The following is a 57,671-nucleotide window of genomic DNA, read 5'->3' on the forward strand; positions in this document are numbered from 1 at the left end:
CTCCTCGCCGCCGGTTCCCGATGGCCTGAGATCAAAACCCCGAACAGTGCGGCCCTGTGCGCGCAAGGCGGCGACAACGGCACGGCCGACGCGGCCTGCCGATCCGGTGACGAGGATCATAGCCGTGCTCCGGTCTTTGCATCGAAGAGATAAAGCTGGGCCGGATCGAAACCGAGCCGGAGCGCCTCATTGCCGGGAAGGCTGCCGGTATGCGAGACGCGGGCGATCAGCCCCTTGGACTTGCCCTCCTCACCGTCAGCGACCCTTGCACCCTCCGCATCGAAATAGACGTATTTTTCCGATCCCAGGCTTTCCACCAGCGTTGGACGAACATCGAAGGTAACAGGCGCATCGCCCAGAACGAGATGTTCCGGCCGCAGGCCGACGATCACGCTGCCCTCCCGGCCGACAGCACCCGGCAGGGAGACCTGTTGCCCAAACAGGGTCACCGCGCCGCCGCGCAGTTCCGCATTGAGGAAATTCATGCCCGGCGAGCCGATGAAACCGGCAACGAAAAGATTGGCCGGATTGTTGAAAAGCTCATCCGGTGCGGCGATCTGCTGGATGATGCCTCCCTGCATGATGACGACGCGGTCCGCCATCGTCATCGCCTCAACCTGATCATGCGTCACATAAACGGTGGTGACGCCGATGCGCTTGTGCAATGCGCCGATTTCGGCACGCATGTGGACGCGCAGCTTGGCGTCGAGATTGGACAGCGGCTCATCCATCAGGAAGGCCTGCGGCTGGCGCACGATGGCACGGCCAAGCGCCACGCGCTGGCGCTGGCCGCCCGAAAGATCCCTGGGCTTGCGATCGAGATAGGGTGTGACTTCCAGAATGCGCGCCGCATCATCAACCCGGCGGTCGATCTCTGCCTTGTCCGTGCCGCGCATCTTCAGGCCGAAGCCGATATTCTGGCGAACGGTGAGGTGCGGATAAAGCGCGTAGTTCTGGAACACCATGGCGATGTCGCGGTCACCCGGCGCCAGATCCGTCACTTCGTTGTCGCCGATGAAAATCTGCCCCTCGCTTGCCGGCTCGAGACCGGCAAGGATTTTCAGCATCGTCGACTTGCCGCAGCCGGAAGGCCCGACCAGCACCACGAACTCGCCGTTCTCGATCTCAAGCGAAAAGGGCCTGAGCACGTTAAGCGCTCCATAGGACTTGCTGACGTTGCAAATGGAAATATTGGCCATGCTTATTTCTCCGCGCCAGCGGTGAGGCCGCCGACCAAATAACGTTCCAGGAACAGGTAGATTGCGATGATGGGCAGCGCGATGAACACGGATGCGGCGGAAATGTCGTTCCAGTAGGTGACATATTCGCCCTGCATCGTGGTGATGCCGAGATTGGCCGTCCAGTTGTCCGGCGAGTTGACGAGGAAAGTGCGCGCATAGGCATAGTCTGCCCAGCTGAGCACGAAGGCATAAAGTGCGGTGGCGGCAAGCCCCGGTGTGGCGATGGGAAGCACGACACGCACCATCGCGCCGATCGGCGAGCAGCCGTCGACCATGGCAGCCTGTTCCAGCTCCTTCGGAATGGTGTCGAAATAGCCTTTCAGCATCCATGTGGCGAAAGGAATGATCATTGTCGAATGCGCCAGAACCAGCGTCCACAGGCTGCCGATCAGGCCGAAGCTGGAAAAGATCGAAAACAGCGGAATGACGAGCAGCGTCGCGGGCAGCATCTTCGCCGTCAGGACGAAGAGACCCATGGTCGCGCCGCCCCGCATGGAATAACGCGACAGCGCATAACCGGCGCTGACCGAGACCAGCATCGACAGCGCCACCGAACCGATGGCCGCCAGCATCGAATTCCACAGCCACAGCAGGATCGGTTTTGCCGCCCAGACGCGGGCGAAGATGTCCCATTGCGGATCGTCCGGCCAGAAGGTCGGCGGCAGGCGGTACAGTTCATCGGTGGTGGAAAGTGCCGTGACCAGCAACCAGTAGACCGGGAACAGGATCATCACCAGCGTGAAGATCACAGTCGCGTAAAGCGCAAGGCTCTGTAAAAATGTCCGTTTCATCAAAGCCTCCTCAATAGATGGATTTCGAACGCCGGCCGAGCATCAGGAGGCTCGCGACGATGCAGATCACCAGCGTCAGCACGCCGACGGCGGCGGCACGACCGAAATTGTGATACTGGAAGGCCTGATCGTAGGTCATGATCGACAGCGTCTGGGTCGAACGCAGCGGCCCGCCGCCGGTCAGAACCTTGATGATGGAAAAGTCGCGGAATACCCAAAGCAGGGTCAGCACCAGCGTCACGCCCAGCACCGGCATCAAAAGCGGCATGGTGATCCAGCGGAAACGCTGCCACACACTCGCACCATCGACCTTCGCCGCCGCATAATAATCGGCGGGAATGGACTGCAGGCCGGCCAGACACATGATCGAGACGAAAGGAAAACCCTTCCACACCATGGTGATCGCCACTGCCCAGAAGGCGGCCGTGGAACTGCTGACCCATGGGATCATCTGGTCGGTGAAACCGAGCTTGATCGCCAGCCAGCCGAACAGGCCGAAGGAGGTGTCGAACATCCACGCAAAGATGACGACCGCGATGATTTCCGGCACCGCCCAGGGCAGCGCCATTCCCAGCCGCGCGACGGTGCGGCCCTTGAAACGGTTATTGGCCAGAAGCGCCGTGCTGAGGCCAACCGCAACGCTGCCGGCGGTGACGACGATGACCAGCTTCAGCGTCACCCAGCAGGCCAGCCAGAATTCCGGCGACGAGAACAGCCAAGTGTAGTTACTCAGCGAAAACGGCCGGCTGGCGCCGCCGAGTCTCGGTATTTTCACCTGTTGGAACGACAGGTCGATGGCCAGAACGAGTGGCCAGACGATGATGGCGGCAACCATCAGGACCGCGGGCGCGATCAGAATATAGCCGAGGAGATGTTGCCGGCTGGGACGCGCAAGATCGAAGAACTTGCGACGCCCAGCCCGAACGGGTTCGGTCATGGATGGTCCTCCTGCCGGATGCGAATGATCGCCATGGCCCTTTGCGGGCCATGGCAGGACAATGGGGGATCAACCCTTGATGGCTTCGGCCTTTGCCTGCATGGTTTTCGCCACCTCCGCCGGATCGAGATCCTGAATGATCATCCGCTGGCTTTCTTCCATCACCATCTTGCTGAACTCGTTGTAGAAAAGCTCAAGCCCGGTCGGAATGCGGTCGATACCCGCCTCGGATGCGGCCTTCATCGTTTCGATCAGCACCGGAAAATGCGGGATGGTCTTTTCGACACCCGAGACATCCGCCTTCGGGCTTGGCGGGGTGTTGCCGCCAAGGGTGGCGTAGCTGCGCTGGAATTCCGGAGACATCGTCAGCTTGATGAAGTCCCAGACGAGCGCTTTCTGGTCATCGGGAATATCGGCCGGCATGGCCAGCACGTTGGACGAGCCGCCAAGCGGCGGATGAAGCGGCGGCGCGACATAAACGATGTCACTCTTGGCCGAACCCTTTTCGGTCGTGCCATAAAGCCACGGTCCATCGAGCCGCATGGCCATCTTGCCATCGGCAAACAGCTTGCGCACGTCGCTGGCGCTCATGTCCACCGGGCTGATGCCGCTCTTCATCACGGTTTTCCAGCGTGAAAGGCCCTCGGCCATCTGCGGCGTGTCGATGGAGATGTTGCCGTCCTTGTCCGTCCAGTAAGCACCGGCGTCGAGGATATAGTTCAGCATTTCCGTCAGATATTGCCCCGGACCGCCCTTGGTTTCATGGCCGGTGCCGAACTGGTCGATGATGCCGTCGCCGTTCAGATCCTTGGTCGTCGCTTTTGCCGCGGCCAGAAACTCGTCATAGGTCTTCGGAACCGCAACGCCCGCATCTTCCAGAAGCTTCTTGTTGTAGGCCATGACGAAACCGAAATAGTTGGTCATGATGCAGACGGTTTCGCCGTTCCATTCGCATTTCTGCTGGCCGGCCCAGCCGGTCATGTCGATGCCGTCCTTCTTCAGCCACGGGTCGAGCGGTTCCAGCCAGCCGCTATCGGCAAACATCTGGAATTCGAAGGAGGCGAGATGCACGATCTGAGGCGGCTGGTTGGCGGCAAAAAGCGTGGTCATCGTATCCGCGTAGGAACTGCGCTCCGCCTTGGTGAATTCGATCTTCACGCCCGGATGCTGTTTCTCGAAGGCGGCAATGGCGGAGCGCCACCATTCACCCGTTCCGGCATCGTCGGTCTGCCAGGAGATGAACTTCAGCACGGTATCGGCCATGGCAGGCGCAACAGCGCCCATGGTCATCAAAACGGCAGTTGCAGTGCTGAGCGCCAGCTTTTTCATTCTTTTGGTCATGGTTTCCTCCTCCAAAAAACCAAATCAGATACGTTCAATCAGACCGAGCGCCACCTCCGACGGTCTTACCCCAAGTCCCGGTCCTGACGGCAGGTGATACCTGCCTTCGCGGCAATCCATGTCGCCTTCCAGCAGGCGGCGGTTCGGCTCGAAGATCGAGTGCTGGAATTCGTGTCCCTTCAGCATCGACAATGTCGATGATGCCTGCAGGCTGGCGGCAAGGAAAATACCGGCGCCGACGGTGGCGTGCGGGATCACGTCAATGCCTCGTTCGGCGGCAAGTGCACCGATGCGGATGAAATTGGTGATGCCCTTATGGCCCATTTCCGGCTGCACGATCGCGATGCGGCAGCGTTCGATGCGGGCGCGCATATCCCAATGGGTGCGCCACTCCTCGCCGACGGCAATCGGCACATCGGTATTCTTCGAAACCTTCTCCAGACCGGCAATGTCCTCCGTCCAGACGGGCGCTTCGGCGAACCACGGGTCGAAGGGCTGCATTTCGGCAATCAGTTCAAGCGCCCGTTCCGGCGTCTGGTTCCAATGCATGTCGGCGGCGATCTTCGCCTGCGGGCCAAGCACCTGCCGGAGATTGGCAATTTCCGCAGCCGGGCCGTCATCGGCCACCGGCGTTGCGAATTTGAAGGCGTTGAAACCGCGATCCTGCCAGTATTTCGCCAGTTCCCCGCGCGCCTTCAGCGTTTTTTCAGGCAGGCCGGAAACATAGGCCGGAAAGCTGTCGACGCCGCCGCCCAGAAGATCGCGAACCGATTTGCCGGCTTCCTGCCCGGCAATATCCCAGAGCGCGATATCGAGCGCGGCGAGCGCATCGACGTAAAAGCCGCCGGTATAACCGCGCACCCGCATCATGTCGTAAAGGTCGTCATAAACAGCCGAAGGATCGGAACCATCGCGGCCGATCACGAAACCGGCGAGAAGATCATTGATGAGGGCGGCGACTGCGCCGGGGGCGACGATGCCATAGGTCTCGCCCCAGCCGACAGTGCCGGCCCGGGTGGTCATGCGCACCAGCACGCTGCGATCAAAGGTGGGGTAGACCGTGCGGTTACCCTTGCGCACGATATAGCCGTTGGGATTGACCACCTCGCCTTCCCTGAGCGCGCCAAGATAGGGAACCTTGCGCGGCTGGGTCAGCGTGAAGACTTCGACGGTTGCGATGGGGCTGTTCATGCGGCCTCCGCGGCAACGAGGCCGAGTTCGACCAGATTGGCGTCGATATCTGCAAGCGCCGCCGCATCAAGCTCGGGTGTCGGTGCACGCACGCTGACGCCGTCGATCACGCCGCGACGGGCGAGCACATATTTGGTCAGCCGCATCCGATAGACGGCCTGCAACACCAGAAGCGGCAGGGTGCGGACATAGATCCGGCGAGCCTCTTCCTGCCGCCCGGCAACAAGCGCCCGGTCGATGGCCACATGTTCCTCGGCGATCTCCAGCGCCGGCATGGCAGCCGTAGCACCGCGGGCATATTCGTCGAGAATGTAACGCGCGCCACCGCCGCCGATGACGCCCTTCAGCGTCGAAGGGGCTTGGGCGATGATGTGGCTGATGGCCGGGCCGGCGGGAAGCGTTTCTTCCTTGACATAGGTTACCTGCGGGAGGGCGCGCACGATTTCCACGATCGCCTGCGGCGAAAGGTCGGAGCCGCGCGGCGCAGGGGCGTTCTGCAGGATGATTTCAACCTCGGGCAGCGCCTCGACGATCATGCCGAGGAATTTGATCAGCGCCGGCGCATCCGTGCCGACCGATTTGGGCGGCTGCACCATCAGGTGGCGAATGCCAAGCGCCGATGCCGCCCGCCCATGCTCGACCACCTCACGCCAGTCGGCCGCACTGGCGCCCGCCACGACCGGCACCCGGCCGGCCACTGCATTCACGATGATCTTCAAGAGCGTTGCGCGCTCGGCGGCATTCAAAGTCTCCACCTCGCTGGCGAAACCGGGAAACACGACACCATCCACGCCCTTGTCGAGCGCAAAGACCACCAGCCGCTTCATACCCGCTTCGTCAATGCCGCCATCAGCCAGAAACGGCGTGGGCAGAACAGGCAAAATCCCCTTGAGGCCAGCCACCATCTTTCTCCTCCCAATTAAGTATCATATATTGATACCTTGAATTCACTAATTGACACTACATAGACTCGCACCCTATGACAAGCCCCAAGATGAAATGAACGAGGAGGTTCAAGACATGGCAGCAGCGGCGACATCGATCATCGTTGATTGGGGAACGACATCACTGAGGGCGGCGCTCGTTGGTGAAGGCGGCGAAGAACTTGATCATCTGGAAACCGCCGACGGTATTTCGAGCCTTGGCAAGGGTGAACACGAGGCGGCGCTGATGGCTGCACTCGCACCGTGGTTCTCGCGCCACGGGGCGTTGCCCGTCGCGGCGCTGGGCATGATCACCAGCCGCAATGGCTGGGTCGAAGTCGCTTATGTGCCGTGCCCGGCAGGCCCGGCGGAACTTGCCGCCGGCACGGTGCGCAGGTCGCTGCCGAACGGGTCCGATCTCGTCTTCCTGCCGGGTCTCAACGATCCCGCCCGCCAGCCCTTTCCCGACGTGATGCGCGGCGAAGAAACCCAGATCGTCGGCCACGGCCTTGGCGAAGACGCCACCCTCATCATTCCCGGAACCCACAGCAAATGGGCGCGGGTGAAGGCGAGACGGATCGACGGTTTCCAGACATTCGTGACCGGTGAAATCTTCAACCTGCTCATCAATCATTCCTTCATCGCGCGCGGTGCCACGCAGCCGCCGGTCGACGATCCGGAGGCGTACCTGTGGGGTTTGAAAGAGGCCCAAAAATCCGCAGCCATGCTGTCACTGCTGTTTTCGTCACGCACCGGCGGGCTCGCCGGCAAACTCACGACACAGCAGCTGCGGTCTTATGTCCGCGGGCTAGTCATCGGACAGGAATTTCGGCAGGCCCGCGATGCGGGATGGTACGCGGAAGGTGACGATGCGGCGATTGTGGGCAATGACGGGCTAAACGATCTCTATCTGATTGCGGCGGAAGTATTCGGTCTTACAACATCAGCAGGTGCAGACGACGCATTGACGAAGGGAGCCCTGGCCGTTCTGCAAAAAACGCTTTCTTGAATGGGAAACGCCGGCCAGACACGCAGTGTTCGGCTTCCACATGAGAAATACCGAGGACGAACATGTACGATTTCCCGGACAGCATCGGCACCAGCCGCCACGAAAACGATGTCCTGACCATCTTGATGCGCCTTCAGCGCCTCGGGTTGTCGGCAGACCCGATTGCCTTTTATGGCTCTTCATCCTTCCGGATTTGGAGTTCCATCGCCGAGGATCTGGGGACACTCGACATCGTCAATCTCGGCTTTGGCGGGGGCACCTGTCTCTCAGCCGTTCACTATCTGGAAAAACTGCTGCTCCCTCTGAGACCGCAAAGAGTGGCGCTCTATTTCGGCGAGAACGATATAGCCAGCGATGGCCTCAAGGCGGCCACGGCGCTGCGGCATCTTCAGGAGCTTCGGCATCACATCCTGCAGGAACTGCCACAGGCACAGGTTTTTGTTCTAGCCATCAAGCACAGCCCCGCGCGCTGGATTTATCGCGACGAATTCGACCTTTTCAACCGCATGGCGCAGGAGTGGTGCAAAAACTGCGACAGCACCACCTGGCTGGACCCTAACGCCGGCCTTATGGGGGAGAACGGCCTGCCGATGTTCCGCTATTATCTGCCCGATCTGGTTCACCTGAACACGGCAGGCTACGCGGTCTGGTCGGAAGCGCTCCGGAAGGCGCCGAAACTTCTCGCTTGATGTTCAGGCAAGAAGCCCGGCATCGACATCCTACCGTGTCGCCGCTTACATTGATGGTCTACCAAACATCGCCAGCACTTGGATGCCGCGTCGGAAGCTGCTATGTTCCTGTTTCGTTTCCATCAGTGACTCTTAACCGCCATGGATATAACCACCGTCTCAACCGTCAGGAAAATCATCCATGTGGATATGGATGCCTTTTACGCGTCGGTCGAGCAGCGCGACAATCCGGAGCTTCGTGGTAAACCGCTGGCTGTTGGCGGAGCGGCTGCCCGTGGTGTCGTTGCAGCAGCAAGCTACGAGGCGCGGGAGTTCGGCGTGCGCTCGGCCATGCCGTCAGTCACGGCGGCGCGAAAATGCCCTGATCTGGTCTTCGTCAAGCCCAGGTTTGAAGTCTATCGCGCCGTGTCGCAGCAGATCCGCGAGATTTTTGCGGAATACACACCAATCATCGAACCTTTGTCACTCGATGAGGCCTATCTCGACGTCACCGAAAATCTCAAGGATATGCCCATTGCGACCGAGATCGCTCTGGAAATCCGCGCCCGCATCAAGGCGCTGACCGGACTGAACGCTTCCGCTGGTATCTCCTACAACAAATTCCTCGCCAAGATGGCGTCCGATCTCAACAAGCCGAACGGCCAGACGGTGATTACGCCGAAGAACGGTCTGGCCTTCGTCGAGCAGCTCGCGGTCAAGAAATTCCATGGCGTCGGCCCGGCTACGGCGGAAAAGATGCACCGGCTTGGTATCGAGACCGGCGCGGATTTGAGGGCAAAGTCCTTGCAGTTCCTGGTGCAGCATTTTGGGAAGTCGGGCCCGTACTTCTATGGCATCGCGCGGGGCATCGATGATCGGGAGGTCAGGCCCGACCGGGTGCGCAAGTCGGTCGGTGCTGAAGACACTTTTTCCGTCGACATCAGCGATCTTGATCTCGCAAGCAGCGAGCTGCGGCCACTTGCCGAAAAGGTTTGGTCATACTGCGAGGCCAAGGGCTTCAGCGGCAAGACGGTGACGGTGAAAATCAAGTATTCCGACTTCACCCAGGCGACGCGGAGCAGGACATCTTCCCTCCCCTATTCGGGCGTCGAACACATTCTCGATGCGGCCAACGCCTTGCTGGCCGGTGTCTATCCGTTCAAGCGGCCGGTCCGGCTCCTAGGTGTGACGCTATCGTCGCTCACAAATGAAAAGGAAGCCCGCGGCGAGGAACAATCGCAACTCGGCCTGGGTTTGTAATCAAAGGAACCTCGAACGCATCCAGCAGTGAAAGCCGAAATGTCCCCATCTTGTATTCGCGTTATCGATCTGGAAACTGCCGGCAATGGGCCCAACGACGTCTGCGAGATCGGGTGGCAGGACGTCGTTCAAGGCGAGGATGGCCGGTGGCAGGTTTCGCAGGCGCGCGGCTCGGTACTCGTCAGCCCTGGCCGGCCGATTTCAGTCGATACAATGGCGATCCATCATATCCAGGATGACGACGTCGCAAGCGCCCCGTTCTGGAAAGCCATCGCACCCAGCATCTTGCGACCGCATCACCCGATTGTTGCGCTTGCAGCCCATCGGGCCGCCTTCGAGCAGCGTTACTGCACACCAAGACTGGCTGGGGCCACGCCTTGGATCTGCACCTGGAAATGCGCATTGCGGGTCTGGCCGGAGCTGCCAAGGTTTTCCAACCAGATGCTGCGTTATCTGCGAAGGCCCGAAGGGCTGGTCCACGAGATCGGCCTTCCGGCCCACAGAGCGATGCCCGACGCTTACATCACTGCCCATCATCTCCGCGACGAACTGAATGCCACTTCGCTGGATGAGCTACTGTCGTGGAGTTCCGAGCCTGGCTTGCTGCCGCGGGTTCCGGCGGGTTCTGACCGCGGCAAGAGCTGGGACCGCCTCCTCGGCGACCGTGATACGGATATTCGCTTCAGTGCCCAGACCGAGCTCATACGGCGAGGCAAAGCGGAGCCAGCCACAGTGGCCATCACCACCCAGCAGTCGCTTTTCTGATCGATTTGATTTTACCTGACGAGCCGGGGTCCGCTAATTTGAAGACACGCCATCCGATGATCCTGACAGCCCGCATTGCAGAGCACGATCTCATGCCCTTCGATCTGCTTCGTCAGAAACATTTCCCTCCAGACCGTAATTTCCTGCGCGCGCATCTGACGATGTTTCACCGGCTGCCCGGCGAATATGTTGACATCATTGTCGAGAGCCTTCGTTCCGTTGCAAAAAATACCGGCGCGATTTCGGCCAACGTTAGCGGTGTCCGTCACCTCGGAGCCGGCGTCGCGTTCACGATTGAAAACGTGAAGCTGCACTCACTTCGTGACGCCCTACGGAGCGACTTCGTGCAATGGCTCGGCTCCCAAGACATGCAGGCGTGGCGGCCGCACATAACGGTTCAAAACAAGGCCTCGCGAGCGAAGGCGGACGAGCTTTTTCACAAGCTTGCAGGCGACTTCTCGCCTCACGACATCACGATTGTGGGGCTCGATCTGTGGCGATATCTGGATGGTCCCTGGGCAAACGAGGTCACCGTGCCGTTCGCAGATTGATCTGCCGTAACTATCGAGATTTTTGAACGTCTCAAACCAAACGGCGGCGATACGGGCAGCCGATCTCAATAGCCAGTCATTTCCAGATAGCCTCGCCCCGAGGCGGTTCCCGTAAACTCAATCGGCCCCTCCCAATAAGGGGTCGAGGTCGCCATCCATGCCTGCTCGTTAAGCGCCATCGTTTTGATATCGAGACCCCGGCTCGGTATCTTCAGGTTCCATTCCACCGGAACCGCCTTTCCGTTCACAGTTGCGGTCCGCAAAGGCGAAATCTGAATATCTTCAGGATCGATCGGCGATGTCGTTCCATCGGCCGAAATCCAGTTAGCTGAGGTATATCCGCCTTCATCGTCTCTCAGCCGGAACGCCATCATTTTTTCGCCGGATGCGAGGTGGAGGGAAAACCAATCCCATCCCGTCTGATTGGAAGCGAGCGGCTGGGACGACCATTCACGATCAAGCCAGGCTTTGCCTGTCACCCGCTGGACCCGCCCCTCAAGTTCCACGTTGCCGCTGACCTCGTAGAAGGGCTGGGAATAATAGTAGCTGGCCTGCCCGGCGGCTGATTTGACCGAGAAACCCCTGTCTCCCTGAAGAACCAGCGGGCCGCTTGCCTGAAGTTTCAGTTGATAATGGAAACCTTCGCCGCCGGCGCTCAGATCAATTTTATCGAGGGGGTCGGCAAGTCCGGTCGTGGCGGTCTTCATAGCCCAATTGTCTATCCATGCCTCGAAAGGAGCGATTTCGACACCTGCCTGTCCGACCCCGCCGCGCGCCAGTCTTTCAGCAACGTAATGACGGCTGGCGGTGGTCACGGCGGCGTGGCCCAGCCAGATTTGCGGATCCGCCCATCCGGCGTGCGCGCCGGGTTGGAGCGCCGAACGAAAAAGCGTCCATTGAGCCCCTAGCTGCTCGCCGTCCGCTGTCTGAAGATTTGCCGTAACATACCACCATTCGATCCTGAACTCCGGATGCGGCCCATGGTCCCGCGGAAAAGCCAGCGGCACCCCTCTTCGTGGAACGCTGAAACCTTCGGCATTCGACCCGAGGCCAGCGAAACCCTGCGCTACCGCTACTGCCGGCGTCAAAAGACAGCAGGTGAAGAGAAGTAGAATGATGCGCTTAGCGTTCATTGGCAAATATCCTGAGGAGATCTGTGGGGGTCGTTTTTGCCAATCGACGGACAGGGATCAAAACCGAAACGACGGCGGCGACAAGGGCGACAAGGCCAAGTTTCAGCCATTCCATCGGGAAGAGGGTCATCGGCAGCCGCCATCCGAACGCTTCCACATTGATGATCGACAAAAGAACCCAGGCCAAAGCCAGGCCGACGGGGATGGCGGCGACGAACGTGATGAACCACAGAGCGAGTGTGCGGATAAACTCCAGCCATGCCAGATCACGACGGCGAAGTCCGAGCGCCCAGACGGGAGCCAGTTGCGGCAATCGCAGCGAAGCGAGCGTCAACAGGCTTGAAAACATCGCAAACCCGGCAACAGCAAGTGTCAGGATATTCAGGGCTCCCGTTACCGCAAAGGTCTGTTCAAAAATCGCCACGGATTGCCGTTTGAGCGAAGCCTGATCAGTGATATTGGCCTCTGGCAGACCGAATTCGTCTATCAGGCGTCGTCGGAAATCGGCCAGGTCCGCAGGCGCCAGACGAAGGCCATATCGCAATTTTTCAACAGCCGGATAGTGCTCAACAAGAGCGTTGATGCCGATGATCACCTGGCCGGTCGGATTGCCGTAGTCCGAAAATACGCCGACGACAGTAGCGCTCCAGCCGCCCGGCAGGCTGATTTTTTGCCCAGGCGAAGCCTTGCCGGACCGCCAGAACTGCTCATTGACGAGCGCTCCCCGGCCGCTTGCAATTTCATCCCAGGTCGTCGAGGAGCCAAGGATCAAGGGCCAATGATCCCTGTAGGTGGCATCATCGGCCACACCGAAAACCTGCACCTGCTCTCCCGAAATTTCACCCCTGGTGCTCCAGATGGGCAGCACTGCCCGTGTATGATCGGGAAACCATCGGCGAAGCTGCGCGGCTTCCGTCTCGTCTCGAGCCGTCACGTAGACCTCCGCTGCAAGCCGCTGATCGAGCCAACCGAGAAACGTCTCCCGAAAGCTTGAGACCATCGTCCCCACGCCGATATTGGCCGATAAGGCAAGCAACAATGCCATCAATGCCAGGGAAAGACCGGGCAATTGCTGGCGCGTATCGGCAAAAAACCATCGCACGAGGATGGGCCGGGATACTCGTTCGCCCACCTTCATGACGAAGGCCAGAAAAGGCGGAAGGCTGAATGCCGCGCCCAGCAGAAGCGCGGCCAGCACTGCAAATCCCGACAGGAGCCCGCCGCCAGTCCAGATAAGCAGGCCGGACAACGCTATCAGAAATATGCCGATTGTCGCCCGCAGCGCCAGCCCTCTGGCCGATGCCATTGTCCATGCCCTGCTATGCGCTGTCGATAATACCGGCATCCGCCAGACACGCCAGAGATGTTGCAGCGAGGAGAGCCACGTGCCGATGAGCGCCATGCCAAGACCCGCCAGCCACCATTCGGGCCTGATGGAAAGTGAGCCCGCAACACTTGCGCCGTAAAGCCCGCCGAGCGTCGCGGCAACGCCTGGCAAGAGCGCAGAAGCAATGACATAGCCGAGTACGACGCCAACGGCGCCGGATAAGAGAGCGAAAAGCGTGATCTCGATAACGAGCATCGTCGTGAGTGAGCCCAAGGAGACCCCAAGCGATCTCATGGTTCTGAACGTGCCTCGCCTCTGCTCGAATGACAGCCCGGTTGCAGAATAGGCGATAAACAGACCCACGATAAAAGCAAGGAAACCGAAAGCCGTGAGGTTAAGATGAAAACTGTCAGTGAGCCGCGCAACATCCGGCCGTCCGCCCGCCTCTCTTATTGTGAGCTCGGGCGCGATGAGCCCGATCGTCTGGCGATCCTGGCCTTGTGAAGGTGAAATGACTAACCGGCTGAGGTCTCCATTGCGTTCGAGAATGCGGGCAGCGGTGGAGATATCGACGAAAGCCGCCCCGTCAGGGATATTGGTCGTCTCTCTGACGGCAAGACCCGCCGTATTCTTCAAGGTACTGGCCGTCGCCGGCGATACGATCATCACGCCCGGCGCCGTCATGAAATCGATCAGTCCGGATCTATCCGAGGCGGGAAGAAGCGCTCCGTCCGAGGGCATCGTCAACGGGTCAATCCCGATGAGCCTGATGCGCGTCGATCCGAACCGATATTGGCCTTCGATGACCGGAGAGACATCAAGGCCGGCCCGACGAAGCTTCGCGTAGGTTTCCAGGGGTATCGTGCCGCCGTCTTTGGCCACCAACTGATCCAGCTGGTTTTGAGACAATATCGAGGCCGCCCTGTCGTAGCTCGCGCGCGCCTCGGCATTGATGGCCTGTACGGCAGACCATAGAGCTGTCGCGAGCGCCACGCCCATCACAAGCGTTAGGAATTGCAGGGGCCTGTGGTGCCAGTGCGAAAGCAGTGCCTTGAAGGCGGCCGAGTTCATTGCGCAACATTCCCGCCGCTGAGCGTGATGCGCCGATCAAGTTTCGCTGCGAGCCGGCTGGAATGGGTGACGAGCAGAAGCGCCATCTTCGCTGACAAAGTCAGTCGCAGCATGATGTCGATGACGGTATCTGCGGTTTTCTCGTCGAGATTGCCGGTCGGTTCGTCCGCAAGGATCAACGGCGGTTTTGCCGCAAGCGTCCGCGCGATCGCAACCCTTTGCTGCTGCCCGCCCGAGAGCTGCTCCGGATAGCGGCGAAGTAGCGCTGCAATTCCGAGGGCTTCGACCAATGTCTTTTCCCACGTTGGATCAAAACGGCCCGCGAGCTTTGCGTGGAAAGAGACATTGGAGCCGACATCGAGGCTCGGAATCAGATTGAACTGCTGGAAAATCAGGCCGACGTCATGCCGGCGAAACTTTGCTCGGTCTTTGTCATTGAGATCGGTTATCGTGCGGCCGTTCACTATGATGATGCCGCTGTCAGGCACATCAAGGCCGCCAGCGAGATGCAGGAGGGTGCTTTTCCCGCTGCCCGATTCTCCCGTCAGTGCAAGGCTCTCGCCTGCGTCAACGGCAAGATCGATTCCATTGAGAACCGGGATGGTGCCTTCGGCGGTCTGATAGGTTTTTCTGAGGTCGGAAATGGACAGGATCATGGGAGCTTCGGTCTCTAACTTATCCTATATGATCGGATGTGGTCGAACACTTCAACCAACCTTACCCGACGATGTTCCAGTCGCGTGAGGGGGAGGCCTTCCGGATTTTGCCGACGAGCCCGATTTTCGCCACCCCTGCCTGTGTATTTGGAATCAATTGCCGAGTCGGATAAGCCTGCCTGCTCATCTGCTCCTGATTTTGCTGTGGGGCATCAGAGGTTGGAAGTGACGGACGAATTTTCTGCTCAACTCGATGATTTGCATCACAATACCTTCGAATATTTCTGGTCCGGAAGCCATCCTGAGAGCGGGCTGCCGAGAGACCGGATGGGATCGGAGGGTCAGCCGATCCACGAAATAACGTCAATATCAGGGGCTGGCTTCGGATTTCTGGCACTGACCGTCGGCGCTTACCGTTCCTGGATCACGAGGCAGGAGGCGATAGATCGGGCAAACCTGATGCTGCGATCTCTCGGCGCGGTGAAAAGATTTCACGGCGCCTTTCCCCATTTTGTCCACACCTCCGGCGGCAAGACAATTCCATTTGCGAAGTTTGACGACGGCGGCGATCTTGTCGAAACTGCGCTTCTGGTTCAGGCGCTGATCTGCGCCCGCGAGTTCTTTGACGAGCAGACATCAGGCGAAATCGATCTGCGAGGGTCCGTCACCGACATCGTGGAGACGGTGGAGTGGGACTGGTTTACGAAAGGAAAGCCCGGCCCTCTCTTCTGGCATTGGAGCTCCCGGTTTGGCTGGGCAAAGAACTTGCCGATTGTGGGATGGAATGAGGCTCTGGTCACTTATGTGCTTGCGGCAGGATCGGCCGCACATGCGATAGACCCGGCTTCCTACCACTCCGGCTGGGCGCGCGATGGCGAAATCCGAAACGGCGCGAGATATCTTGGCGTCAGGCTTCCGCTCGGCGAGCCCTATGGAGGTCCGCTTTTCCTGTCGCACTATTCGTTCTGCACTCTCGATCCGCGAGGTCTGGGTGATGCCTATTGCAGCGATTATCTCGAGCAGGTCCATGCGCATAGCCTCATCAACTATCGCTATTGCAGCACCCGCTATGCGCCAGAAGACGGATGGGGTCTGTCTGCCTGTGATGGGTCGAAAGGCTATGCCGTCAATTCTCCGACAGACGATCATGGGATTATTGCCACGACAGCTGCGCTCTCCAGCATGCCGTTCCTCCCGGCTCGATCAAAACAGGCGGCCATGCGTTTCCTGCATTGGCGTGGCGGCGCGCTGATGGGCCGTTTCGGTCTGATGGATGCCTTCGAGCCGTCCACCGGCTGGGTTTCAAAAACGAATCTCGCCATCAATCAGGGCCCGGTGGTTGCGATGATGGAAAACCACCGCAGCGGCCTTATCTGGGATTTGTTCATGAATGCGGCGGACGTCAGGCGCGGCCTCGTCACACTGGGCTTTCGGACGCAGAGGTACCGGGATGCAGGCCTCCTGGAGGTTCGATAATCTCCCGTGGTGCGGATCGCCTTAAGCGCCGTTGCCGGCGATCAGTCGCTCCACAGACAAGAAAGTGGGAGCGCTGCCATTTTCTCCCCAAAAGGCAGTATCTTGTCTCCGTCGTAGAGGACGAACCCCGCCCTGAACGCTTTGCCTGTTGCTGTGGCGACTTTCCGCAACCCCTTGAAGTCCTGTGGCGTTACCGTGGCAGCGGCTTTAACTCTAAGCCCAACGATCTCGCCGACTTCGTTCTCCAGAATGATGTCGACTTCATCCTGATCCTTGTCCCGATAGTGATAGAAATTCAGATGGATGTCGCTCCATGTACCAAGCCTGAGTACCTCGTTGGCGACGAAGGTTTCGAGTAAAGTGCCGAAGAGTGATCGATCATTGACGATCCGATTGGCGGTCAATCCCGTCAAGGCTCCCAAAAGCCCGCTATCCAGAAAAACGAGTTTGGGCGTTTTTACCAGACGCTTCAACGGATTGCGAAACCATGGTTCGATGCGGCGCACAAGGAACAGGTTTTCAAAGAGCCCGATGTAGCGCTGTGCAGTTTTGGCATCGAGACCGACCTGGCCCGCAAGTTGGGTGAAATTCAACAATTGTCCCGAATGATGTGCGAGCGCACGAAGCAATTGTGGCATCTGATCGAGACGCTCTACATCGGCGATTTCGCGCACGTCCCGCTCGACGATGGCGCGGATACCCTGTGGCCTCCATCGTATTGAGCGGCTAATGCGTTTGAATGCGCTCAGAGCCATGCCGAGACCGCGATGCCGTGTCTTGGGAAAAGATCGGTGCAGACACCGCCAGTTCTCGGCATTTTCTATATTATTTCCGCGATGAAACGCTCGAATTCATGGCCGAGGATTGGTCGTTTTTCCCAAGTTGACGGACTGTATCGGCGCTCCCACTTCAGTTTCGTGCCTTTCGTGTAGTCGCATCACCTGATTCAGATTCAGGGATGAGCCGTTATGATCTGACCAACTTTGAATGGCGCATGATTTCGCCACTCCTGCCTAACAAGCCGCGAGGCGTGCCTCGCGTCGATGACCGACGGGTGCTCGACGGCATCTTCTGGGTTCTACGATCAGGTGCCCCCTGGCGTGATTTACCGGAAAGATATGGTCCGTACACAACGTGCTATAATCGATTCAGGCGTTGGACCATTGCTGGAATCTGGGACAGGCTGATGGAGGCAATCACGCGCCCGTCTGATGACGGCGTCACGATGATCGATGGCACCTCGGTTCGCGTGCATCATTTAGCGGCAACGCTCAGGGCTGACCATCAGGATCGCTGCCTTGGCCGAAGTCGCGGTGGACTTACCACCAAAATCCATGCCGTGACTGATGGAAACGGACTGCCGATCAAGATCACCATCACACCTGGTAATGCCCATGATCTGACCGCGGCGGACGAATTACTCGATAGTCTTCCCGTAGGTGCCATGCTTCTGGCAGACAAAGCCTACGACGCCGATTGGCTCCGCGCAAAGGTGAAAACAAAGCGGTCTTGGGCAAACATTCCGCCCAAATCCAATCGGAAGACATCGCTCGTCTTCAGCCCTTGGCTGTACAAAAAGAGGAACCTCATCGAGCGCTTCTTCAGCAAACTGAAATGTTACCGACGGATTGCGACGCGCTACGACAAGCTAGGCATGAACTTTCTCGCCATGACCAAGCTGGCGTGTATTCGTCTCACTCTCCGCCATAATGAGTCCACGGCCTAATAAACCCCGTCTTAATCGTCGATTGAGGATACGGGGCATCGCCATCGGAAAAAATTTGTGCGGTGCCGAGGAATCTCCCATCGATTGTTGCATCAGCACCCGGATCGCTAACAAAACACAACTCCCCTTTTTCGGTGAGCGTCAACACGCCAAGATAGGGAGGGCATTGAGGTATAACGATGTCGTTATCCTGTGCGCGGCCGAGGCGATGCGTCCCCAAGGATAGCCAATGGAAACCAACAAGACTCAACCAGCCGGATGGTTCCAGCAATTTTTTAAGGCGGTCTGCTCGCCATTGTCGAATTTCATCAACGTATCTGTCTTTGGCAGTCTTGCCTATGGCATTATTGCCCACTGAGAATGCTCCCTGGTTTTTGTAAGATATGGCGACCGATGGGATTATTCTTATCCGGCGGCGTTTCAATGCTGTCGGTTATACGGACAGCTCGACTGAATAGTCCCGCATCCAACTGTTCAAAGACAAAGTTGCTTCCAGGCTACCACGATTATATGGCTGACTCACCGCGCCCTCGGTCTGTGCGACCCAGGATTTGGCTTTTTCAAATCGAGCAGTGGCTGAACGGGGGAATTGCTATCAGACAAAAGCTCAGCCAGTTCCTTGCGAAGCCCATTTTCGTACATTGGGTCCTGTGTTGCCGGATAGGGCGTTTTGACACGGTCAATGATAGCATTAGGCAACACGTCATGGGCGGCAGCACGAAGCAGGCTTTTCTCCCGACCGTCTGCGTTCTTCATGGCCCATGGAACGTTGAAAACGTATTCCACGAGCCGATGATCGCAGAAAGGCACCCGCACTTCGAGACCTACGGCCATGCTCATTCGATCGTTGCGGTCGAGCAGTGTTTGCAGGAACCTTGTGAGGTTGAGATAAGTGATCTCCCGCATACGACGATCGGTGGCAGATTCACCTGGCAGGATCGGAACCTCTTTGAGGGCGTCCAAATAGCGCTCTTTTCGGTTTGTCTCAATATCAAGTTTCCCAACCAGATCAGAGGAAAGGAGACCAGAGCCGCCAAAATAACGAGAGGACCCTCGAGTTAACCATGGGAAGGTTTCAGCCTGTATGGCCGCAGGATTGTGAAACCAACGGTAGCCACCAAAAATCTCGTCCGCGGCCTCACCCGAGAGAGCGACCGTAGAGTGCTTTTTGATAGCGCGGAAAAGTAGGTAGAGCGAAGGCCACATATCGCCCCAGTCGACGGACGGCATGTCCAACGCCTTGAGAACCTTGCCCCGCACCGCTGGTTCAAGCATGTCACTGCTGTCGAGAAGGACTTCGGTATGCTCGGCACCAACATGCTCCGCCAAGGCACGGGCAAAGGGAGCGTCCGACGATCCCCGCACCGCGTCAACTTCAAAGCTGCTGACGTTGGCTATAAAGTCCACTGAAAACGATCGTACCGGACGCGGCGTCTGGCCGAGTGCTGCAAAAGCGGTGATAGTCGAAGAATCGAGCCACCGGACAATAATGTACAGACCGGGACATCGGCCACCATCTGACGACCTACAGCGTCGAACAGGAGTTCGCGGACAGTGCTGACAGTGGCCTCATAGTCATCTGTATGAGGCGCGGCCTGCAGGGACCAATAGGAACGCTTTGACAACCCCCTCCTGCTGAAACGTACGACAGAACCCGGTCTAACTTCGAACATACCTTCGTAGACGGTGGCTTCCGGCGTCTTGATCATATCGAAGATTTCCCTCAGTCCGTCGAGGGAGACGCGCTATTCTCGACATGCTTGCCGAGGTGAAAGAGAATTATGAGCGCCGTCAGGGCGAAGTTCCAAAACTTCAAACGCTCCGCCACTCTCTTGCCAGGTCTATACCACGCGCAAAGCGAGCATGGTCTTCAACATCGACTGATCCATTGGGTGTGAATATCTCGGCATCGTTTCGCGCGGCTACCAAGTCGATGCCGCACAGCTCTGCGAGACCGAGCGCCGTGAATTCGTGCATCGCGGGCACGCGAATTCTCCGATTGCTGGCCGCGGCCAGGAAGCCGGCGAAATATCGACTCTTCGACAAGCCACCATCGATCGAGATCGTGTCGCCAATCGGCACGACAGCCTGCGCCGCTTCAATGAGCTGAACGGTCAGCAAAGCGATACCTTCAAGCAGTGCGCGCACCATATCACCCCGCTCCGTGGCATGGTCCATGCCAATGAAGAGTGGCGCAGCCCTCCTATCCCAGTAGGGCGCGGCAAGGCCGGACAATGCTGGGACGAAGGCAAGGCCTCGACGAATAGCCGATAGTCCCTCGAAACCGTCGAGTTCGGAATTGTCGGCGTAGAGGCCGATCTTTCGCGCCCATTCTAACGCAGCGCCTGCATCATACACCCCGGCCTCGACAGCAAGCACGGCGGTGGCTCCTTGCTTCTGCCATGCAATGGTCGGGAGAAGTTCGCCCGTCAACGGGCGATGGTTGCCGGTGACGGCGAGAAGGAAAGCGCCTGTGCCAAAGGTTATCTTACATTCCCCCCGCCTGCGGCAACCGTGTCCATAAAGCGCTGCCTGCTGATCGACAATGGAAACGCGCACAGGCGTTCCCTCAATCGCACCGAAGCCGCCATCAACACTGCCGATCGCGGGAAGGCAGTCGATGGGAATATCGTGCAGCGCGCATAGTGCCGGGCTCCAGGCCCCGGTTGCCAGATCGAGCAGTCCCGTGCGAGAGGCAGTTGCAAGGTCGGTGTAGAAACATCCCGTCAGCCGATCCAGAAAGAAGGCGTCGGTAGTACCGAGCCGCAGCCGTCCTCCCGTGTGCGCCTCAGCCACCGCAGAATTGTTCTTGAGCAGCCACGACAGTTTGCCCGCGGAAAAATAGGGATCAAGAGGTAGTCCGCAGATTTGTCGCGATAGTTCCGCAGCCGAATGCGGTAAAGCGGCCAGAGCTTGTGCGGTGCGGGCATCCTGCCAGACAATCACCGGAGACAGCGCCTCGCCGCTTTCGGCATCCCACGCGAGGCAACTCTCGCCTTGGTTGGCGATGGCTATCGCATCGACGGGCCCAGCTGCCGCCAGCACCTCTCGGATGTTGCGCAACAATTCTTCCGGATCCTGCTCTACATAGCTGGGAGCCGGATATGATTGGGCGTGGCGCAGGCTCGAAGCGACCTCAACCATCCCGTCTTCGCTTATCACGAGGCATCGGGTCGATGTCGTTCCCTGATCTATCGCTGCAACGCGCATCAATTCTTCTCCAGAAAGTGAAAAGCAATCGCGCCTGCTTCAGCCACTGCGCGGGGTATCGGCACGCGCACACGGCGTTCAGGCAGCCACAGGCCGCTCTTGCTCCATACTTCTCTGCCGTCAAGATGAAGCGAAAGTCGCCCTCGGATACGTCTGGTGAAGCGCAACTGGAAATCACGAAAAGTCGCTTCATCCAGTCCCGGCTGCCTCACCATGGCAGGCACCGCGAGTTTGATCGGTTCTGCGAATGTGACCGGCACCGCGCGCGTAAGGCGGGGTTCACGGGTAAGATCGGCCGCAACGGCAGCACCTACACGGCGGCCTTCGCGAAACGACCAGCCGCCCGTCTCCACAGCCCGCAAGACGTTTCCGCCGGCGAAAAAGATCGGGTTGGCCATCCGGCCGTCCTGATCGATCAAAGGTCCCTCGCTGCCCGCCGCCACGTCAACCGGGGATGCATTCAAAAGCGCTGCCTCCGGCGTGAATTGCCCGGTGAGCAGCACACCGTCGCATGCGACGGTCATGATACGACCATCCGACAGACGGATGTCCGCCTCCTCAACGCGCCCGCGCCCGCGTATATCCACAAGCGTCGCATTGCACAGGAAGGGTATGCCGACCGATCGCGGAAACCACCGGAAAAGCGGGGGCGCCAGCGGCTGCGGCCCCGGCTCGATCATTGCTACCGGCCGCGCCCCATGCGTGAGACAGGTGAGCAGCGCTGAAAAGGAAACCAGTTCCGAACCGATGATGAGCGGCTGGCGAAAGGGCATGATGCCGTGAAAGGCGATATAGGATTGCAGCGTGCCTGTCGTCACGACCCCCACCGGCCGGTCGCCCGGCAAGAGCCGCACCGAGCGTGGCTTTTCGCGCGCGCCGGTCGCCAGCACGATGCGCCGGGCCTTCAACCTCTCCACCCCGCGCGCCGATGTCACCAGCAGCGTGCCATCCTGCCCCAGCTCCACAACGGAATGGCCGGTGCGGATATCGACACCGGCAGCCTGCGCCTGCTGCTGCAGACGCCGCGCATAGGCCGGGCCGAAATAGATGCGTCCGAATTCGCGCATGCCGAAAGGCGAATGTGTGCAATGGCGGGGTGCGCCGCCAAGCGCCGGCTCACGTTCGAGTATGGTCACGCGTGCGACGCCACGTTCCTTCAGCGCCAGCGCTGCCGCGACACCCGCCGGGCCACCGCCGACGATGATGACATCGGCATCCCGATATGTGTCCTGCTTCTCATGAAAAGGCTCCCTTGCGCTCATCGGTCGTCTCCCGCAGAGACGGCAAGCGGTACGGCCAGACGGTCGCCCGTCATCGCCGCCAGCCGGGCATTGCAGTAAAATCCCTGACACCGCCCCATGCCCGCACGGGTGCGCCGCCGCAGGCCGCCGAAATCGCCCGGCGGCACGGGACTGGAAAATGCCGCGTCGATCTCCCGGCGGGTCACAAGCTCGCAGTGACAGATAATTTCGCCATGATCGGCGCGCTGCCAGTCCCGCTCGCAGGTTTCGCTGAGATTTGGCATCGTCACGTCAGGCACCGCGGCAGGGGGCGAAAAATGCGTGCCAAAACTTTCGTGAAGCGCAACGGCATGCTGCGCAAGGCCGAGCGCCGCGCTGAGCCCCGTGGACCGCACCCCGCCGAGCGTGATCGCGCGCCGGTCCGGCCGGGCGGAAATCCGGTAATGTTTCTTGTCCGATGCCGGGCGCAGGCCGGCATAGACGGCGGTCACGGAGACGGAGGCGAGTGCCGGAACAATTGCACTGCCGCGTGCGAGCAGTGCCTCAAGCGCCGCCGTTTCCACCGTCGCACGCTCGCGGTCATCCTGCTCTTCCGCTGTCGGGCCAATGAGAACGTTGCCGAAGGCGGTTGGGCAAACGACGACGCCCTTGGTGATTTCGGTGGGAACGGGCAGGACGATGCGCGGCACGTGCCGGCGGGCGGCCTTGTCCAGAACGACGAATTGGCCCTTGCGAGGCTTGATGGTGAAGTCGGCGCTGAGACCCAGCCGCGCATCGATGATATCGCCGTACAACCCGGCCGCATTGACGACGCTTGCGGCGCGGATCGGACCTGCCGTGGTCTCTATCTGCCATTCACCATCGAACGCACCGGACAGCACCTCGGCATTGCGCACCAGCTGCGCGCCAAGGGCCACCGCCTGCGTGAGATAACCGAGCGGCGCCGACCAGGGATCGATGACGTGTTCACCGGGAACTTCGAGTGCCGCGACAAGTTGGCCCGACAAGCCGGGCATGGTGTCCCGGGCCCGTCGGGCCGTGAGCACACCGAGTTCGGCAATGCCGTTGCGCCGCCCCTGCTCGGCAATCGCTTCCAGGCTTTGCGCCTCATCAGCGTTCCAGGCACATACCAAGGCACCGGTTTCAACGAGACTGAGGCCCATCTGGCCATGAATGGACAGATATTCTGCCCGACCTGCCTTCACCAATTCCAGTTCCAGACTGCCTTGTGGCGCATCGAAGCCGGTATGGAGGATAGCGCTATTGGCCTTCGACGCCCCGGACAAGATATCGGCACCCTTTTCGATGACAACAACCTTCGCACCTGCCAACGCAAAACTGCGGGCAACCGCGCAGCCGACCACGCCCGCGCCTATGATGGCGATGTCGAATGCTGTGGAGGGGTTGGGGTCCATGGGCTTACCTATTTTTTCGTGGTTCGAAAACGAAACCAACAGATGCGACGGATCGGGCCGATGTACCTTGCCGGCTCGTGGCTATGGATGAGATTGGCCATGTTTCAGTTGGACAGAGCCGTCACCGGCTTTTCGATTTCCACCAGCGTCACCCCGCTTGTCTCCTGCTGGAACATGGCGCTGATCAGGGTCATTATCTTGCCTGCCGCTTCGATCGGCGGCACGCCACCATCGCGAATATTGGAAATGCAGTTGCGTCGGGAATCCGGCAGTCCGGTCTCCGGTCCGAAGGTGACATAGGCGCCGAGACTGTCGGCCGCCGAAAGGCCGGGCCGCTCGCCGATGAGGATCACCGCCACCTTTGCGCCGAGTGCCGCGCCCACATCATCGGCCAGCGCCACCCGCGCCTGTGTGGCAAGAATGATCGGCGCAACCGTCAATCCGCTGCTTTCAAGCGCCTCAAGCAACGCCTGCGCCACCGGAACGGCGTTCATGTCCACAGCCGTTGCCGAAAGCCCGTCAGCGATCACCAGTGCAACATCCGCCCCCTTGGCCTGCCCGTCGAGCGCAAGGCGGCCCTCGACTGACAGGGAGCGGCCGAGATCGGGCCGGCGCAGGTAATCCGCACGAGCCCTGGCGCGGCTTGCGACATGCACGACATCCGCACCGCAGGCATGCAAGTCATGCTCCACCTTATCGATATCCAGCGGACGCCACACGGCCTGACGCGCCTGCGCATGATCCAGCAGAAATGCCTGCACTGCGCGCGTGGGCGGGCTTGCACCGGTGCGGCCGAGCGCCACGCGCGCCTCGGTTGCCGTGCGCAGGGCCTTGAGCCGTTCCGGCGGGCCTGAGATGAGGAAGGGCCGGCGGTCTCGCATCAGGCGGCATCCCTTCGGAGAAAATCGAGTTCGCGAAGCCCGTGGTTCATCAGCGCCGGGTTCTCGGCCATCCGGCCGGCGGCATCCGTCACACCCATCTTTACCAGCCACGCCTCAAACTCCGGCGCGGGCGGGCGCTTCAGCGTTTCACGGGCATAGATTGAATCGTGATGGGAGAGCGTCTGGTAGTTCAGCATGACATCGTCCGAACCCGGCACGGTGATGACGAAGTTCACATTGGCGGCGCATAGCATGGTCAGAAGCACGTCCATGTCTTCCTGGTCGGCATCGGCGTGGTTGGTGTAGCAGACATCGACACCCATCGGCAGGCCGAGCAGCTTTCCGCAGAAGTGGTCTTCAAGGCCCGCACGTATGATCTGCTTGCCGTTATAAAGATATTCGGGACCGATGAAGCCAACGACGGTATTGACCAGAAGCGGCGAGAATTCCCGCGCCACGGCATAAGCGCGCGCTTCCATCGTCTGCTGATCGACACCGAAATGCGCATCGGCCGAAAGAGCCGCGCCCTGCCCGGTTTCGAAATACATGAGGTCTGTGCCGACAGTCCCGCGCTTCAGCGACAGGCCGGCGTCGCGGGCCTCTCGCAAGACGGCAAGATCGACCCCGAAACCCGCATTCGCCTTCTGGGAGCCGGCAATCGACTGGAACACCAGATCGACGGGTGCAGCGCGCTCCATCGCCTTGATTGCCGTCGTCACGTGGCCAAGGCAGCAGGTCTGGGTGGGAATGTCGAGCCATTGCCGCAGATCGTCAAGCAACTGCACAACGCGGATATAATCAGTTACGGCACTAGTGGCCGGGTTGACCCCGATCACTGCATCGCCGCTACCCAGTAGCAATCCGTCTAAGGCCGAGATAGCGATGCCACGGGAACTATCGGTCGGATGATTTGGCTGATTGCGGGTGGACAGGCGTCCGGAAAGACCGATCGTGTTTCGAAAACGGGTCACGACCTCCCGTTTGGCCGACACCGTCACAAGATCCTGCAGCCGCATGATCTTGGAGACGGCCGCCACCATTTCGGGCGTCAGACCCCAGGCAACCGCTTCCAGTTCCGCGTGCCCGACCTTGGCGTTGAGCAGCCATTCGCGAAATTCGCCAACCGTCAGGGAGGCCACCGGCGCGAAGGCCCGTGCGTCGTGCTGGCGCGCGATCAGCGCCGACACCTCGTCATCGTCGGAAGAGATCAGTTCCTCCGCGACAAAAGTCGAGAGCGGCAGATCGGCCAGCGCCATCTGCGCCGCCAGTCGCTCCACCGGACCCTCTGCCGCAATGCCGGCGAGCTGGTCTCCGGACCTTTCCGGCGTCGCCTTTGCCATCAGGGTCTTCAAATCGTCGAAACGATAGGTCGTGCCAGCGGCAATCTGTCGGTAGGCCATCCTTTGCGCCCTACTTCACGAAGGTCTTCGTCAGACCCACCGTGCGGTCCACGATGAGGACGACAGCGAGCGTGAGCACGATCAGCAGAACGGAAATGGCCGCAACCAGCGGATCGGCCTGGGTTTCGACATGCTGATACATGGCAACGGGAAGGGTTGTGATGCGCGGTCCGGTTAGGAACAGCGAGATCACCGCTTCATCGAACGAGACGAGAAAGGATAGCGCAGCCGTCGCAACGATCCCCGGCGCGATCATCGGCATGGTGACGCGTCTGAAGACCTTGAGAGGTGAAGCCCCCAGCGTGGACGCGGCCTCCTCGTAGATCAGCGGCAGGCCCGAAAGCGACGTGGTAAGCACGCGCAGCGCATAGGGCAAAACGATGATCAGATGTGCGATCACCAGACCCGTGAAGGTGCCGAGTAGGCCCGCACCGGCAAAGACGATCAGGATCGCGAGGCCAAGAACGATGGTCGGTAACAGCAGCGGTGCGGTGAAGAAGGCGAGCAAGGCATCCGCGCCGATCACCCGCATCCGCACGATTGCGTAGGAGGCGGGTAGCGCGATCAGCATGGAGAGCACGGTGACGATGACGGCGAGAAGCGTGCTTGTGCCGAGCGCGCCGATCATCCGGGAATTGTACATGAGTTCCACATACCAGCGCAGGCTCCAGCCGGAGGGCGGAAAGGCCATGTAGCTATCCGCCGAAAACGAGATCGGCACGACGAGCACCACGGGCGCCAGCAGAAAAACGAACATGATGAAGGCGACGATTTTCAGCGCCAGCGGAGCGGGACGGTCTTCCATATTCTTTTCCTTTACAGAATGGCCCGCAGAAGCCGGGAATAAAGCACCAGAGCAGCACCGAAGATCACGAGGATGATCATCGAAAGTGTCGCCGCGAGCGGCCAGTTGAGCGTCACGATCGCCTGGTCGTAGATTTCCGTCGCCAGAAGGAAGACGCGCCCGCCACCAAGCAACTTGGGGGTGATGAACGAACTGACGGCCAGAACGAAGGAAAGCAGGCAGCCGAGCGCCACGCCGGGCATGGTGAGCGGCACGATGATCCGCCAGAACACTTTCCACGGCGATGCGCCGAGCGTTTCGGCCGCTTCCTCGACACGCGGATCGAGCCTGCCGAAACCGGCCAGCAGCGCCAGGATCATGTAGGGCATCAGGATTTCGGTTAGCCCGATGACGACTCCGACCTTGTTGAACAGCAGCCGCACGCCGCTTTCAGCGCCGAGCGCAAGCAGGATGTTGTTGATGAGACCGTCATCGGCGAGGATCGCGATCCAGCCATAGGTGCGCACGACAGCCGAGGTCAGGAGCGGGGAAATCACCAGCACCAGCAGAAGCGTCTTCCAGCGGCCCTGCGCCCGGTGAAGATAAAGCGCAATGGGATAGGAGGCGATGAGGGTGAGGATGGTGATCATCAGGCTGGTCAGGATGCTCTGACCAATCAGCTCGATATAGAAACCGTCGGTCAGCGTCGATGTCCAGTTGTCGAGCGTATGGGCTTCGCCGAGACCGCCGCCGCCAAGGCTTTCGCGGAAGGAAAGCAGCAGCAGATTGAAGACGGGCATGACGAAGGCAAGACCGTTGACCGCAATGATCGGCCCCAGAAGCAGGGTTGCAAGAAACACGATGGAAGATGTGCGGCTGCCGGGAGCCGTGATCATGACCGCCGCTGTCATTGGCCTGCTCCGAAGACCAGCGTGTCCTCCACGCGCCAGACAAGACTGACGGTGCTGCCGGCTGCAACCGGTGTCTCGCCGCCCGATGTCGCGCGCTCCACGGACAATGTCTGCCCGCCTGCGGCGATCTCGTAATGGAGGATATCGCCGGCATAATAGACATCGCGAACTTCGCCGGCGATGCGGTTGACGGGCGCTCCGTCAAACTCCGGCACGGCGTCGCCGGCCACCGCCATGGCCATGCGATGCGGCCGCACCATCAGATCGATTTTGCCATTATGCGAACCGGGCGCACGCAATATCGCATCGCCGACCGTGATGCGATCACCTGCAGCACTTCCGACCAGCCGGTTGGTACGGCCGACGAAGGAGGCGACGAAAGCGGTCGCGGGGCGCTCATAGAGATCATGTGGTGTGCCGAGCTGTTCCAGCCGCCCGCCATTCAGCACCGCGACCTTGTCGCACATGCTGAGCGCCTCGACCTGATCATGGGTGACAAAGATGGAGGTGATGCCAAGCTGCTTCTGGATACGGCGGATTTCGGCGCGCATCTCGTCGCGCAGCTTGGCATCGAGATTGGACAGCGGCTCATCGAACAGCAGGATCGAAGGCTGGATAACGAGCGCGCGCGCCAGCGCGACGCGCTGCTGCTGCCCGCCGGAAAGCTGGGCTGGGCGGCGGTCCTCGCGCCCATCCAGACGCACCATGGCAATGGCTTCGCGCGCACGGCGCTCCGCCTCGGCAGCCGGCACCTTGCGCATTTCAAGACCGAACATGACGTTCTTGAGAACCGTCATATGCGGGAAGAGCGCGTAGCTCTGGAAAACCAGACCAATGTCACGCTTGTAGGGTGCAAGCGCAGTCACGTCCTTGCCGTCGATCAGGATCGAGCCCGAAGAAACGGGAGACAGGCCCGCAATCATGCGCAGCGACGTCGATTTGCCGCAGCCGGAAGGGCCTAGAAAGGCAACCAGTTCGCCCTTTGGAATCTCTAGATTGAGATTATCGACGGCGACGACTGTCTCGTAGCGCTTGGTCAGTGAACGGATCGAGAGGAATCCTGGCTGCATGATATCTGACGTTCCCATTCTGGCTTCTTGCCTTTCTCCAGACCATGTCCGACCCTTGAGGAAGAGTGGACACGTGCTGTCCTTGATCTAAGCAGCCGCAGCGAACTTCGCGGCCCTGTTGGCGGTTGCTTCCGCAGTAAGTGCCTTGCGGTCCTTCGGAATGCCTGGCCTGGTCGGCCCACCCCTCCCCGGCCCCAGCACCGGGAGGAAATGAGCCGACACCAGGCGCAGTCTTATCGGCTGAGCGGGATGACCTTGCGGCGCCAGTCCTGCGTGATCTGGTCGCGGACCTTGGAAAGGCCGATCCAGTCCACCGGAATGACCTTGTCCATTGCCTTGACGACCGTGCGGTCACTCACATCGGCAGCAACCGTGGCCTTGGCGTTCGTCGGCGCATAATACATGGCGGCGGTAAAGGCCGCCTGGGCTTCCGGGCTCAACGCATAATCGACGAATTTGCGCGCGGCTTCGGACGACGGGCCGCCCTTGACGAGGTTGAGCGTGTTGATCTGGAGGATCGTGCCTTCCTTCGGTAGAACCACCTTCATCTTGCCGTTGGAACCGTCGGCATTCACCTGGCTGCGGGCGTTCCAGCCCACGCCGAGCGAAACCTGGCCGTTGACGACATTCGGATAGACTTCCGGCTTCGGCTCCCAGGTCTGAACATTCGGCGCCACTTCCGCCATGGCCTTGATGCCGGCATCGATGTTCTTGATGAAATCAGTGCCGCCATTCATGTGATCCATGATGATCGTGGTGCCGATGCCGACGATATCGGGGGCGCTGAGCATGGCGACCTTGCCCTTGAATGCGCTGTCCTTCAGGGCGCTCCAGCTGTCGGGCGGCGTCTTGATGGCATCGGTATTGTAGATGAGCACGAGATTGTCGAACGTTACGCCGACGCCGGCCACGCCTTCGAAACGGGCGTTGGGGTAGAGGTCGGCGACGTTCTTGGACACGCTTTCATCGACCTTGTCGAACAGACCTTCGTCCGTACCTGTCTTGGCGACGGAAACGTCCATCAGGGCGACATCGGACTGCGGAGCAGCCTTCTGCGCGCGCAGCGAGCCGAGCATTGCGGCAGAACCCTGCTGCGGGAAATATTCGATCTTGATGTCCGGGTTGGCCGCCATGAAAGGTTCGATGACAGCCTTGGTGTAGCGCTCCTGGAAAAGGCCGCTATAGCCGAGGAACGTCACGCTCTGCTGCGCATTCGCCGGCATGGCGGCCGCACCGAGCATGAAAATTCCACTGAGAAGTATCGTTTTCTTCATTGTCCTGTTCCCTCTATTATTATTGGCGGTGGCGGACTGGTCCGCCACCCGTGAGACGGCATCAGGCGCTGAGCTTGGCCTGAACGAGCTTGTTGGCCCCGGAGATATCGGGCAATTTCTCACCGTTGCGCAGGCGCTCCAGAAGCACGATTTCTGCTTCCTGCATGCCGATGGCGCGCTCGGCCATGGCACGGGCCTGGCTTGGATGAAGCGCGACAACGCCGCTTTCATCGCACAGGATCGCATCGCCCGGATTGATCGTCTGCCCGCCGACGCTGATCGGAATGTTGATTGCGCCTTCGAGACCAAGGATCTTTGTGGTGATCGGCGAAGGGCCACGGCACCACATGGGCATGTCGACCTTGGCGAATTCCGAAAAATCGGTCGCCGGCCCATCAACGACGCCGGCTTTGACGCCAGCCATCTTCATGGTGTTGGTGATGACACCGCCCCAGCAGGCGTGGCGGGTATCGCCGCAACGGTCGATGAGGACGATATCGCCGGGGCGTACGAACTGAGACAGATAGTGGAGCATGGTCGAATCCGCATTCGGGATGCGCAGCGTGACGGCGGTACCGGCAACACGCTTGCCCGGAAGGACAGCGCGGATTTCAGGATCGACGAAGCCGGAATGAAGCACGTGACCGATCGTAGCCACCTCGACCTTCTCAAGAAGCTCGATGATGTCTGCGTCGATCTGTTCCGGCATGGGGTTGACGATAAACATTAGATCTTTCTCCGATCAGAGAACGTGGTGGTTCGCCACCGGCACGTTGGCACGCACCTTGGCTGAATAGTCGAAATCAAGCGCGGCACCGACCGTTCCGACACTGTCGGAGCATTGGGCGACGATGTGGCCCCATGGGTCGATGACCATGGAATGTCCCCAGCAGGCCTTCTTCCCGCCGGCATGGGTGCCGATCTGGCCGACGGCCAGAAAGTAGGTCTGGGTCTCAACCGCGCGGGCGCGGGCCAGAACTTCCCAGTGGTCCTTGCCGGTCATCAAGGTAAAGGCAGCCGGCAGAACGATGACGTCCGCACCCTTGTCGCGCAGGGCGCGGAAAAGTTCCGGAAAACGAATATCGTAGCAGATGCCGCAGCCAACCGTTTTGTCGCCCACCTTGTAGGTCACGACGTCTTCGCCACGGGCGACCGAGTCGGATTCGCGGTAGCTGATGCCGTTCGGCGTATCGACGTCGAACAGGTGGATTTTACGGTAGCGGGCGATCTGGCTGCCATCAGGACCGAAAACGAGCGTCGAATTGTAAAAGCGGTTGCCTTCCTTCTCGACGATGGATCCGGCATGCAGCGTGATCGCGTGCTTCTTGGCCAGACCAGAGAGCAGCGCGTAAATCTCGCCGCCGGGAAATTCTTCCCCGCTCTCATGCATCTCCTGAGGATTATCTCCAAGAAATGCGAAGTATTCAGGAAGAACAACTAGGTCTGGATTATCCGCCTTGACTGCCTTCTCAATAAGATCTGCAGCAACCTTCAGGTTTTCTGCTTTGTCATTCTGGGTATTCATTTGAACAAGTGAGACTTTCACGTTGCTCTCCTCTCATGTTGCGAGGAGAATTAAGAACGGGAACTGTTTCCATTACAAACGGAAAAACTCTATCGAAACCCATAAGGTAAGCTTATAGATTAATCATTTTGCGCTGCAGCGCAAATTTTAGGCGACGGGTGTCATCCATTGCGTGGTAGTCTCGCTGACGATTTCGGTCGCCATATCGGCAATGGCCCTGGCGATCGCGTTGTCGCCACGCTCCTGATAAACGGTGTGGAAAGTGAGCGGCGGAACAGAGGGACTGATATCCAGAATACGCGCCTCGCCTGACTTGATGATGCCGTCCACCAGCACGCGCGGCAAGGCGCCCACACCGACGGCGGCTGCCACAAGGCGGGTCATGATCGACAGCGAATTGGAGTTGTAGATGCGGCTGTCGGACAGCCCGTGAGAATCGAGCAATGCGCGCAACGCCTGATGCGGCTGCGAACCCGTGGAAAAGGTAAGTAACGGAAAATGTGCAATATCTTCGAGTGTGACACCCGTTTCAGGTAGCGGCAACTCGACCGCGCCGACCCAGCACGACTCGAAGGTACAGAGGGGCGCGTTATAGATGTCAGCAGACATAATAGGGCCCATGATAAAACCGACATCCACCTCCCCGTTTTGAATGCGCTGGGAGAGCTTCAGGCTGGTGTCGATGGTCAGATCGAGACTGACGCCGGGGTACTGCTCGTGCATACGACGGATCAAAAGAGGCAGCCAAGCATATACGATCGTATCAGCGGCACCGATGCGCACCGTGCCCCTCAACGCCTCCCTATTGCTGACGATCTGTCGGAATTCTCCGGTGAGGTTGATGATCTTTTCTGCATGTTGCAGCGCCAACCGACCTGCAGGCGTCAGGTTGACGCAGCGCACATCTCGCGTAAACAGCAGAACTCCGAGTTCACGCTCAAGGGCGGCAATGCGATTAGACACAGAAGCTTGCGTAGTGTGCAGGCGTTCCGCAGCGGCCGAAAAACTGCTCAGTCTTGCAGCCCAGAGGAAGGTTTCGAGAAATCGTGTGTTCATGGGACGGAATTTCCTAACCTCGATTGACTGAATATCTGAAATGTTAGTGCAAGCTCGGTCTCGTTGCCAATGGCCCTGATAACACCGCCCGTGCAGATCCAATTTCCTTTTTGGGGAACGTCGCAATCGCGAAGTCGGCGCCCTGATTGCGCCGATTCTCACGACTCGTTACTTCGATTGACGGATCATCATCGGGTTGGGACAGAGAGGGAGCGGAAAATCAAACACTGTGACGGCATTCGCCGTCTGCAGGCCGCGATGATTTGCGCCGAACGTTGAGAAGAAAATCGTTAGTCACAGATTGCGGTCACGCTTTCGTGTTCGCCTCACGCTGTAACGTCGCGCCCGGAAAGATCGAATACAGCCATACGCGGCCGATGAACGGTCTGCGGACATCCAAGAGGAGATCATTTATGAACCGTTCCACGCTCACCCTCGCTTTGGCGGGCTCACTCGCAAGCGCTGTCGCATCTGTGTCTTTTGCTGCGCCGCTGGCACCGGAAAAGATGGCCGGAAACGAGAAATGCTACGGCATAGCCCTGAAGGGGCAGAATGATTGCGCTGCCGGCGCCGGCACGACCTGCGCCGGAACCTCCACCATGGATTACCAGGGCAATGCCTGGAAGGCCGTACCCGCCGGCACGTGCACCACGATGAACGTGGATGGCCACAAGGGCATGCTGGAGCCATCTAAAAGCTGAGCCGCGACATCGGAGGCCCGCTTGCCGGGCCTCCCCCTCGTCCGTCAAAACCGGGAGACCAGCAATGACCGTTTCAGCCGACCGCGCCACCGTCCTGCCACCCCGTGCTGGCCTCGGCCTCAAGCCGGAACATTACGACACTATTCTCGACGCCAGGCCGGATATCGGTTTTTTCGAAGTCCATGCGGAAAACTATATGGGTGCCGGTGGCCCGCCGCACCGTTATCTTGAAGCCGTTGCAGCGCTTTATCCCCTGTCGCTGCATGGCGTCGGCCTGTCGATCGGTTCGGCCCGTGACCTCGACACCGGGCATCTGAGACGGCTTCGCGACCTTATCGATCGTTACCGGCCGCAGAGCTTTTCAGAGCATCTGGCATGGTCGACCCATGACACCGGTTTCCTCAACGATCTTCTGCCCTTGCCCTACACGGCCGAAACCCTGTCGCGTGTCGCCGACCATGTCGATAAGACCCAGCAATGGCTGGGCCGGCAAATGCTGCTTGAAAATCCATCAACCTATGTGCTGTTTTCAGAAAGCACCATCGATGAGGTGGATTTCCTCACCGCCATTGCCAGCCGAACCGGATGCGGCCTGTTGCTCGATGTGAACAATGTCATGGTCTCGGCGGTGAACCATCGCCTCGATCCGGTCGCCTATATCGACCGTTTCCCGGTCGAACTGGTGGGTGAAATCCACCTTGCCGGTTATGACGAGACCGTCGATGGCGTCGGAGACCGGCTGCTGATCGATGCCCACGGCAGTGCCGTCAGGTCTGACGTTGTCGAGCTTTACCGGCATACGCTGTCGCGCAGCGGCGCCTTGCCGACCCTGATCGAATGGGACAACGACGTGCCGGACTTTGCCACGCTTCAGGCAGAAGCGATGCGCGCCGATGCCATGTTGAACGAAGCGGCCCTGAAACGCCGCACCAGCCGGGCGGCGTGACCATGGAGTTCTTTGAAAGCCAGAACGCATTTGCCGCCGCCCTCCTCCACCCGGGTACGCCGCTTCCGCAGGGCATTACCACAGCGCAGGGTGCCGCAGATCCCGCACGGTTTGCCGTCTATCGCAACAATGTCTATGTCGGGCTGACAACGGCGCTGGCGCAGCGCTTTCCGGTGACAAGACGGCTTGTCGGCGCTGACTTCTTTGCCGGCATGGCACGTGCCTATGCCGCCGATCACAAGCCGCCCTCACCACTCATCATGCACTATGGCGATGATTTCCCGGATTTTATCACGGCCTTTCCGCCTGCGGCGTGTCTTGTCTATCTCGCGGATGTAGCGCGGGTCGAGGTGGCGTGGACCAGGGCCTATCACGCGGCAGACAGAGTGCCGCTCGAAATCGCCCGGCTCGCCGTCATTTCGCCCGGGCACCTGCTCGACAGGGCGCTTGTCCCGCATCCCTCCGCCCAGTTCGTGCAGTCACCATTTCCAGTCGGAAGCATCTGGAGCGCCCACCAGGGCGAGACGGTGACACCGATTGAAAACTGGCGGGCGGAAACCGTGCTTGTCGTGCGGCCGGCCATGCAGGTCGAGATCAACGTCCTGCCATCGGCAGATGTTGCTTTCGCGGCGCGTCTCTTTGCCGGCGCAAGTCTTGGCGAAGCGGCAGAGACGGCCTTGGCCGCAACATCTTCGTTTGATTTCGGATCGGCCTTGATTGGCCTGATCGGCCTTGGCGCTTTCAGCGCCGTTGAACACCGTGAAGGGGACCTTCCATGACCACAGAACTTGCCTCCGCACGCAGCCTAGGCGGTGCGCTTGCAGCACTCCATCGCCACGCCGAATGCCTGCTCGCCTCCATTCCACAATCATTGCCGCTTTTGGCGCTGCGGTTTGGCCTGGCAATTCCGTTCTTCAAATCGGGACTGACCAAATGGGACGGATTTCTGACGTTATCAACTGGCGCCAGATATCTGTTCGAACAGGAATTCAGGCTGCATATCTTCGGCAACCTGATCCCCTACCCTATGCCGCTGGTCATGGCGGCGGCCTCAGGCATTGCCGAACTCGTTCTGCCCGTGCTGCTGGTTCTTGGCCTTTTCACCCGTTACGCCGCGTTGGGTCTGCTGTTGATGACGGCGGTGATCCAACTAACCGTTCCGGATGGCTGGGCCAATTTCCACCTGCCCTGGGCTGCCATGGCGCTGACCCTCGTTGTCTATGGCGGTGGCTGGATAGCGCTGGATACCCTTGTCAAATTGCGCCGACACTGACCGAACGTTGGTCGTGGAACACCCCGGCCGCCTGAATTCCAGGGCGTGATGCTGGCGAAAATCGATCTTCGCATAGCCTGGCCCCTTGTCGTTTCTCCTTTATGTTCATGCTTGGAAAGCTTCTGCCGTTCGCGTTCTCGGGACGGCGCAATGCCAGAACGCAAATTTTCTGCGGAACAATCTGTAGGTGGTGAAGTTGTCCTTCTTCAGGAGGAGAACCATCTATGACCACGAAAGCCATTTTTGCGGGGGCGGCAGCTGCCCTGTCGATGCTTTTTTCCACTACCGCACTCGCGCAAACCGATCTCACGATGTGGTATCACGGTGCTGGCAATGTTGAAGAACGCAAGATCCTGGCGGGCATTATCGAAGACTTCAATTCGTCCCAGTCAGACTGGCGGGTCTCGCTTCAGGAATTTCCCCAGAGTGCATATAACGAATCCGTCACCGCCGCAGCACTTTCCAACAAGCTGCCTGACATTCTGGATGTCGACGGGCCGAACATGCCGAACTGGGCGTGGTCCGGTTATCTGCAACCATTGCAGATCGACGAGGCAAAGCTTGCGAACTTCCTGCCAGGCGCGGTGGGAAAGTGGGGGGACAAGCTGTATTCAGTAGGCCTGTGGGATGCAGCCGTCGCAGTCTTTGCCCGCAAATCCGTTCTCGATGAAAATGGCATTCGCATTCCAACGCTGGACCAGCCATGGAGCGGCGAAGAATTTAATGCAGCGCTCGAAAAGCTCGCGGCCAGCGGCAAGTTCGACTATGCGATCGACCTCGGCATGGCCGATAAAACCGAATGGTACAGCTACGCCTTCAGCCCGTTTCTGGAAAGCTTCGGCGGCAGCTTGATCGACAAGGAAAATTATCAAACTGCCGAGAACGGCCTTAACGGAGACAGTGCCATCAAGTTCGGAGAATGGTGGCAGTCCCTGTTCCAGAAGAAGCTCGCACCCGGAACATCGCAATCGCCTGCCGACCATGAAACCGGATTTCTGGAGGGCCGCCACGCCCTCCAGTGGATGGGCAACTGGGTTGCGGTGAAGGCTCTGGAGAAATATGGAGACGACCTGCTGTTCCTGCCGGCCCCTGATTTTGGGAACGGTCCGAAGATCGGCGCCGGGTCCTGGCAGTTTGGCGTGTCGGCCACCAGCAAACATCCCGAAGGCGCATCCGCATTTATCGAATTCGCCATACAGGACAAATATCTCGCGCAGTTCTCCGACGCGATCGGCCTGATACCGGCCACATCTTCGGCGGCCCAGATGACGGAGAATTACAAGCAGGGCGGCCCGCTCGAGGTTTTCTTCGAGCTCTCCAAGCGTCAGGGAACATTACGTCCGGTGACGCCAGCTTACGCCTTCATCTCTCCGGTCTTTTCCAAGGCCGTGTCCGACATTGCCAATGGCGCGGATGTGGCCGATACGCTGGACAATGCAACCGACGAGATAAACAATAATATAGAGCGTAATTCCGGTTACCAACCCAAATAGGGGCATGTGATCGATGGCGCTCTTTTTCTCAAAGGGGAAACTGACCCGGGACGGTTTCACCGGCTGGTTCATGGCTGGACCGGCCATGGTGATGATCGGGCTGTTCCTGATCGCGCCCTTTCTGCTGGGGCTCGGTTTTTCCTTCACCAACCAGCGGCTGACATCTCCCAATCCCACCGAGTTTGTCGGCGTTGAAAACTACACCCGGCTGCTGGGTATCGGCGTGCTGACGCTCGAGCCGGAAAGGGAGGCGGATGGGAGCCTCAAGCAGGGTGCGGACGGCGCCATCTCCTACCCGCGAATTCGCAATTTCACCCGCAACAATCCCGACTATCCCCATCTGGAGGGGATGCGGGAATATAAGAGCTTCACCTGGGGCGAGAACCAGATCGTCATTCTGGCGCGCGACGCCGTGTTTTTGACAGCGCTCGTCAATACGCTTTCTTTCGTGGCGATCGTTGCGCCGGTTCAGGCAGCACTTGCGTTGTTTCTTGCCCTGTTGGTGAACCAGAAGATTCCCGGCGTCACGATTTTCCGAGCGATCTACTTCATGCCTGTGGTGCTGTCGGTGGTGGTGGTGGCGCTGCTCTGGCGGTTTATCTATGCGGCAGATAACGGGCTCCTGAACAGCCTTTTGAGTTACATGAGCTTCGGGCTGTTCCAGCCAGTCGACTGGCTGGGCAGAACCGATACCGCCCTGTGGGCCATTCTGGTGATGTCAGTCTGGCAGGGCGTCGGTTTCCATATGGTCATATGGCTTTCCGGCCTGCAAACGATCTCTCCGGATCTTTACGAGGCGGCCGATATCGAAGGCGCGAGCCGCTGGCAGAAATTCAGCATGATAACCTGGCCGCTGCTGCGCAACACGGCCGTGCTGATTGTCATCGTCATTACCATGCAGGCTTTTGCCCTTTTTGCGCAGATCGATGTGATGACCAAGGGCGGCCCCCGCGACTCGACGCAGAGCATCGTCTACCAGGCGGTAGAGAGGGGATACCGACAGCAGGACATCGCGGCAGGCTCGGCAATCTCGGTCGTCCTGTTCCTGCTGGTCCTGTGCATTTCGCTGACCCAGCGATACCTGACAAGGGAGAAACAATGATGCAGGCCGGACAACGCAAAAGCCTTGCTTTTCTCATCGGCAACTATGTGCTCATGCTGGCTTTCGCGGCGATCTTCATTTTGCCCCTGCTCTTCATGGGCTTCTCGTCACTGAAACCGAACGACCAGCTGCTGAGTGATGCGACCTCGATACGAGCTTTCCTGCCGGTGGGAGATCTGTCGCTCGAAAACTACACTGCGGCTTTTGCACGGGCGCCGATTGCGACCTTCATATTCAACTCGCTGCTGGTAACGGGCGTCACCGTCTTTCTTGCCCTGCTGCTTGGCTCGCTTGCCGCCTTCGCTTTCACCTTTTTAAACTGGCGTGGAAAGGATGTGCTCTTCTCGGTCATCCTCGCCACCCTCATCATTCCCTTTGAAACCATTGCCGTGCCGCTGCTACTGGAAGTCAACAATCTGCCATGGATCGGCAGCAATGGTTTTACCTGGGGATGGCTCAATTCGTGGCATGTGCAGATCATTCCATGGATAGCGGACGGGCTGACGATTTTCCTCTTCGTGCAATATTTCAAGGATCTGCCGAAAGAGTTGCTGGAGGCAGCGCGCATCGACGGAGCCGGCTGGCTGCGGATCTACGCACAGGTGGTGATGCCGCTCAGCGGTCCGGTAATCGCAACGGCTGCGATCCTGAAATTTCTCGTCATGTACAGCCAGCAATATCTATGGCCGCTTCTCGTTACCCAGTCCGAGGCCTACAGGCCGGTGATGGTGGGGCTGCAATATTTTTTCCAGCTCAACACACCTTGGGGTGAGGTGATGGCATATCTCACCATCATCACGATGCCGGTGGTGATCTTCTATCTGTGCCTGCAGAGGTTGTTCATCTCCAGTATCGCGGCGAGCGGGATAAAGGGATAGCGCCTCATCCTGCACGGGGTGAAGGCCTGACCGTTACATTGTTTGGAAGAACTTGGCTTGGAAAAACCAAACAAGCTTCGACGCCGGTCAATAAGCCAAAGCGGTGATGGTGAGAATGCACTGGGCCTTGCGGGAGCTCGCTGCATTCCATTAGTGCCGAATATTCTGGCCAACTCGGAGGCCGTTGTGTTTTCTTACGAATTTCAGCGCTGAACGGCGCCCGGCAGATCGTCGTTCGTCGCTGAAATGAACGTCTGAAACCGGCGACACGGCATCGATGACACCCAACGCCAAACGACTTGGCAATTCCGTCATCGCACCATGTTATACGAGCAAGGCGTAAATTTCGGCCGGATGGTGCTATCTATGCTGCAATGCGGGAACTTGTTTATGCAAGCGGTTATACAGCGTTTTCGCCGGGCCATATCCCTTCGACGCATCGCACCACCGGAGCCCGTTGCGATTGACGAAAATGATGCCGCTCAGCACACGGCGATCATCGACACGCTGGCGGCCATGGCTCTTGGAGAAATAGGGCTAAAGACGAGCCATTTGCTCGTTAGTCAGCCAGAACAAATTACTCACCAGTTAGGCTCCTATCCGCCCGTCTGAATCATAGCCGTCAATTCAAACCAATTGGTCCTGACCCTAGGACCTGCTGTGTTGTCGACCGCATTTTCATCGACATGCAACTCCGAGAACGATGGAATTCTTCATCGAAATGCTGCGCCAATCCGCACCCAGGAACTGCTGAACCGCTCAGTTTGCTATTCCTTGGCTCTAGCTCGCCCCTGAAATACACCTCAGACAGCCGAAAGTTCCCTTTGTGTCGCCTGCACTGAGCAACGATATCGATACTCGCTTTCAAAAAAGCCACGATGTCGGACCGGTCCAGGCCTGCGCCGCCCTCCGACTCCTTAACGAGCAGGACCAGCTGCTCAAAAGCCAATTCGGCCGAGTTTGCATGGACCGTGGTTATCGAGCCAGGATGGCCCGAATTCACGTTCCGGATACTATCATTGGCTGCGTTCGGCGCCAGAAGCGCCGGCTGCGTCGAACCTCGTCGGGTTGACCGAGCGAATAGCTTTTCTGCGGCAGCTGGAGATCCACCCGGAACTGCAGGTGCGGGTGTCATCTGGACGGTGGGAGCAGATGATCCGGGAGGGCAACGCAACGCCGGCCTGGTTTGCCAGCGATTTCAACGCCAGCCGTCGCTACGCTCTGATAGTGGCTCAAGTCATCAAGCTTTGTCAGAAGCTCACGGATGATGCGGTGACAATGTTCATCAAGCTGATGGGCAGGTTGTTCTCGCAAGCCAACAATCGAAAGAAGCAGCGGCAGATGGACTGCAGAGCGAATACTGCAAGAGCGCTGCGCATGTTTCTAGATACGATCACCGCGCTGCAGTCCGCCAATGACTATGGTCGGAACGCATTGGATGTCCTCGACCAAAAAGTCGGCTGGGACCGACTGCTTCGGGTGAAGCCTGAGCTCGAAACGATGGTCAACGACAACGAGGCGCCGTCGTTGATCGTCGCAGCCGAGCAATATGCGACCGTCCACAAATACACTGGCGCGTTCCTTCTAGCCTTCACGTTCCGCTCAGCGCGTCGCCACGATACGCTTCTGGCCGCAATTGCGCTGCTGAAACGGCGGACACTCCCGGATCGCGTGCCGCTCACCCACCTCAGCCAAACTGATCAGCGACTCATCTTCGATCAGGGAAAACCCGATCGTCGTCTGTACGAGGTTGCCACGCTCGCCATTTTGCGAGACCGGCTTAGATCTGCCGAAATTTGGGTCGATGGCAGCCGATCTTCCCGGCCGATTGACGAACATCTGATGCCGCGGTCGACATTCATCGCTATGAAGGAAGAGGCTCGTCTCGGTTTGGGGGTCCAGAGCGACGGCGCGCAGTGGCCTGCCGAAGCGCGTCAGATGCTTGAGTTCAACCTGCACCGCCTGGCGTACAGAGCACGATCCGGAAATCTCGAAGGAGTTCGTCTTGAGGCTGGAACGTTGATCGTCACACCAACCTTCGGCGACGTCCCGGCGGCAGCCTAGGAATTGAACGCAAAGATCAGCGATATGTATCCATTGGTCGAGGTTCCTGACCTCTTAAGGGAAGTGCATGAATGGACCGGGTTCGCGGATCACTTCACGCGTGTTCGCACCGGCGACGTCCCAAAAAATGTTTCTGCCATGCTCGCTGGTGTACTGGCCGATGCGACAAATCTCGGCCCGAAGCGGATGGCAGGCGCGTCCAAGGGGATCAGCGCTCACCAGATTGGGTGGATGCGTACATTCCATGCTCGATCGGAGACCTACTGTTGATTTCCACTGAGAGCCGACCCGGCACAGACAGATATGAATCAGCGGGGCCTGACAGTGTCAGCTATTTCCACGGAAACAGGCCTCAATCGCAAGATGGTGTGGAAATAAACAGATCGAGACTTCGAGGTCCTCACTTATGGACCGCGTATCGGAATTTCTCTATCAGCGGTTACGTTTGTAGCAATTGGTGCGGCGGTTATGGGCTGCGTGCATTTCATCGGTGAAACGTCGGTTACTCATGGAACCGATGGGTCAAGCTATCGTTCTAGGCTATCCCCCACACTCATCCTCGAGGGCCATCATGACCGATCAGAAACCCGCTCCCCGCACGACGACCGATGCAGGTATTCCTGTGCAGAGCGACGAGCATTCACTCACCGTCGGACCTAACGGGCCAATAGTGCTCAACGATCATTACCTCATCGAGCAGATGGCAAATTTTAATCGCGAGCGCATTCCTGAAAGGCAGCCTCACGCCAAAGGAAGCGGCGCGTTCGGCCGTTTTGAAGTGACGAGCGACATCAGAAAATTTACCAAGGCAAAATTCCTCCAACCGGGAGCAAAGGTGGATACAGCAGTTCGCTTCTCCACGGTCGCGGGCGAGCGTGGCAGCCCAGACACCTGGAGAGACCCGCGTGGTTTCTCAGTCAAGTTCTACACAGAAGACGGCAACTTTGACATGGTCGGCAACAATACGCCGATTTTCTTCATTCGTGACCCGATGAAGTTCCAACATTTCATCCGAAGCCAGAAAAGGCGGGCGGATAACGGTCTGCGAGACCATGACATGCAGTGGGACTTCTGGACGCTCAGCCCGGAAAGTGCACACCAAGTCACCTACCTCATGGGTGATCGCGGAGTGCCAAAAAACTGGCGCGAAATGAACGGTTACGGAAGCCATACCTATATGCTCATCAACGAAGAAGGCGAAAAATATTGGGTCAAGTGGCACTTCCACACCGATCTTGGCGACGGTAATGCGCACTTGACACAGGATCAAGCTGACCAGATGGCTGGGCAGGATGGCGACTATCACCGTCGCGACCTGTTCGATCACATCGCCAAAGGAAAATTCCCAAGTTGGACCCTGAAATTTCAGGTGATGCCCTTCGAAGATGCGAAGACTTACCGGATCAATCCATTCGATTTGACTAAGACATGGCCGCACGCGGATTACCCTCTGATCGAGGTGGGCAAGCTGACGCTTGATACCAATCCTGTGGATTGGGACACCCAGATCGAGCAGCTGGCATTTGAACCCAACAACATGGTTCCCGGCGTTGGGCTTAGTCCAGACAAGATGCTTCTAGCACGCGGGTTTTCATACGCTGATGCACACCGTGCACGCCTTGGGGTGAATTATAAGCAAATCCCTGTCAATCAGGCCAAGGCTGCGGAAGTGCATTCCTATTCGCGAGCAGGGCGCGGCCGAACGGTGAACGCACTTGATCCGGTCTATGCGCCCAACTCTTATGGCGGACCTGGTGCACAGCCGGAAACGGCAGGAGAAGCAACATGGTTTGCCGATGGCGACATGGTGCGGGCGGCTTACACCTTGCGCAAAGATGATGACGATTGGAGCCAACCCGGTTCGCTTGTGCGCGATGTCATGGACGAGGCGCAACGTGAACGCTTTGTCAAAAACGTCGCAGGGCATCTCGCCGACGGGGTAAGTGAACCGATCTTGCAACGCGCCTTCGATTACTGGCGCAACGTCGACAAAGACATTGGTGACAGGATCGAGAAGACAACCCGTGATCTGGTCGGTGGCGCTTCCCAATGTCCGGGAATGGCAAGTGCACAATCGATATCGGGATACCAAGGCATTCCCGCGACATCGTCACTTGCCAAGGGTAAAACGAGGTAGACGCCTTAACCGCAAAACGAGCGGATCACATCCGCAAATTGGCTGCGATGTAGCATGTCATAGTGGCCTGCTCTAAAGCCTACAAGGCCATCCGCAGGTTTTCGGAGGATGTCGACCTGACCTACGATATTCGTGAGCTTGCTCATGATCTCGTGGGCGAGAATGATGAGGCGTTACCGAAAACCAGAAGCGAGGAAAAGCGCTGGACGAGCGAAGTTCGCAAACGTTTGCCCGTCTGGTTAGATGAAACTGTCAGCCCACTCATTGTCGATGCGATCAACGCACAGTCGCTTCCAGCGACCGTAAGAATCGACTCCGACAAATTATTCATCGACTACGAAGCCGTTGGTGGAGGCTCAGGCTATGTCGCTCCGAGTGTGATGTTGGAGTTTGGGGCACGATCGACGGGAGAGCCAGCAAGTGTTCGCGACGTTTCGTGTGACGGCGCAGGTCTTGTGGATGACATCGAGTTTCCCACCGCGAAACCTCGGGTCATGCATGCCGAACGCACCTTCTGGGAAAAGGCGACGGCGATCCACGTCTTCTGCCTGCAGGAACGACTGCGCGGGGAGCGCTTTTCACGCCACTGGCACGATATCGTTCGTCTTGACGATATCGGCATCGCCAACAGCGCAATCGCTGCTCGCGACCTAACCAATCGGTGGCGCAACACAAATCCATGTTTTTCGCCGAGAAAGCGGCCGATAGAACGCCGATCGACTATGAAGCGGCCGTGGACGGTGGGCTGCGGCTTACTCCTTCCGGCGAAGGAAGGGCAGCTCTCAAACAGGACTACGCCCGGATGCTTGAAGACGGCCTTCTTCTCGATGAGGCCGAGACTTTCGACGAACTCCTCGCTCGATGCGAGAAAATTCAAGATAAGGCCAATGCTGGCGGCTGATTGAGGCGTCGCTGGTGCTGGCAAAGCGCGCAGTGTTTTGGCGCTGGCGCGCTAAGGCGCTATCCTCTCTTGGCTCGGTGGATAGCCGTATTTACGCGTAAACGATCTGGAAAAGGCCTCGGCGCTACCAAACCCGACAGCAGCGGCAACTGTTTTCACGCTCCGGCCTGAACGCAGTTGCGACCTGCCCAGCGCAAGACGCCAATCCGTCAGATAGGCGGCCGGCGGCTGGCCGACGGTCCTCTTGAAGATATCGATGAAACGCCCACGCCTCATGCCGATGATTGCCGCCAGGTCGCCAATGTGCCAGCGCCTCGCCGGGTCTTCGTGCATAGCTACCAGAGAGGGATGGAGCTGCCGATGAGCAAGCCCAGCCAGTAGGCCCGCATTGACCGTACCCGCCGCGAGCGCCTTTCGGATCGCAAGAACGACGATCACTTCGCAAAGCCGCGCATGGATCGTGCCACCACCACAGCGCCGGTCTATACTCTCGGCCACGATCAGATCTGCCAGCGCATGCAGTTCCCGCTCCGATGCCAAACCAAAGCACAACTCCTCAGGCAAGGCGCCCACAAGCGGATTTAAGTTCTCGCCAAAATCAATGGTAGCCGCCGCCAGAATTGTCATGCCCCGCCCGGACACGCCGACCGCGCGCGGCCGGTAAATCAAGTGCGTCGCCTCCCCGGCACCTTCGCTATCGACGATCACCAGATTGGCTTTCTCGCCATCGCCGCGATAATCGGCGCGCAGCCCATAGGTCTTGAGGAAGGCCGCAAGTCGGTCATGCTTTTGATGCGTATCTGAACGTTCGATCATATATTTTCCGGGTAATATGTCGTCAGATTGGGTAATCTCTTGTTAGCGACCATTCCAGCCGAGACGAGATTGTAGCTGAGGATTCGATGACAAGTAGCTCTACCTCCAAATTCGATCAATCACGCGCCGACGAATACGGTCGCCAGAGCCGCATTGCGTTGGCAGGATACGATGCTTGCCACGAGCTCTGCGCCTGCATGCTGGCGGCTTCAGGAGTCAGTGTGCAATCTGCGCGCATCCTTGTCGTCGGCGCGGGGGGAACCGCCGGCGAGATCATCGCTGCGGCCAGACTGGAGCCGTCGTGGACCTTCGTCGCAGTCGATCCCTCTCCGTCCATGGCGGAGGTGGCGCGCACCAATCTCACTGCGGCCGGGCTTGCTGACCGCGTCGAATTCATCGAAGGCAGCCTCGAGCAGATCGCAAGCAACCCCTCCTTCCACGCCGCCATGATGATCGGCGTTCTGCATCACCTGCCGGGCGACAGCGCGAAGCGCCAGATATTGGCTGAACTTGCCGGAAGGCTGAAAGCCGGCGCGCCGCTCGTGCTGGCTGGAAACTATCGCGCATACAGCTCCGAGCCACTGTTGTTAGCTGCTTGGGCGCAGCGGTGGCGAATGAGCGGCGCCGATCCCGACGAGGTCCGCGCGAAGATGGACCGCATCCTGCAAGGCGCCGAACCACCCCGATCGGAAGACGCCGTCGCTATGCTTCTGACTGAAGCAGGGTTCGAGGCGCCGCTGCGATTTTTCTCAAGCCTCTTCTGGGGCGCTTGGTTCACGAGACGTGCCCCGGCGATGCCGAAATAGGACATTCGAAAGGAAACGTTATCTCTTAAGAAGAATCCGCGAATGAGAGCGCGACTTTGCTCATTTCCTTCCTTCACACTGTTGCGGCCAACCATCCGCTATTTGAGGAGGCGGCGGTTTCCATAGGCCTGTCGCGCGCGGCGTAAGCCCTAGATGTGGTGAACGACAACCCGTACTTTCACTCCTGCCCCAGCGACTTGATGGGGGCCGAACCCTCGACCCCTTACATTCGATCGCGCTTATCTTGAGAATGGCAGTCTCAAAAGATACTTAACTCCCGTTTCTTATTCGTCGCTCAACGATTTCGGCTTCTAAGCGCAGCACTCCGTCCTGATCCATTCGCGCCATTGCCCGCCGCCCGGCGCGTGCTGTCATTAAGAAACTGGCGGCCCGTCGATCACCCGAAAAGGCATCAATTTGTCGATGATTTGAGTCGTGTATCACCGCGATAAACATTCGGTTTCGCGCCCGTCAGTCGGCCAAATATTTTTCGGAATGCGGCCGGATCAATATAACCCACTGCATATGCGATGCTCTCGACCGAACCATTCGTCGTCTCGAGCAACTGTCGCGCCTTCATGATGCGAACGTTCTGCAGATATTCGGTCAGTTTCAGCCGTGTCGCTCGGAAAAAGCGGCGCTGAAGTGTCCGTTCTGAAAGACGCACGCTCTCCGCCAACTCGCCAATCGACTTTTGCATCTCCGGTGTCGCATGGAACTGGTGCTGGACCTGCAGCACCTCTTTGTCGCCGTGATCGAAGCGCGGAAGAAAAGCCTTGTACCGGCTTTGACTGCGACGCGGCGGATCGACGACGAGGAAGCGGGCCGTCTCCAGCATCACGGCCTGCCCGAGCAGCTTCTCGACAAGGAGCAGGCCGAGATCCGCCCAGGCGAGAATGCCGCCGGCGGTGATGACGTCACCATCGTCGATGATCATATTGTCGGGCGAGACGTCGATATTGGGAAACTGTTCGGCAAGCCTTTCGGCAAAGGCCCAGTGCGTTGTGGCGCGCCGGCCGTCAATGAGACCGGTCTCGGCGAGGACAAACGCTCCGGCACAGATTGAACAGACGGTCACGCCACGCGCATGCTGAGACGCGAGCCATTGCGAGGCGGGGCTAATGTTCTGCATTTTCTCCGGCATGATAATACTTGGTGGCGCGATGACGTAGCTGAGCGCGTGCGGGATTCCAGGGCGTGAATCCCACGTGCAGGACACATCCCCGTCCTCCATTTTCCAGTAGCTGACGCGGATGTTGCGAAGGCTTGTTGGCGTCTGCAGATCCGTCGACCATTCGCTGGCGACGCGAAACAGATCGGTCAATCCGTAGACGGCAGCCAACTGGCAGTCCGGGTAGACCAGCAACCCCACCTCTATGAAATCAGCTTCTTTGCGTTTTGCCACTTTTGCCTCGGATAAAGTCATTTCCGCCACGTGTTTCTGTCAGGAGATGGCGATACTTTGTCTTTGTCAAATACGGAATTCGCAAACACAGCGCGACAGGAGAAATTGAATGGCTTCCGATACAGATCGGTTTTTCGTGTCGAGACGCAGCGTACTGCTCGGGAGCCTCGCACTTGCCAGCGTGAGCGTTCCGGCACTCGCCTTCTCACACACCTCTTCCACAGACGGTTCATCACAAGGAGATATCGACATGGGCTTCGTAACAACCAAGGACGGCACTGAAATCTTTTACAAGGACTGGGGTCCAAAAGACGCCCAGCCGATCGTGTTCCACCACGGCTGGCCGCTGTCGTCGGACGACTGGGACGCGCAGATGCTGTTCTTCCTCTCGAAGGGCTATCGCGTCGTCGCCCACGACAGGCGTGGCCATGGCCGCTCTGCCCAGGTCGCCGATGGTCACGACATGGATCATTATGCCGCCGACGCCTTCGCCGTCGTCCAGGCACTAGACCTGAAGAACGCCGTGCATATCGGCCACTCCACCGGCGGCGGTGAAGTCGCCCGCTATGTCGCAAAGCACGGCCAGAAGGCCGGTCGCGTTGCCAAGGCTGTCCTCGTCTCGGCCGTTCCGCCGCTGATGGTCAAGTCCACGGCCAACCCTGAGGGTCTGCCAATCGAAGTCTTCGATGGTTTCCGCTCGGCACTTGCCGCCAACCGCGCTCAATACTTCCGTGATGTTCCGGCCGGCCCGTTCTATGGCTTCAACCGGGATGGCGCCAAGGTGCAGGAGGGCGTGATCCAGAATTGGTGGCGCCAGGGCATGATGGGCGGCGCAAAGGCTCATTATGACGGCATCAAGGCCTTTTCCGAAACCGATCAGACGGAAGACCTGACGGCGATCACCGTGCCGACGCTCGTCTTGCACGGCGAAGACGACCAGATCGTGCCGATCGCTGATGCCGCCAGGAAGTCGATCAAGCTTCTGAAGAACGGTCAGATCAAGACCTATCCGGGCTTCTCGCACGGCATGCTCACCGTCAACGCCGACGTTCTCAATCAGGACCTGCTAGCCTTCATCAAGGGCTGATCCCGATTCGACGAGGCCGAGAAGCGCGTCTGGTTCCTGTTCGAGATTTTGCGCTACACCAACAACTGATCTTCCTATCGAGCGGCGTCCATTTTGCGGGCGCCGCTTTTTGTCTGATTGTTCCCAGGCATGGCTGATGGCCACGCGGGAGCCGGTCGGATTCCCGCCTATGGCAAGTCGCTTTGAAGCAGCGTGGCCGGGTTGGATGATCGCGACGGGAATCTGCTCCGCGCCTCTGGAGGCCAGGGCGGCTCTCTTTTGAATGGCAGAGACCGAAGTGTCGCCCCGCACCCGGCCGGTGCGGGGACCCTCATCATTGTCTGGCTGTATCAACAAAAATGGTCCCGCGATTTAAGGCCAAAAACAAGCCCCCAAATTTTGACGACCCCGCAGAAAGTCTGTTGACAGCCAAAGATACCGTAGTTACTGTACCAATCGGTAAAGCCTTTACCAATGAGTTCACAATCAACAATTTCCAAAGGAGTTTACCATGTCACGTCCTCCCGTTCCTCCATTCACATGCGAAACTGCAATCGAAAAGGTCCGCCTGGCCGAAGACGGCTGGAACAGCCGCGATGCCGCCAAGGTCGCCCTCGCCTACACCGTCGACACCCGCTGGCGGAACCGAGTCGAATTCGCGACCAACCGCGAAGAAGCCCAGGCATTTCTGACACGCAAGTGGAACAGGGAGCATGAATACCGCCTCATCAAGGAGCTCTGGGCTTTCACCGGCAATCGCATCGCTGTACGGTACGCCTACGAATATCGCGACGACAACGGCCAGTGGTTCCGCGCATATGGTAACGAGAACTGGGAATTCGCAGAGGACGGCCTGATGGCGCACCGCCACGCATGCATCAACGAAATGCCGATCGCTGAAAGTGATCGCCTCTACCATTGGCCGCTCGGCCGTCGCCCTGACGACCACCCCAGCCTTAGCGACTTGGGCCTCTAATAATGGCCCGTTTGGTCGCTGAAAGATCCGACACACTAGCCCCGTTGGCCGAAGTTTTCCGCGAACATGGATACGAAGGTGCGAGCCTTGCCTTGATCGGCAAGGCTACCGGTCTCGGCAAGGGCAGCCTGTACCACTTCTTCCCGAACGGAAAGGAGGAGATGGTCCGGGCTGTGCTCGCCGAAATCGAGCAATGGTTTGAATATTCCGTCTATTCTCCCCTGCGGGACGGAGACGATGCCGACGCCGCAATTGCGACGATGCTCGATGAAACCGCAAAATACTTCAGGTCTGGCCGGCGCGTCTGTCTCGTTGGTGCCCTGGCTGTCGCCAACACCAGAGACCTCTTCGCGCAGGCTATCCGGGGCTACTTCGTCGCCTGGGTAGACGCACTACAGTCAGCTCTCATTCGGCAAGGGCGTGACGCTGAGCAGGCGCGTCTCCTGTCGGAAGACGCCGTTCTCGCAATTCAGGGCGCGATCGTTCTGTCTCGAGCGCTGGATGATCCGGCCGTCTTCCAACGGGCTATCGACCTGCTGCATCGGCGACTGATCCTCGAAGGAGCGACTGTACATGACGAAGGCTTTTCAAACGGGTCAACCTAAGGGTCATAGGCATATCACCCGCGGGCTCATCGCCATGATGAACCGGCGGGCCGCTCAGGCGGCACTGTTTGGTGTTTCGTCGTCCTATCGGTGAGGCCGATCTCCGCCTTGATAAAAGTCGAACCTTCTGCCCATCAATTTGTCATGAATTGAGAGGCAAGGGATCGGTGCCTTCTCCTAGAATCGCAAGGTATCGTCGATAGCTGAACACCCGGCCACGCTTGCGTCCGGTAACCTCGTCAACGATGCCCAATCGCTCTAGGTCGGCGAGTGCGGCGTTGACCGTTGGCGCGGACAAACCAGTCACCTGAACAATCTGATTCGCTGTGTGAAAAGGATTTTGCTGGAACAGCTCGTGAATGCGAAGGGCCGACCCTGCTCTATCACTCTCCATCGTTATCCGCTCCCGATCTTCCTTGAAAAGATCGACGATCTGAGTAGCAGCCTCAAACGCTTGATTGGCAGTGTCGGCGACGCCCGTCAGGAAGAACTCCAGCCAAGCTTCCCAATTACCATGTTCGCGAACCTCTTGCAGTAGCCGATAGTACTCTCTCCGATGCGACTTCAGATAGAGGCTGAGGTAGAGCAGCGGCTTTCGCAAAACTCCGTTCATGCAAAGATATAGGGTTACAAGCAGCCGGCCGATACGACCGTTACCATCGAGAAACGGATGGATCGTTTCGAACTGCACGTGCAGCAGGCCAGCTTTGATTAGCGCGGGTAACCGTGATTGGTCGTCGTGCATAAAGCGCTCGAACGCATCCAGGCAACCGGCCATTTCAGTAACAGGTGGCGGTACAAAGAGTGCGTTACCGGGGCGCGTGCCACCAATCCAATTTTGCGAGCGGCGGAACTCCCCTGGATCCTTAGTGCCTCCCCGCCCACTGTGCAGGAGCTTGGCGTGCATCTCACGGATCAGACGCAACGACATGGGCAACGATTCTAGCCGCTCCAAACCATACATCATGGCGTCAACATAGTTGGACACTTCACGGATATCATCAACCGGCTGCCCGGCTTGAGCTTCGGTCTCAAACCGCAAGAGATCAGAGAGGGTCGACTGCGTGCCTTCAATCTGCGAGGAAAGAACGGCTTCCTTCCTTACGTACATATAAAGAAAAAGCTCCTGTCTCGGCAGCAGCATTGTGATACCGTCCAGGCGTCCTAGTGCGCGCTCTGCCAAGCTGAGGCGCTCTAGCAATGAAAGCACATCAATTGCCGGCTCGGGCGGCAATGGTGGGGGCACGAACGCCCGTACTGTTTCACTGGCAGCGACCGTTTCGACGAAACGACCCAAGCGATTTCTGGATTGGGAATCAGACATAACCTAATATCGGCCGCGCCCCTTAATTAAGCAAGGCGCATTTCATTTAATTAAGCGACAGGTGTAGATAAGCCCGCTTAATTAACACGCCAATATTGAATTCCTTACTTCGACCCAGGCGGCGTAGGCGCCTAGTACGATAATTATGCGCCAATAGAAGTGACACGCCCGATACATCCTTTGTTAAAGCTCGCCCCCTATTCCCGCTCGCCCTCGGCACTGTTGCCGAGAGAAACGGAATGAGCATGACCAAACACGACCTTTCATCACGTCATTTTCAGCGAAAAATTTCGGAATTCTGCGAACTGCGTATCGCGCCGATTACATCCAAGCGGGCGCTGGAGAACATCCGGCCCTTCCTGATCAGCTTAATCATCTACCGGAAATCGCCCCCGCTTCTGAATGGCCATATCGACTGGACGATGATCAGTCAGGCCTGTGGGATCGAAGCTGAGCTGACGGTGGAACTGAAAAAACAGCTCCGGCTAGGCTTGGATGCAATCATCCGCTGGCTCGGCGCACCACCGGCAGCCGAAGAGCGACTGCCTCCAAAGTCAAAGGCTCGCGCAAACAAAATTGCTCTCGCCAAGAATGCAGCTTGCGAACCTTCGACCAGAAAGCCGCAACGTGCGGCAACCGACGGTGCCTCTGCCCGGTCTGCGTCGACACAGCGCGGTCCTGCACCAAAACCGATAAGCCCTTTCCCACAGGCACTATTTGAAGCGACAGAAGATCCGGCGAGCTTTCAGGACGCATTGATCTATCATATGCGGCGGTTCAGCGACACCTATTGGCAACTCTATCGCGCCGTTGTTCATCTGAATGAGACCTTTGACAACAAGACGCTGCTATCCTGGATCCAGGGAGAGCGTGTGCCCCGATCCGTTGCCAGTTTCAATATTCTCCGCCGCATCGAGCGACGCTATCAACTTGCAGAAGGATATTTCAAAGAGAAACTGCCGCATCAGGCGCGCTCGCTTTATGGTCACGAACTTGGTGATATCAGCCCGGCTGAGCGGCGCAGGATTTCATTGCACTTACCCGAGGACTTCAACAGCCTGCCCTTTACCAAGCGCGAGGAGATCCTCGATTGGGTGCGCCGGGTGATCATTTCCGGCTCTACGGAATATCGCCGCTATCAGGCGGCGGCCAGCAAGCAGCGATATGCCATCCGCTTTCCCGGCGTCACTTATGGCAGCAGCTTTCTTTCCTCTCGATCTGTGGCCGCGGCGGCCGGCGCCAATCAGAACGTTGCCGCAGAAATTGTTGATCCTGATCTGCTCTCCGGTGTCGTCGACGCGCCGCCAAGGCTTGCCATGGAAATGGCTGATCTCATCCGTTTCAAAACCTCGACACTGACGGCGATTGGTTTCCGGCGAAATGGCGTCTGGGGTGAGGAAACGGCCTCTCAGAAGATTGAGCACCTCGGCTTGATGTTTGGCGCGCTTGCTGCCTCACCAAACGGTGTCGTGAAGGGCTTTGGTGTTCCAGTCAGCCAGTTAAGCTTCGGCCTCCTCATCTTCCCCGGTGTCTGGGACTGGTATCTGCAGTGGCGGGAACAGCGACGTGGCTTCTACACCAAGTGGGAAGAAGACATGCTGATGATAGCGCAGGCTCTTACACGCGCCGATGTAGGCTGGATCCGGCAGCATCCAGAGCTTTTAAGGAACGTCACACCTATCGAAGGTTTGATTGAGCAGGAAGAAATCGAATTCGCGGCTGGCGATTGGCATGGCGCCTGTGATGCCTTTCACCGACATGCCGCGAACCGTTCCAAGGAGATCCAGCGAGTGATGCGTGTGCATCGCGATCCATTTGAACCGATCATGTGTGTACTTGAAGCGGACAGTCCGCTAGCGGAATATCGCAAGATCACGGACGAGATCGTGAAACGTATGCCGGACGAGAATAGATATCCACGACCGGCCGCCGAAGCCGTCAGATCATTCCTGTTGCTTCGACTTGGCCTGCACCTTGGGCTCAGGCAAAAGAACCTTCGCCAGTTGCGTCTCTGCCCACGTGGGCATCACCCGACATCGGAACGGCGACTTGAGGACATGAAATGCGGCGAGCTGCGCTGGAGCGATCGCGACAACGGTTGGGAAGTCCTTATCCCAGCTGCGGCATTCAAGAACTCCAGCTCGTCCTTCTTCGGTCAGAAACCATTTCGATTGGTCCTTCCGGACCTGCTCGACCTCTACGAATATCTCGATGCGTACATCGATCGTCATCGAGGCGCCCTCTTGGGTGGTGCGAAAGATCCACGTACTCTGTTTGTCAAAACGGTGAAGACCACCAGCACCGACGCAGCTTACAACTCGACCACGTTCTACGAAGCTTGGAGAACCGTCATCCAACGCTATGGAATTTATAACCCTTACACCGGACGAGGTGCGATCAAAGGCTTGTTGCCACATGGACCCCATAACCTGCGGGACATTCTCGCGACGCATATTCTGAAACAGACCGGATCCTACGAGCAGGCGAGCTACGCGATTCAGGATACGCCTGATGTCGTTCAGCAGCACTATGGGCGCTTCCTGCCGCAAGACAAGGCAGCGTTGGCCGCCAAAATTCTCAATCAGGTTTGGGAAGCTGCGTAAGATCGAATGAGATGCCCGGCTCAGATGCTTAAGCCATCTTGCATCTGGACCGAGCCTCCTCGTCTCGCCTTGAAAGGATTTGAACCTCCGTTCCCAAAGCTGACTGATTGGTGATCATGAGCGCCCGGCCGCTTTGCGCCAATAGGAGACATTGCAGTAGCATGACAATTGTCGAGCGTCAGCGGATGCTGATGGCGTGTGTAACGAAAAAACGAGATACCAATGAGTGAATTCGGGAACGACGGGGCCGAATTGGTCTCCCACGACGATGGAGCGGCTACGCATCTGCTTGGGATGGAAGTGCCAAGCATTGCTTTGCAGGCTACGGATGGGACCACCGTGGACCTGTGCAGTCCCGGCCTCTCTGTAGTCTACGCTTATCCTCGGACAAGCCCGCCCGGAGGCAAAGCTATTGACGGGTGGGATGCAATTCCTGGCGCGAGAGGATGCACACCGCAATCCTGCGCGTTCCGGGATCATTTCGCAGAATTAAAGGAGCTAGGCGCGAGCCATTTATTTGGCCTCTCGACGCAGACAACGGAATACCAACGAGAGGCTGCGGAACGGCTTCACCTCCCGTTCCCGCTTCTCTCCGATCACTCGCTTCTCCTCGCGTCGGCTCTCAGCTTACCAATGTTCCAAGCCGGGGGCATGACCTTGTTAAAAAGGCTGACGATGATCATCGAAGCAGGTGTTATTAAACACGTCTTCTATCCCGTACATCCGCCAGAAAAGAATGCAGATGCAGTGATCGGCTGGATGAAGGCGAACGGCATTTCCAGAATGGGTTGATGTCCGCCTTGGGCAGAGGCTGTGTAAAAACTCGATCCTGATGTAGAATCACCTTCGTCGATCGGAGGTTGCAATGTCCGGCTATATCGAAGGCATCAGTCGTGATCAGGTTACGCTATTTCCAGATCGTCTTGAGGATTGGATCGATGAGGATCATCCAGTTCGAGTGATCGATGCATTCGTCGATGCCATGGACCTTGCGGAAGCTGGCTTCGGCCGGATGTCGCCCGCACAAACCGGACGCCCCTCGTACCACCCCTCGGTCTTGCTGAAGCTTTTCATTTACGGCTACTTAAACCGCATTCCCTCAAGCCGACGGCTGGAACGTGAGGCCGGACGGAATGTCGAGGCGATGTGGTTGACCGGGCGGCTGGTTCCCGACCACAAAACCATAGCCGATTTTCGCAAAGAAAATGGGTTGGGAATCCGCAATGCCTGCGCCAGATTTGTCCAGCTGTGCCGCCAGATCGGCGTGTTGAGTGGCGGCAGTGTCGCCATCGATGGGAGCAAGTTCAAAGCCGTCAACAACAGAGATCGCAACTTCACGCCCGGTAAGGTCGAACTGCGGATCAATCATCTCGAAGCAAGCGCATCGCGATATCTCGAAGAGATGGGCCGAGCCGATGCTCTGGAGGGATCAGAGGCAAAGTTGCGCAAGGTCACACGGCTGAAGGAGAAGCTTGCTCATATTCGGCAGGAAGTCCAACGACTGGAAGGAATTGCAGAAGCGCTGAAGGATGTACCCGACGGTCAGATTTCCCTGACCGATCCAGACGCGCGATCAATGGCGACATATGGCAAGGGCACAGGCCTGGTGGGCTACAACGTGCAGACGGCGGTTGACGTCGATACTCACCTGATTGTCACGCACGAGGTCACCAACGTTGGGAATGATCGATCTCAATTGGCTCCAATGGCCAGCGCCGCCAAGGCGGCTCTGGAAGCTGACAGGCTAGATGCAATAGCTGATCGCGGCTACTTCAACGGAGCTGAACTGCTGAGTTGTCACGAGGCAGGAATTACTGCGACCGTGCCAAGACCGGAGACCTCCAACAACCGGAAGAAGGGAATGTTCGTGAAGGCTGACTTCGTCTACGACGCCAGCGCCGATACATATATCTGCCCTGCCAGGAAGACGTTGGCATACCGGTACACAGCCGAGGAAAAGGGCCTGATGTTGCGCCGCTACTGGCGCAACGATTGTCCGTCATGCCCTCTCAGTGCCAAATGCACGACCGGTAAAGAGCGTCGCATCACGCGTTGGGAACACGAGCATCTGATCGAGGCTATGTATTCCCGAATGGAAGACAATCCGAACCTCATGCGCACCCGACGATGCACGGTCGAGCATCCGTTCGGCACCATTAAGGCATGGATGGGCTCGACCCATTTCCAGATGCGCAGGCTCAAAAACGTCCGGACGGAGATGGCGCTACACGTGCTGGCCTACAATATCAAAAGGATGAGCAACATGATTGGTGCAGGAGCGCTGGTAAAGGCAATAGCGGCTACTTGAGGAAGTAGCTACACAGGCTTTAGGTCCAGAAGCCGCACGCAATACCCTTCAGGACCGTTTCAGACGCCTCCCCAGTCGCAACGAGCGCAAAATTCAGCCGATCAAGCCATATCAGGTTCAAAAGCACATTCAGACGGTCGCGCTGGAGTTTTCACACAGCCTCGGCAGAAAGCAGACATTCTGAACTGTCAAGCTCTTGAGATCCCATCAGGGGTGAGTAGCGGCCTGCACCGTGGCAGAGTGAGGTCGCTGGAAAACTCTCTGGAGGCCAACCATGCCGATGACAGCAGATCAATCTCAAGCGCCGACCGCCACTCTCGTCGATCTGGGCGCAATTTTCATCTCCTTGGAATTAAGCAAGTCGACCTGGCTGGTGACAGTCTGTCGCCTTGTAGCGAGAAGATGTCTCGCCACACCGTGGCGGGAGGTGATTTAATTGGCCTGTTCGAATGCTTCACTGCGCTTCGCTAGAAAGCAAAACGGCGGAAGGACAGACTGTACCCGTTGGTCGTAATTCAGGAAGCCGGACTGGATGGCTTCTGGCTAGGCCGGGTACTCGACAAGGAAACCTGGATAGAAAGCCACATTGTCGAGGCCGGATCGATCGCCATGCCGCGTCGACATCGTCGAGCGAAGACTGATCGTCTTGATGGAGAAGCTCTAATCCGCGCGTTGATTGCATGGAAACGTGGCGAGCCGCGGGCCTGCTCAATGGTGAAGCTTCTCTCGCCCGAGGAAGAAGACAACCGACGGATTGGACGGGAGCGGAAAACGCTGATTGCGGAGCGTGTCTTCCACGTCGATTGGATAAAGGGTCTGCTGTTCACACAAGGAATACGGGAGTATGAGCCCGTCAATCGGGATCGACGGCAGCGTCTGGACGAGCTTCGGACAGGCGATGGACGTCCGCTATCAAAACACCTGAAGGCCGAAGTCTGTTGAGAGCTTGACCGCCTCGAACTGATACTCACACAGATCAAAGCTGTCGAAGCCGAGCGAGATGCCTTGATCGTTCAGGAGACGCCGGAAACGCCGAAAGAAGCGGCCGCTCGCTTGGGCATCAGAGGAATTGGGCCTGAATTCGCTACAATACTGTACACGGAAGGCCTGTTCCGCCACTTCGACAACCGGCGCCAAATCGCATCGTATACAGGCCTTGCCCCCTCCTCCTGGCAAAGCGGTAACGTCAATCGCGAGCAGGGCGTGTCAAAAGCCGGAAATCCACGTCTAAGAGCAACCAAGGTCGAGCTCGCATGGCTGTGGTTACGGCACCAACCTACCTCAACGCTATCTTGCTGGTTTAAGAAGCGTATCGCACAAAATGGCGGCCGTTTGAAAAAGCCGATGATTGTGGCACTGGCCCGAAAGCTGCTCGTTGCACTGTGGAAATACGTGAGCTCCGGCGTCGTGATCGAAGGCGCAATCATGAAAACT

At 58.4% G+C, this 57,671-nt stretch carries 49 protein-coding genes and 6 pseudogenes (2 of these 55 running past the window's edge); 25 read left to right on the forward strand and 30 right to left on the reverse strand.

Going from position 1 to position 57,671, the window contains the following annotated elements; translation table 11 throughout:
- The 7 genes from NYR50_RS18800 to NYR50_RS18830 all read right to left on the reverse strand — a co-directional run.
- Positions 1-120, reverse strand: the beginning of a protein-coding gene (locus NYR50_RS18800; protein ID WP_418137835.1) for an NAD-dependent epimerase/dehydratase family protein. It extends 864 nt beyond the left edge of the window; only the first 120 of its 984 coding nucleotides appear in the window; the start codon lies at positions 118-120; its stop codon lies beyond the left edge, outside the window.
- Positions 117-1,199, reverse strand: coding sequence for an ABC transporter ATP-binding protein (locus tag NYR50_RS18805; protein WP_418137836.1), 1,083 nt, complete (start codon positions 1,197-1,199; stop codon positions 117-119). The genes NYR50_RS18800 and NYR50_RS18805 overlap by 4 nt, the downstream gene beginning before the upstream one ends.
- A 2-nt stretch (positions 1,200-1,201) precedes the next feature.
- Complete coding sequence (locus tag NYR50_RS18810) at positions 1,202-2,032, reverse strand: carbohydrate ABC transporter permease (RefSeq protein ID WP_046800465.1); 831 nt, start codon at positions 2,030-2,032, stop codon at positions 1,202-1,204.
- A gap of 10 nt (positions 2,033-2,042) precedes the next feature.
- A complete protein-coding gene (locus NYR50_RS18815; RefSeq protein ID WP_046800464.1) occupies positions 2,043-2,969 on the reverse strand; it encodes a carbohydrate ABC transporter permease in 927 nt (308 codons plus the stop codon).
- Between the two features lie 69 nt (positions 2,970-3,038).
- Positions 3,039-4,310, reverse strand: a complete 1,272-nt coding sequence (locus NYR50_RS18820) for an ABC transporter substrate-binding protein (RefSeq protein WP_418137837.1) — start codon at positions 4,308-4,310, stop codon at positions 3,039-3,041.
- Positions 4,311-4,334: 24 nt separating this feature from the next.
- Complete coding sequence (locus NYR50_RS18825; RefSeq protein ID WP_418137838.1) at positions 4,335-5,501, reverse strand: mandelate racemase/muconate lactonizing enzyme family protein; 1,167 nt, start codon at positions 5,499-5,501, stop codon at positions 4,335-4,337.
- Positions 5,498-6,406 carry a dihydrodipicolinate synthase family protein gene (locus NYR50_RS18830; RefSeq protein ID WP_418137839.1) on the reverse strand — a complete coding sequence of 303 codons (909 nt, stop codon included), beginning with the start codon at positions 6,404-6,406 and terminating at the stop codon, positions 5,498-5,500. Before NYR50_RS18830 ends, NYR50_RS18825 begins: the two co-directional genes overlap by 4 nt.
- Before the next feature lie 115 nt (positions 6,407-6,521).
- Between NYR50_RS18830 and NYR50_RS18835 the strand changes: the two genes are divergently transcribed.
- The 5 genes from NYR50_RS18835 to NYR50_RS18855 all read left to right on the forward strand — a co-directional run bounded on the left by NYR50_RS18835 (position 6,522) and on the right by NYR50_RS18855 (position 10,677).
- Positions 6,522-7,433: a 2-dehydro-3-deoxygalactonokinase gene (locus NYR50_RS18835; RefSeq protein WP_418137840.1), complete on the forward strand. Its 912-nt coding sequence runs from the start codon at positions 6,522-6,524 to the stop codon at positions 7,431-7,433.
- Between the two features lie 62 nt (positions 7,434-7,495).
- Complete coding sequence (locus tag NYR50_RS18840; protein ID WP_418137841.1) at positions 7,496-8,122, forward strand: GDSL-type esterase/lipase family protein; 627 nt, start codon at positions 7,496-7,498, stop codon at positions 8,120-8,122.
- A gap of 141 nt (positions 8,123-8,263) precedes the next feature.
- Entirely contained in the window at positions 8,264-9,361 is a 1,098-nt protein-coding gene (gene dinB / locus NYR50_RS18845) for a DNA polymerase IV (RefSeq protein WP_418137842.1), read from the forward strand.
- Between the two features lie 27 nt (positions 9,362-9,388).
- Positions 9,389-10,126 carry an exonuclease domain-containing protein gene (locus tag NYR50_RS18850; protein ID WP_418137843.1) on the forward strand — a complete coding sequence of 246 codons (738 nt, stop codon included), beginning with the start codon at positions 9,389-9,391 and terminating at the stop codon, positions 10,124-10,126.
- A 38-nt stretch (positions 10,127-10,164) separates the two neighbouring features.
- Positions 10,165-10,677 (forward strand): 2'-5' RNA ligase family protein, encoded by a 513-nt coding sequence (locus NYR50_RS18855; protein ID WP_418137844.1) that lies wholly within the window; start codon positions 10,165-10,167, stop codon positions 10,675-10,677.
- A 65-nt stretch (positions 10,678-10,742) separates the two neighbouring features.
- Here the strand turns inward: NYR50_RS18855 and NYR50_RS18860 are convergent, their stop codons facing one another.
- Genes NYR50_RS18860 through NYR50_RS18870 form a run of 3 tightly spaced genes read right to left on the reverse strand, consistent with a single transcriptional unit; the run spans position 10,743 to position 14,864 of the window.
- Positions 10,743-11,810 (reverse strand): lipocalin-like domain-containing protein, encoded by a 1,068-nt coding sequence (locus tag NYR50_RS18860; protein ID WP_418137845.1) that lies wholly within the window; start codon positions 11,808-11,810, stop codon positions 10,743-10,745.
- Positions 11,800-14,208 carry an FtsX-like permease family protein gene (locus NYR50_RS18865; protein ID WP_418137846.1) on the reverse strand — a complete coding sequence of 803 codons (2,409 nt, stop codon included), beginning with the start codon at positions 14,206-14,208 and terminating at the stop codon, positions 11,800-11,802. Before NYR50_RS18865 ends, NYR50_RS18860 begins: the two co-directional genes overlap by 11 nt.
- Complete coding sequence (locus NYR50_RS18870) at positions 14,205-14,864, reverse strand: ABC transporter ATP-binding protein (protein ID WP_418137847.1); 660 nt, start codon at positions 14,862-14,864, stop codon at positions 14,205-14,207. The genes NYR50_RS18865 and NYR50_RS18870 overlap by 4 nt, the downstream gene beginning before the upstream one ends.
- Positions 14,865-15,191: 327 nt before the next feature.
- On the opposite strand from NYR50_RS18870, the gene NYR50_RS18875 reads away from it, so the two are divergent.
- The gene (locus NYR50_RS18875) at positions 15,192-16,340 is read left to right on the forward strand and encodes a glucoamylase family protein (protein WP_418138274.1); all 1,149 of its coding nucleotides are present in this window, start codon (positions 15,192-15,194) and stop codon (positions 16,338-16,340) included.
- Positions 16,341-16,381: 41 nt separating this feature from the next.
- On the opposite strand, the gene NYR50_RS18880 is transcribed toward NYR50_RS18875, so the two are convergent.
- A complete protein-coding gene (locus NYR50_RS18880; RefSeq protein WP_418137848.1) occupies positions 16,382-17,014 on the reverse strand; it encodes an ATP-binding protein in 633 nt (210 codons plus the stop codon).
- Positions 17,015-17,298: 284 nt separating this feature from the next.
- Here NYR50_RS18880 and NYR50_RS18885 point away from each other — a divergent pair, with 284 nt between their 5' ends.
- Positions 17,299-18,066 (forward strand): IS5 family transposase, encoded by a 768-nt coding sequence (locus NYR50_RS18885; protein WP_418137849.1) that lies wholly within the window; start codon positions 17,299-17,301, stop codon positions 18,064-18,066.
- Here NYR50_RS18885 and NYR50_RS18890 read toward each other — a convergent pair.
- The 14 genes and pseudogenes from NYR50_RS18890 to NYR50_RS18955 form a co-directional block, all read right to left on the reverse strand.
- Positions 18,035-18,421, reverse strand: a complete 387-nt coding sequence (locus NYR50_RS18890; protein WP_418137850.1) for a hypothetical protein — start codon at positions 18,419-18,421, stop codon at positions 18,035-18,037. The genes NYR50_RS18885 and NYR50_RS18890 overlap by 32 nt on opposite strands.
- A 164-nt stretch (positions 18,422-18,585) precedes the next feature.
- Positions 18,586-19,775 (reverse strand): annotated as a pseudogene (locus NYR50_RS18895) (asparagine synthetase B family protein).
- Between the two features lie 103 nt (positions 19,776-19,878).
- Positions 19,879-21,276, reverse strand: a complete 1,398-nt coding sequence (locus tag NYR50_RS18900; protein WP_418137851.1) for an FGGY family carbohydrate kinase — start codon at positions 21,274-21,276, stop codon at positions 19,879-19,881.
- The gene (locus tag NYR50_RS18905) at positions 21,276-22,538 is read right to left on the reverse strand and encodes an FAD-dependent oxidoreductase (protein WP_418137852.1); all 1,263 of its coding nucleotides are present in this window, start codon (positions 22,536-22,538) and stop codon (positions 21,276-21,278) included. The genes NYR50_RS18900 and NYR50_RS18905 overlap by 1 nt, the downstream gene beginning before the upstream one ends.
- Positions 22,535-23,932 carry an NAD(P)/FAD-dependent oxidoreductase gene (locus tag NYR50_RS18910; RefSeq protein ID WP_418137853.1) on the reverse strand — a complete coding sequence of 466 codons (1,398 nt, stop codon included), beginning with the start codon at positions 23,930-23,932 and terminating at the stop codon, positions 22,535-22,537. The genes NYR50_RS18905 and NYR50_RS18910 overlap by 4 nt, the downstream gene beginning before the upstream one ends.
- A gap of 104 nt (positions 23,933-24,036) precedes the next feature.
- A complete protein-coding gene (eutC, locus tag NYR50_RS18915) occupies positions 24,037-24,813 on the reverse strand; it encodes an ethanolamine ammonia-lyase subunit EutC (protein WP_418137854.1) in 777 nt (258 codons plus the stop codon).
- The gene (locus NYR50_RS18920) at positions 24,813-26,213 is read right to left on the reverse strand and encodes an ethanolamine ammonia-lyase subunit EutB (protein WP_418137855.1); all 1,401 of its coding nucleotides are present in this window, start codon (positions 26,211-26,213) and stop codon (positions 24,813-24,815) included. The genes eutC and NYR50_RS18920 overlap by 1 nt, the downstream gene beginning before the upstream one ends.
- Before the next feature lie 10 nt (positions 26,214-26,223).
- Entirely contained in the window at positions 26,224-27,018 is a 795-nt protein-coding gene (locus NYR50_RS18925) for an ABC transporter permease (RefSeq protein ID WP_174010598.1), read from the reverse strand.
- 11 nt (positions 27,019-27,029) lie between these two features.
- Complete coding sequence (locus NYR50_RS18930; RefSeq protein WP_174010600.1) at positions 27,030-27,908, reverse strand: ABC transporter permease; 879 nt, start codon at positions 27,906-27,908, stop codon at positions 27,030-27,032.
- Positions 27,905-28,978, reverse strand: coding sequence for an ABC transporter ATP-binding protein (locus NYR50_RS18935; protein ID WP_418137856.1), 1,074 nt, complete (start codon positions 28,976-28,978; stop codon positions 27,905-27,907). The genes NYR50_RS18930 and NYR50_RS18935 overlap by 4 nt, the downstream gene beginning before the upstream one ends.
- 233 nt (positions 28,979-29,211) lie before the next feature.
- Positions 29,212-30,252 (reverse strand): ABC transporter substrate-binding protein, encoded by a 1,041-nt coding sequence (locus tag NYR50_RS18940; RefSeq protein WP_418137857.1) that lies wholly within the window; start codon positions 30,250-30,252, stop codon positions 29,212-29,214.
- Between the two features lie 61 nt (positions 30,253-30,313).
- Positions 30,314-30,979, reverse strand: coding sequence for an RraA family protein (locus tag NYR50_RS18945; RefSeq protein ID WP_418137858.1), 666 nt, complete (start codon positions 30,977-30,979; stop codon positions 30,314-30,316).
- A gap of 15 nt (positions 30,980-30,994) precedes the next feature.
- Positions 30,995-31,798 (reverse strand): carbon-nitrogen hydrolase family protein, encoded by an 804-nt coding sequence (locus tag NYR50_RS18950; RefSeq protein WP_418137859.1) that lies wholly within the window; start codon positions 31,796-31,798, stop codon positions 30,995-30,997.
- A 126-nt stretch (positions 31,799-31,924) separates the two neighbouring features.
- Positions 31,925-32,833 (reverse strand): LysR family transcriptional regulator, encoded by a 909-nt coding sequence (locus NYR50_RS18955; protein ID WP_418137860.1) that lies wholly within the window; start codon positions 32,831-32,833, stop codon positions 31,925-31,927.
- Positions 32,834-33,246: 413 nt separating this feature from the next.
- Here NYR50_RS18955 and NYR50_RS18960 point away from each other — a divergent pair, with 413 nt between their 5' ends.
- From NYR50_RS18960 to NYR50_RS18990, 7 genes are all read left to right on the forward strand, one after another.
- Complete coding sequence (locus NYR50_RS18960) at positions 33,247-33,534, forward strand: DUF2282 domain-containing protein (RefSeq protein WP_080794706.1); 288 nt, start codon at positions 33,247-33,249, stop codon at positions 33,532-33,534.
- Between the two features lie 64 nt (positions 33,535-33,598).
- On the forward strand, positions 33,599-34,480 hold the full coding sequence (locus NYR50_RS18965; RefSeq protein WP_418137861.1) for a DUF692 domain-containing protein: 882 nt from the start codon (positions 33,599-33,601) through the stop codon (positions 34,478-34,480).
- Complete coding sequence (locus tag NYR50_RS18970) at positions 34,477-35,259, forward strand: DNA-binding domain-containing protein (RefSeq protein WP_418137862.1); 783 nt, start codon at positions 34,477-34,479, stop codon at positions 35,257-35,259. The genes NYR50_RS18965 and NYR50_RS18970 overlap by 4 nt, the downstream gene beginning before the upstream one ends.
- A complete protein-coding gene (locus NYR50_RS18975; protein WP_174010622.1) occupies positions 35,256-35,753 on the forward strand; it encodes a DoxX family protein in 498 nt (165 codons plus the stop codon). The genes NYR50_RS18970 and NYR50_RS18975 overlap by 4 nt, the downstream gene beginning before the upstream one ends.
- A gap of 224 nt (positions 35,754-35,977) precedes the next feature.
- On the forward strand, positions 35,978-37,246 hold the full coding sequence (locus NYR50_RS18980) for a sugar ABC transporter substrate-binding protein (RefSeq protein ID WP_418137863.1): 1,269 nt from the start codon (positions 35,978-35,980) through the stop codon (positions 37,244-37,246).
- Between the two features lie 13 nt (positions 37,247-37,259).
- Positions 37,260-38,348: a carbohydrate ABC transporter permease gene (locus NYR50_RS18985; protein ID WP_418137864.1), complete on the forward strand. Its 1,089-nt coding sequence runs from the start codon at positions 37,260-37,262 to the stop codon at positions 38,346-38,348.
- The gene (locus NYR50_RS18990) at positions 38,345-39,226 is read left to right on the forward strand and encodes a carbohydrate ABC transporter permease (RefSeq protein ID WP_418137865.1); all 882 of its coding nucleotides are present in this window, start codon (positions 38,345-38,347) and stop codon (positions 39,224-39,226) included. The genes NYR50_RS18985 and NYR50_RS18990 overlap by 4 nt, the downstream gene beginning before the upstream one ends.
- Positions 39,227-39,622: 396 nt before the next feature.
- On the opposite strand, the pseudogene NYR50_RS18995 reads toward NYR50_RS18990, so the two are convergent.
- Both NYR50_RS18995 and NYR50_RS19000 read right to left on the reverse strand, forming a co-directional pair.
- Positions 39,623-39,811 (reverse strand): annotated as a pseudogene (locus tag NYR50_RS18995) (transposase); the annotation flags it as partial.
- A gap of 199 nt (positions 39,812-40,010) precedes the next feature.
- A pseudogene (locus NYR50_RS19000) lies at positions 40,011-40,238 on the reverse strand (P-type DNA transfer ATPase VirB11); the annotation flags it as partial.
- Positions 40,239-40,240: 2 nt separating this feature from the next.
- Between NYR50_RS19000 and NYR50_RS19005 the strand changes: the two are divergent.
- From NYR50_RS19005 to NYR50_RS19015, 3 genes and pseudogenes are all read left to right on the forward strand, one after another.
- Positions 40,241-41,554: pseudogene (locus tag NYR50_RS19005) on the forward strand (Tn3 family transposase); the annotation flags it as partial.
- Between the two features lie 307 nt (positions 41,555-41,861).
- Complete coding sequence (locus NYR50_RS19010) at positions 41,862-43,427, forward strand: catalase (protein ID WP_418137866.1); 1,566 nt, start codon at positions 41,862-41,864, stop codon at positions 43,425-43,427.
- Positions 43,428-43,498: 71 nt separating this feature from the next.
- Positions 43,499-44,328: pseudogene (locus NYR50_RS19015) on the forward strand (nucleotidyl transferase AbiEii/AbiGii toxin family protein); the annotation flags it as partial.
- A gap of 51 nt (positions 44,329-44,379) precedes the next feature.
- Here NYR50_RS19015 and NYR50_RS19020 read toward each other — a convergent pair.
- A complete protein-coding gene (locus NYR50_RS19020) occupies positions 44,380-45,144 on the reverse strand; it encodes an AraC family transcriptional regulator (RefSeq protein ID WP_418137867.1) in 765 nt (254 codons plus the stop codon).
- Between the two features lie 86 nt (positions 45,145-45,230).
- On the opposite strand from NYR50_RS19020, the gene NYR50_RS19025 reads away from it, so the two are divergent.
- Positions 45,231-45,950: a class I SAM-dependent methyltransferase gene (locus NYR50_RS19025; protein WP_418137868.1), complete on the forward strand. Its 720-nt coding sequence runs from the start codon at positions 45,231-45,233 to the stop codon at positions 45,948-45,950.
- A 412-nt stretch (positions 45,951-46,362) separates the two neighbouring features.
- Here the strand turns inward: NYR50_RS19025 and NYR50_RS19030 are convergent, their stop codons facing one another.
- Positions 46,363-47,376: a GlxA family transcriptional regulator gene (locus tag NYR50_RS19030; protein WP_418138275.1), complete on the reverse strand. Its 1,014-nt coding sequence runs from the start codon at positions 47,374-47,376 to the stop codon at positions 46,363-46,365.
- A 229-nt stretch (positions 47,377-47,605) separates the two neighbouring features.
- On the opposite strand from NYR50_RS19030, the gene NYR50_RS19035 reads away from it, so the two are divergent.
- The 3 genes from NYR50_RS19035 to NYR50_RS19045 all read left to right on the forward strand — a co-directional run bounded on the left by NYR50_RS19035 (position 47,606) and on the right by NYR50_RS19045 (position 50,002).
- Positions 47,606-48,442, forward strand: coding sequence for an alpha/beta fold hydrolase (locus NYR50_RS19035; protein ID WP_418138276.1), 837 nt, complete (start codon positions 47,606-47,608; stop codon positions 48,440-48,442).
- A 490-nt stretch (positions 48,443-48,932) separates the two neighbouring features.
- Complete coding sequence (locus NYR50_RS19040; protein WP_418137869.1) at positions 48,933-49,397, forward strand: DUF1348 family protein; 465 nt, start codon at positions 48,933-48,935, stop codon at positions 49,395-49,397.
- 2 nt (positions 49,398-49,399) lie between these two features.
- Positions 49,400-50,002 (forward strand): TetR/AcrR family transcriptional regulator, encoded by a 603-nt coding sequence (locus tag NYR50_RS19045; protein ID WP_418137870.1) that lies wholly within the window; start codon positions 49,400-49,402, stop codon positions 50,000-50,002.
- A gap of 142 nt (positions 50,003-50,144) precedes the next feature.
- On the opposite strand, the gene NYR50_RS19050 is transcribed toward NYR50_RS19045, so the two are convergent.
- Entirely contained in the window at positions 50,145-51,326 is a 1,182-nt protein-coding gene (locus tag NYR50_RS19050; protein ID WP_174010671.1) for a Fic family protein, read from the reverse strand.
- A gap of 239 nt (positions 51,327-51,565) precedes the next feature.
- Between NYR50_RS19050 and NYR50_RS19055 the strand changes: the two genes are divergently transcribed.
- The 4 genes and pseudogenes from NYR50_RS19055 to NYR50_RS19070 form a co-directional block, all read left to right on the forward strand.
- Positions 51,566-53,929: a hypothetical protein gene (locus tag NYR50_RS19055; RefSeq protein ID WP_418137871.1), complete on the forward strand. Its 2,364-nt coding sequence runs from the start codon at positions 51,566-51,568 to the stop codon at positions 53,927-53,929.
- Positions 53,930-54,151: 222 nt separating this feature from the next.
- The gene (locus NYR50_RS19060) at positions 54,152-54,721 is read left to right on the forward strand and encodes a peroxiredoxin (protein WP_333722623.1); all 570 of its coding nucleotides are present in this window, start codon (positions 54,152-54,154) and stop codon (positions 54,719-54,721) included.
- Positions 54,722-54,794: 73 nt separating this feature from the next.
- Entirely contained in the window at positions 54,795-56,237 is a 1,443-nt protein-coding gene (locus NYR50_RS19065) for an IS1182 family transposase (RefSeq protein WP_418137355.1), read from the forward strand.
- 280 nt (positions 56,238-56,517) lie between these two features.
- Positions 56,518-57,671: pseudogene (locus NYR50_RS19070) on the forward strand (IS110 family transposase) (it continues 6 nt past the right edge of the window).

Origin of the sequence: Agrobacterium sp. El2ro-1b, assembly GCF_048298475.1 — a bacterium.
Lineage (GTDB): Bacteria > Pseudomonadota > Alphaproteobacteria > Rhizobiales > Rhizobiaceae > Agrobacterium > Agrobacterium fabrum.

Excerpts from the sequence above, each read along its gene's own strand:
- NYR50_RS18805 (WP_418137836.1), bottom strand. The coding sequence starts at position 1,199 with ATGGCCAATATTTCCATTTGCAACGTCAGCAAGTCCTATGGAGCGCTT.
- NYR50_RS18810 (WP_046800465.1), bottom strand. The coding sequence starts at position 2,032 with ATGAAACGGACATTTTTACAGAGCCTTGCGCTTTACGCGACTGTGATC.
- NYR50_RS18815 (WP_046800464.1), bottom strand. The coding sequence starts at position 2,969 with ATGACCGAACCCGTTCGGGCTGGGCGTCGCAAGTTCTTCGATCTTGCG.
- NYR50_RS18820 (WP_418137837.1), bottom strand. The coding sequence starts at position 4,310 with ATGACCAAAAGAATGAAAAAGCTGGCGCTCAGCACTGCAACTGCCGTT.
- NYR50_RS18825 (WP_418137838.1), bottom strand. The coding sequence starts at position 5,501 with ATGAACAGCCCCATCGCAACCGTCGAAGTCTTCACGCTGACCCAGCCG.
- NYR50_RS18830 (WP_418137839.1), bottom strand. The coding sequence starts at position 6,406 with ATGGTGGCTGGCCTCAAGGGGATTTTGCCTGTTCTGCCCACGCCGTTT.
- NYR50_RS18835 (WP_418137840.1), top strand. The coding sequence starts at position 6,522 with ATGGCAGCAGCGGCGACATCGATCATCGTTGATTGGGGAACGACATCA.
- NYR50_RS18840 (WP_418137841.1), top strand. The coding sequence starts at position 7,496 with ATGTACGATTTCCCGGACAGCATCGGCACCAGCCGCCACGAAAACGAT.
- dinB (WP_418137842.1), top strand. The coding sequence starts at position 8,264 with ATGGATATAACCACCGTCTCAACCGTCAGGAAAATCATCCATGTGGAT.
- NYR50_RS18860 (WP_418137845.1), bottom strand. The coding sequence starts at position 11,810 with ATGAACGCTAAGCGCATCATTCTACTTCTCTTCACCTGCTGTCTTTTG.
- NYR50_RS18865 (WP_418137846.1), bottom strand. The coding sequence starts at position 14,208 with ATGAACTCGGCCGCCTTCAAGGCACTGCTTTCGCACTGGCACCACAGG.
- NYR50_RS18870 (WP_418137847.1), bottom strand. The coding sequence starts at position 14,864 with ATGATCCTGTCCATTTCCGACCTCAGAAAAACCTATCAGACCGCCGAA.
- NYR50_RS18875 (WP_418138274.1), top strand. The coding sequence starts at position 15,192 with ATGGGATCGGAGGGTCAGCCGATCCACGAAATAACGTCAATATCAGGG.
- NYR50_RS18885 (WP_418137849.1), top strand. The coding sequence starts at position 17,299 with ATGAGCCGTTATGATCTGACCAACTTTGAATGGCGCATGATTTCGCCA.
- NYR50_RS18900 (WP_418137851.1), bottom strand. The coding sequence starts at position 21,276 with ATGCGCGTTGCAGCGATAGATCAGGGAACGACATCGACCCGATGCCTC.
- NYR50_RS18905 (WP_418137852.1), bottom strand. The coding sequence starts at position 22,538 with ATGAGCGCAAGGGAGCCTTTTCATGAGAAGCAGGACACATATCGGGAT.
- NYR50_RS18910 (WP_418137853.1), bottom strand. The coding sequence starts at position 23,932 with ATGGACCCCAACCCCTCCACAGCATTCGACATCGCCATCATAGGCGCG.
- eutC (WP_418137854.1), bottom strand. The coding sequence starts at position 24,813 with ATGCGAGACCGCCGGCCCTTCCTCATCTCAGGCCCGCCGGAACGGCTC.
- NYR50_RS18920 (WP_418137855.1), bottom strand. The coding sequence starts at position 26,213 with ATGGCCTACCGACAGATTGCCGCTGGCACGACCTATCGTTTCGACGAT.
- NYR50_RS18925 (WP_174010598.1), bottom strand. The coding sequence starts at position 27,018 with ATGGAAGACCGTCCCGCTCCGCTGGCGCTGAAAATCGTCGCCTTCATC.
- NYR50_RS18930 (WP_174010600.1), bottom strand. The coding sequence starts at position 27,908 with ATGACAGCGGCGGTCATGATCACGGCTCCCGGCAGCCGCACATCTTCC.
- NYR50_RS18935 (WP_418137856.1), bottom strand. The coding sequence starts at position 28,978 with ATGCAGCCAGGATTCCTCTCGATCCGTTCACTGACCAAGCGCTACGAG.
- NYR50_RS18940 (WP_418137857.1), bottom strand. The coding sequence starts at position 30,252 with ATGAAGAAAACGATACTTCTCAGTGGAATTTTCATGCTCGGTGCGGCC.
- NYR50_RS18945 (WP_418137858.1), bottom strand. The coding sequence starts at position 30,979 with ATGTTTATCGTCAACCCCATGCCGGAACAGATCGACGCAGACATCATC.
- NYR50_RS18955 (WP_418137860.1), bottom strand. The coding sequence starts at position 32,833 with ATGAACACACGATTTCTCGAAACCTTCCTCTGGGCTGCAAGACTGAGC.
- NYR50_RS18960 (WP_080794706.1), top strand. The coding sequence starts at position 33,247 with ATGAACCGTTCCACGCTCACCCTCGCTTTGGCGGGCTCACTCGCAAGC.
- NYR50_RS18965 (WP_418137861.1), top strand. The coding sequence starts at position 33,599 with ATGACCGTTTCAGCCGACCGCGCCACCGTCCTGCCACCCCGTGCTGGC.
- NYR50_RS18975 (WP_174010622.1), top strand. The coding sequence starts at position 35,256 with ATGACCACAGAACTTGCCTCCGCACGCAGCCTAGGCGGTGCGCTTGCA.
- NYR50_RS18980 (WP_418137863.1), top strand. The coding sequence starts at position 35,978 with ATGACCACGAAAGCCATTTTTGCGGGGGCGGCAGCTGCCCTGTCGATG.
- NYR50_RS18985 (WP_418137864.1), top strand. The coding sequence starts at position 37,260 with ATGGCGCTCTTTTTCTCAAAGGGGAAACTGACCCGGGACGGTTTCACC.
- NYR50_RS18990 (WP_418137865.1), top strand. The coding sequence starts at position 38,345 with ATGATGCAGGCCGGACAACGCAAAAGCCTTGCTTTTCTCATCGGCAAC.
- NYR50_RS19010 (WP_418137866.1), top strand. The coding sequence starts at position 41,862 with ATGACCGATCAGAAACCCGCTCCCCGCACGACGACCGATGCAGGTATT.
- NYR50_RS19020 (WP_418137867.1), bottom strand. The coding sequence starts at position 45,144 with ATGATCGAACGTTCAGATACGCATCAAAAGCATGACCGACTTGCGGCC.
- NYR50_RS19025 (WP_418137868.1), top strand. The coding sequence starts at position 45,231 with ATGACAAGTAGCTCTACCTCCAAATTCGATCAATCACGCGCCGACGAA.
- NYR50_RS19030 (WP_418138275.1), bottom strand. The coding sequence starts at position 47,376 with ATGACTTTATCCGAGGCAAAAGTGGCAAAACGCAAAGAAGCTGATTTC.
- NYR50_RS19035 (WP_418138276.1), top strand. The coding sequence starts at position 47,606 with ATGGGCTTCGTAACAACCAAGGACGGCACTGAAATCTTTTACAAGGAC.
- NYR50_RS19040 (WP_418137869.1), top strand. The coding sequence starts at position 48,933 with ATGTCACGTCCTCCCGTTCCTCCATTCACATGCGAAACTGCAATCGAA.
- NYR50_RS19045 (WP_418137870.1), top strand. The coding sequence starts at position 49,400 with ATGGCCCGTTTGGTCGCTGAAAGATCCGACACACTAGCCCCGTTGGCC.
- NYR50_RS19050 (WP_174010671.1), bottom strand. The coding sequence starts at position 51,326 with ATGTCTGATTCCCAATCCAGAAATCGCTTGGGTCGTTTCGTCGAAACG.
- NYR50_RS19055 (WP_418137871.1), top strand. The coding sequence starts at position 51,566 with ATGAGCATGACCAAACACGACCTTTCATCACGTCATTTTCAGCGAAAA.
- NYR50_RS19060 (WP_333722623.1), top strand. The coding sequence starts at position 54,152 with ATGAGTGAATTCGGGAACGACGGGGCCGAATTGGTCTCCCACGACGAT.
- NYR50_RS19065 (WP_418137355.1), top strand. The coding sequence starts at position 54,795 with ATGTCCGGCTATATCGAAGGCATCAGTCGTGATCAGGTTACGCTATTT.